Source organism: Salipaludibacillus sp. CF4.18, assembly GCF_051262595.1.
Classification (GTDB): Bacteria; Bacillota; Bacilli; order Bacillales; family Salisediminibacteriaceae; genus Salipaludibacillus; species Salipaludibacillus neizhouensis.
On the sequence record NZ_JBIMEV010000021.1, the window covers coordinates 1 to 57,671 of the forward strand.

At 35.0% G+C, this 57,671-nt stretch carries 38 protein-coding genes (1 of these 38 running past the window's edge); 5 read left to right on the forward strand and 33 right to left on the reverse strand.

The window, feature by feature from the left end; genetic code table 11:
• Window positions 1-275: 275 nt before the first annotated feature.
• Window positions 276-845 (forward strand): competence protein ComK, encoded by a 570-nt coding sequence (locus ACHABW_RS13660; RefSeq protein ID WP_435755810.1) that lies wholly within the window; start codon window positions 276-278, stop codon window positions 843-845.
• A gap of 57 nt (window positions 846-902) precedes the next feature.
• Here the strand turns inward: ACHABW_RS13660 and ACHABW_RS13665 are convergent, their stop codons facing one another.
• From ACHABW_RS13665 to ACHABW_RS13755, 19 genes are all read right to left on the reverse strand, one after another.
• Complete coding sequence (locus tag ACHABW_RS13665) at window positions 903-2,228, reverse strand: UDP-glucose dehydrogenase family protein (RefSeq protein WP_435755811.1); 1,326 nt, start codon at window positions 2,226-2,228, stop codon at window positions 903-905.
• A 16-nt stretch (window positions 2,229-2,244) separates the two neighbouring features.
• The gene (galU, locus tag ACHABW_RS13670) at window positions 2,245-3,120 is read right to left on the reverse strand and encodes a UTP--glucose-1-phosphate uridylyltransferase GalU (protein WP_435755812.1); all 876 of its coding nucleotides are present in this window, start codon (window positions 3,118-3,120) and stop codon (window positions 2,245-2,247) included.
• Between the two features lie 37 nt (window positions 3,121-3,157).
• The gene (locus ACHABW_RS13675) at window positions 3,158-4,195 is read right to left on the reverse strand and encodes an NAD-dependent epimerase (protein ID WP_435755813.1); all 1,038 of its coding nucleotides are present in this window, start codon (window positions 4,193-4,195) and stop codon (window positions 3,158-3,160) included.
• Window positions 4,196-4,931: 736 nt separating this feature from the next.
• Window positions 4,932-5,402 carry a serine O-acetyltransferase gene (locus ACHABW_RS13680; RefSeq protein ID WP_435755814.1) on the reverse strand — a complete coding sequence of 157 codons (471 nt, stop codon included), beginning with the start codon at window positions 5,400-5,402 and terminating at the stop codon, window positions 4,932-4,934.
• A complete protein-coding gene (locus ACHABW_RS13685) occupies window positions 5,399-6,499 on the reverse strand; it encodes a CgeB family protein (protein ID WP_435755815.1) in 1,101 nt (366 codons plus the stop codon). Before ACHABW_RS13685 ends, ACHABW_RS13680 begins: the two co-directional genes overlap by 4 nt.
• A gap of 584 nt (window positions 6,500-7,083) precedes the next feature.
• Complete coding sequence (locus tag ACHABW_RS13690) at window positions 7,084-8,379, reverse strand: hypothetical protein (RefSeq protein ID WP_435755816.1); 1,296 nt, start codon at window positions 8,377-8,379, stop codon at window positions 7,084-7,086.
• A 323-nt stretch (window positions 8,380-8,702) separates the two neighbouring features.
• Entirely contained in the window at window positions 8,703-9,848 is a 1,146-nt protein-coding gene (locus ACHABW_RS13695; RefSeq protein WP_435755817.1) for a CgeB family protein, read from the reverse strand.
• Window positions 9,841-11,127 carry a lipopolysaccharide biosynthesis protein gene (locus ACHABW_RS13700; protein WP_435755818.1) on the reverse strand — a complete coding sequence of 429 codons (1,287 nt, stop codon included), beginning with the start codon at window positions 11,125-11,127 and terminating at the stop codon, window positions 9,841-9,843. Before ACHABW_RS13700 ends, ACHABW_RS13695 begins: the two co-directional genes overlap by 8 nt.
• Window positions 11,114-12,211: a glycosyltransferase family 4 protein gene (locus ACHABW_RS13705; RefSeq protein ID WP_435755819.1), complete on the reverse strand. Its 1,098-nt coding sequence runs from the start codon at window positions 12,209-12,211 to the stop codon at window positions 11,114-11,116. Before ACHABW_RS13705 ends, ACHABW_RS13700 begins: the two co-directional genes overlap by 14 nt.
• Window positions 12,212-12,364: 153 nt before the next feature.
• Entirely contained in the window at window positions 12,365-13,489 is a 1,125-nt protein-coding gene (gene wecB / locus ACHABW_RS13710; protein WP_435755820.1) for a non-hydrolyzing UDP-N-acetylglucosamine 2-epimerase, read from the reverse strand.
• A gap of 3 nt (window positions 13,490-13,492) precedes the next feature.
• The gene (locus tag ACHABW_RS13715) at window positions 13,493-14,602 is read right to left on the reverse strand and encodes a capsular polysaccharide biosynthesis protein CapF (RefSeq protein ID WP_435755821.1); all 1,110 of its coding nucleotides are present in this window, start codon (window positions 14,600-14,602) and stop codon (window positions 13,493-13,495) included.
• A complete protein-coding gene (locus ACHABW_RS13720; protein WP_435755822.1) occupies window positions 14,602-15,621 on the reverse strand; it encodes a polysaccharide biosynthesis protein in 1,020 nt (339 codons plus the stop codon). The genes ACHABW_RS13715 and ACHABW_RS13720 overlap by 1 nt, the downstream gene beginning before the upstream one ends.
• Window positions 15,622-15,641: 20 nt before the next feature.
• Window positions 15,642-16,853: a glycosyltransferase family 4 protein gene (locus ACHABW_RS13725; RefSeq protein WP_435755823.1), complete on the reverse strand. Its 1,212-nt coding sequence runs from the start codon at window positions 16,851-16,853 to the stop codon at window positions 15,642-15,644.
• A gap of 22 nt (window positions 16,854-16,875) precedes the next feature.
• Window positions 16,876-17,733 carry an NAD-dependent epimerase/dehydratase family protein gene (locus ACHABW_RS13730; RefSeq protein WP_435755824.1) on the reverse strand — a complete coding sequence of 286 codons (858 nt, stop codon included), beginning with the start codon at window positions 17,731-17,733 and terminating at the stop codon, window positions 16,876-16,878.
• 2 nt (window positions 17,734-17,735) lie between these two features.
• Entirely contained in the window at window positions 17,736-18,356 is a 621-nt protein-coding gene (locus ACHABW_RS13735; protein WP_435755825.1) for a sugar transferase, read from the reverse strand.
• A gap of 816 nt (window positions 18,357-19,172) precedes the next feature.
• Window positions 19,173-20,990, reverse strand: a complete 1,818-nt coding sequence (locus ACHABW_RS13740; RefSeq protein ID WP_435755826.1) for a polysaccharide biosynthesis protein — start codon at window positions 20,988-20,990, stop codon at window positions 19,173-19,175.
• Window positions 20,991-21,856: 866 nt separating this feature from the next.
• On the reverse strand, window positions 21,857-22,621 hold the full coding sequence (locus ACHABW_RS13745; RefSeq protein WP_435755827.1) for a tyrosine-protein phosphatase: 765 nt from the start codon (window positions 22,619-22,621) through the stop codon (window positions 21,857-21,859).
• Window positions 22,622-22,876: 255 nt separating this feature from the next.
• Window positions 22,877-23,581, reverse strand: a complete 705-nt coding sequence (locus tag ACHABW_RS13750) for a CpsD/CapB family tyrosine-protein kinase (RefSeq protein ID WP_435755828.1) — start codon at window positions 23,579-23,581, stop codon at window positions 22,877-22,879.
• Window positions 23,571-24,320, reverse strand: a complete 750-nt coding sequence (locus tag ACHABW_RS13755; protein WP_435755829.1) for a YveK family protein — start codon at window positions 24,318-24,320, stop codon at window positions 23,571-23,573. The genes ACHABW_RS13750 and ACHABW_RS13755 overlap by 11 nt, the downstream gene beginning before the upstream one ends.
• A gap of 237 nt (window positions 24,321-24,557) precedes the next feature.
• On the opposite strand from ACHABW_RS13755, the gene ACHABW_RS13760 reads away from it, so the two are divergent.
• The 3 genes from ACHABW_RS13760 to ACHABW_RS13770 all read left to right on the forward strand — a co-directional run bounded on the left by ACHABW_RS13760 (window position 24,558) and on the right by ACHABW_RS13770 (window position 28,295).
• On the forward strand, window positions 24,558-25,502 hold the full coding sequence (locus tag ACHABW_RS13760) for an LCP family glycopolymer transferase (protein WP_435755830.1): 945 nt from the start codon (window positions 24,558-24,560) through the stop codon (window positions 25,500-25,502).
• 308 nt (window positions 25,503-25,810) lie between these two features.
• Entirely contained in the window at window positions 25,811-26,812 is a 1,002-nt protein-coding gene (locus tag ACHABW_RS13765) for a peptidoglycan-binding protein (protein WP_435755831.1), read from the forward strand.
• Window positions 26,813-27,314: 502 nt separating this feature from the next.
• Window positions 27,315-28,295, forward strand: coding sequence for a peptidoglycan-binding protein (locus tag ACHABW_RS13770; RefSeq protein ID WP_435755832.1), 981 nt, complete (start codon window positions 27,315-27,317; stop codon window positions 28,293-28,295).
• Between the two features lie 184 nt (window positions 28,296-28,479).
• On the opposite strand, the gene ACHABW_RS13775 is transcribed toward ACHABW_RS13770, so the two are convergent.
• Both ACHABW_RS13775 and wecB (ACHABW_RS13780) read right to left on the reverse strand, forming a co-directional pair.
• Window positions 28,480-30,204 (reverse strand): SulP family inorganic anion transporter, encoded by a 1,725-nt coding sequence (locus ACHABW_RS13775; RefSeq protein ID WP_435755833.1) that lies wholly within the window; start codon window positions 30,202-30,204, stop codon window positions 28,480-28,482.
• Window positions 30,205-30,750: 546 nt separating this feature from the next.
• Window positions 30,751-31,890, reverse strand: coding sequence for a non-hydrolyzing UDP-N-acetylglucosamine 2-epimerase (gene wecB / locus ACHABW_RS13780; RefSeq protein WP_435755834.1), 1,140 nt, complete (start codon window positions 31,888-31,890; stop codon window positions 30,751-30,753).
• A gap of 179 nt (window positions 31,891-32,069) precedes the next feature.
• Here wecB (ACHABW_RS13780) and ACHABW_RS13785 point away from each other — a divergent pair, with 179 nt between their 5' ends.
• Window positions 32,070-33,065, forward strand: a complete 996-nt coding sequence (locus tag ACHABW_RS13785) for an LCP family protein (protein WP_435755835.1) — start codon at window positions 32,070-32,072, stop codon at window positions 33,063-33,065.
• A gap of 178 nt (window positions 33,066-33,243) precedes the next feature.
• Here ACHABW_RS13785 and ACHABW_RS13790 read toward each other — a convergent pair whose 3' ends face one another.
• From ACHABW_RS13790 to ACHABW_RS13845, 12 genes are all read right to left on the reverse strand, one after another.
• Window positions 33,244-34,320: a glycosyltransferase family 4 protein gene (locus ACHABW_RS13790; protein WP_435755836.1), complete on the reverse strand. Its 1,077-nt coding sequence runs from the start codon at window positions 34,318-34,320 to the stop codon at window positions 33,244-33,246.
• Window positions 34,321-34,475: 155 nt separating this feature from the next.
• Entirely contained in the window at window positions 34,476-35,756 is a 1,281-nt protein-coding gene (locus ACHABW_RS13795) for a nucleotide sugar dehydrogenase (protein ID WP_435755837.1), read from the reverse strand.
• Between the two features lie 23 nt (window positions 35,757-35,779).
• Window positions 35,780-37,060, reverse strand: coding sequence for a glycosyltransferase (locus ACHABW_RS13800; RefSeq protein WP_435755838.1), 1,281 nt, complete (start codon window positions 37,058-37,060; stop codon window positions 35,780-35,782).
• A 15-nt stretch (window positions 37,061-37,075) separates the two neighbouring features.
• Entirely contained in the window at window positions 37,076-38,290 is a 1,215-nt protein-coding gene (locus tag ACHABW_RS13805; RefSeq protein ID WP_435755839.1) for a glycosyltransferase family 4 protein, read from the reverse strand.
• A 242-nt stretch (window positions 38,291-38,532) separates the two neighbouring features.
• On the reverse strand, window positions 38,533-41,682 hold the full coding sequence (locus ACHABW_RS13810) for an SH3 domain-containing protein (RefSeq protein WP_435755840.1): 3,150 nt from the start codon (window positions 41,680-41,682) through the stop codon (window positions 38,533-38,535).
• A gap of 117 nt (window positions 41,683-41,799) precedes the next feature.
• Window positions 41,800-46,614 (reverse strand): heparinase II/III family protein, encoded by a 4,815-nt coding sequence (locus ACHABW_RS13815; protein ID WP_435755857.1) that lies wholly within the window; start codon window positions 46,612-46,614, stop codon window positions 41,800-41,802.
• A 152-nt stretch (window positions 46,615-46,766) separates the two neighbouring features.
• Window positions 46,767-48,947 carry a glycosyltransferase gene (locus tag ACHABW_RS13820; RefSeq protein ID WP_435755841.1) on the reverse strand — a complete coding sequence of 727 codons (2,181 nt, stop codon included), beginning with the start codon at window positions 48,945-48,947 and terminating at the stop codon, window positions 46,767-46,769.
• A gap of 15 nt (window positions 48,948-48,962) precedes the next feature.
• Window positions 48,963-51,923 (reverse strand): methyltransferase domain-containing protein, encoded by a 2,961-nt coding sequence (locus ACHABW_RS13825; RefSeq protein WP_435755842.1) that lies wholly within the window; start codon window positions 51,921-51,923, stop codon window positions 48,963-48,965.
• Window positions 51,924-51,926: 3 nt separating this feature from the next.
• Window positions 51,927-52,661, reverse strand: a complete 735-nt coding sequence (locus ACHABW_RS13830; protein ID WP_435755843.1) for an ABC transporter ATP-binding protein — start codon at window positions 52,659-52,661, stop codon at window positions 51,927-51,929.
• A 4-nt stretch (window positions 52,662-52,665) separates the two neighbouring features.
• Window positions 52,666-53,454, reverse strand: coding sequence for an ABC transporter permease (locus ACHABW_RS13835; RefSeq protein ID WP_435755844.1), 789 nt, complete (start codon window positions 53,452-53,454; stop codon window positions 52,666-52,668).
• 197 nt (window positions 53,455-53,651) lie between these two features.
• Window positions 53,652-55,334 carry an N-acetylmuramoyl-L-alanine amidase gene (locus ACHABW_RS13840; RefSeq protein WP_435755845.1) on the reverse strand — a complete coding sequence of 561 codons (1,683 nt, stop codon included), beginning with the start codon at window positions 55,332-55,334 and terminating at the stop codon, window positions 53,652-53,654.
• Between the two features lie 134 nt (window positions 55,335-55,468).
• On the reverse strand, window positions 55,469-57,671 hold the 3' portion of the coding sequence (locus ACHABW_RS13845) for a M14 family zinc carboxypeptidase (RefSeq protein WP_435755846.1). Its footprint extends 1,238 nt past the window's final position; the window shows 2,203 of its 3,441 coding nt (coding positions 1,239-3,441); the start codon falls outside the window, past its right edge; its stop codon occupies window positions 55,469-55,471.

A 57,671-nucleotide genomic window follows, 5' to 3' on the forward strand; every position in this document is an offset into this window, starting at 1 on the left:
CTCCACTTCCGTACTAGAAAAACAAATGTACCGTACCTCCCTCTGTATCCTGCGATGCAACCAATATTGGGAGCAGTCCAGAAGAATACAATAAATGAACAAAGGATTCGGACTTTTGTTGTCGAAAGAATACACTTTTGTCACAATCTAGCAAGTCGCATGAGATGACAATCACGAGAAATGAATGGTTCAATATAGTGAATTTTATACTTTTAATCCAATCCCATATCGATAGCTTTCTATCCCCCACTACATCATAACGGAGGTCATTTAACATGATTGATAACGTTTACAAGGACTACAAGATTACAAAAAATACACAAGCCTTGCTTCCATCCTATCGCTCGGACTCCTCTACATTAGTTTTTGAAACCGGGCTAAAAATCTATGTTAAACAAAATCCACTGGAAATTATCAAAGCTGCGTGTTTAGATGGATTCTCCACCTATGAAGGTCGAAGAGAAGCTGCCATCTATCGAATGGGTGCCAAACGAAAAGTTCCAATTGCCATTTGTCCAACGCAGGATATTTACGCATTTCCGAGTCTTTCCCCAACGAACTTTCATTGCCACTGGCTTTTCTTCGATCACATCCAAGACTTCACCTCACCTAAGAACGAATCTCGTCAAACCATCGTCACCTTCAAGAATAACAGGAAACTTCTCTTATCAGTATCACCATCGGTCTTAGAAAAACAAATGTACCGCACTTCCCTATGCATCTTGCGATGCAGTCAGCATGGGCAGCAGTCAAGGGGAGTTCAGTATAATCTTTTAACAGAGTACTCCGTTAATTCCGACTACTCACCCACCATTGCATTCAATAGTTTATCTAACCCCGAATAAAATACCCGGGGTTAAATAAGATAGGCAAATGAAGCAGAGAACCGTCCCTTCGCTTCCTTATACTAGTATTTCTACTCTCTCAACACTTACTCTACCCATAGAGTGATACTCTATGTTTGCTTCTTTGACTGTATCTAAGTCAAAGCAGTTACGTCCGTCGAATAGTGTCTTTGAAGTGGTGTGATCCTTAATTAACGAAAGATCTAGTGCTTTTACTTCGTCCCATTCTGTCAGAATGAAAACTATGTCTGAACCCTTTACTGCTTCTTCTACAGAAGATGCGTATTCGACTGCTCCTGGTAGGATACGTCTGGCATTATCTATTGCAATTGGATCGTATCCGACAACGGAAGCGCCTGATTCTATTAATCTTTGGCTTACAGCAATTGAAGGTGCTTCTCGCATGTCATCTGTATTTGGTTTGAAAGCAAGGCCTAATAATGCTACGCGCTTACCTTCGAGAGAACCAAACCTTTTTTCGGCTTTATCAACTAAAGATGTCTGTTGTTTTTCATTAGTATGAATTACAGCTTGTAAAAGGTTAAAGTCATAATCTACAGCCTTGGCAATCTTGACAAGTGCGCTTGTGTCTTTAGGGAAACAAGAACCGCCATAACCAATACCAGGTCTCAAGAAATGCTTCCCGATTCTATCATCTAGACCAATGCCTTTTGCAACGTCTACGATATTCGCACCTAGTCGTTCACAAAGGTTTGAGATTTCATTAATGTACGTAATTTTAGTTGCTAGAAAAGCATTTGCTGCATACTTAATCATTTCCGCACTTCGTACATCGGTTTTATAAATATGAATACCAAAAGGTTTATTAATTTCCTCTAGGAGAGTTGCTGCCTTTTCAGAATCAGACCCTATAACGATACGATCGCCATTAAATGCATCATATATAGCGGAACCCTCACGTAAAAATTCTGGATTTGAAACGATCTCTACCTTTACATCATTGACTAATTGATCGTTAACCAAGCCTAAGATGTAATCATTTGTGCCGACGGGAACCGTACTCTTTGTTACTACTGTAATACCAGAGGTGATATTCTTTGCAATGTCTTTCGCTACTGATTCTATGAAGCGAAGATCCGCAGTTCCATCCTCTAGTTCTGGTGTTCCTACTGCGATATAGGCAACGTCCTTCCCAACAAAACCTTCTTGATGAATTGTCGTAAAATGAAGGCGTCCTGCTTCAATATTTCGAGTCATCATCTCATCTAGACCTGGCTCGTAAATCGGTGATTCTCCTTTTTGCATCCGAGCCACTTTTGCTTCATCTATATCTATACAAGTAACATGATGACCTATCTCAGATAAAGCAACACCAGTGACTAATCCTACATACCCTGTGCCTACTACTGCAATTTTTTTCATGATTGACCTTCCCTTTCTAAATGTTTTCCGTAATTGACTCCAGATAATCCAACACATCTTTTTTCAAGTCATCTCTTTGCAAAGCAAAGTCTACCGTTGCTTTAACAAATCCAAGCTTATCGCCTACATCGTAACGGTCTCCGGTAAATTCATATGCTAGGACAACTTGTTCTTCGTTCAACTTCGTAATTGCATCTGTTAATTGAATTTCATTTCCTGATCCTGGAGCTAATTCATCTAGAATCTGAAAGATCTCCGGACGTAACACATAACGACCCACGACCGCATAGTTAGAAGGAGAGTCTTCCTGTTTTGGTTTTTCAACTAAACCATTAATCTGAATAACTCCATTATCAATATCAGTAGATTTTGGTGAGACAATACCATACTTAGAAACATCCTCATCAGGAACGGGCTGCACCCCAACAACGGATGAATTATAGCGTTCAAACACATCAATTAGCTGCTTTAAGCAAGGCGTTTCTGATTGAACAATATCATCACCCAGTAATACAGCAAACGGTTCATCACCAATGAAATGTTTCGCGCAGCCAATGGCATGTCCAAGTCCACGAGGCTCTTTTTGGCGGATATAATGAATGTTCGCCATGCTGGAAATCCCTTTAATCTCTTCTAAGATAGCAAACTTCTCTTTCTTTAATAACGTTTCTTCTAACTCATATGACTTATCAAAGTGATCCTCAATCGCACGCTTTCCTCGTCCACTTATGATAATGATATCTTCGATTCCAGAAGCAATCGCTTCTTCGACGATGTACTGAATCGTTGGTTTATCTACAATTGGGAGCATTTCTTTCGGCTGTGCTTTCGTCGCCGGCAAGAATCTAGTCCCAAGCCCAGCCGCAGGAATAATCGCTTTTCTTACTTTCATTTCCTTTCACTCCTTAACATGTTAAATAACCCTCTCATTAGCGAGAGGGTTTTGTCGCTGCTAATTCGTTCACCTTGTAATATTCTTTGTACCAGTCTACAAACTTCTTTAGACCTTCATCTATCGAAGTAGTAGGTTTAAATCCTGTGTCTCGTTGTAAATCATCGATATCCGCAAAAGTAGCTTTTACATCGCCTGCTTGCATCGGTAAAAACTCCTTCTTTGCTTCGATACCAAGATGCTTTTCTAATGTTTGAATAAAATCCATCAGTTTCACTGGTTGGTTGTTCCCAATGTTATAGAGTTTATATGGTGCATAGCTAGAACTTGGATTCGGATACTCCCGATCCCAAGAATCATTAGGTTCTGGAGGCTTGTCCAATAAACGAGTAATACCATCGACAATATCATCAATATACGTGAAGTCTCGCATCATTTCACCATTATTAAATATCTTAATCGTTTTACCTTCTACTATATTCTTTGTAAAAGAGTAATACGCCATATCCGGACGACCATGAGTTCCATATACAGTAAAAAAGCGCAACCCTGTCGTTGGAATGTTATATAAATGACTATAAGAGTGTGCTAGTAATTCGTTAGATTTCTTCGTTGCTGCATATAAACTAACAGGATGATTAACCTCATCCGAAGTAGAAAATGGCATCTTCACATTTGCCCCATAGACTGAACTTGATGAAGCATATATCAAATGTTTTATTTTATTATGGCGACAAGCTTCTAATAGGTTTGTAAAACCAAGTATATTTGAATTAATATACGCTAGAGGATTATCTAAGCTGTAACGAACACCAGCTTGAGCTGCAAGATTAATAACAACCTCTATATCTTCCAGATCAAAACAACGATTCAAAGCTTCTTGATCAGCTAGATCTTCTTCATAAAAATTAAAAGAACCGAAGGGACGAAGAACCTCTAATCGATCCCGTTTTAACTGCACATCATAATAATCATTGACACAGTCATAGCCAATCACAATATGACCTTCTTCTAACAATCTCTTTGATAAGTGCATGCCGACAAAACCAGCCGCACCAGTGACTAATATATTCATACATTTGCTCCTTTACTTTTATAATCTTGTAAAAAAGAGCCTACCACTTACCCAAACACAGCTATTCGACATATTTCGGGAAGTGACAGGCCCCAGGTCTATACACCTGCTACTAACCCGACATAGCCTGTTCCTGCTATTGCTATTTTGTACATAGTACACTTCCTTTACTTATTGAATTCGTAATATGTTTACTTTGTTATTTATTTTTCAAAGGTTTAAAGATCATATTGATTGCTTATTCCTCTTAAAACCAAACATGCTATTATATACTCTAAATAGAATAAAAACTATCGTATTGGAAATAATGGGGATTGCAACTTTACTATCATTTAGTTTGTCGAACAAAAATGGAAATTTTATATTGGTGGATGTGCATGTGCCTCATAGACAAAATGTTTTTTTATCATTCGGCTTTGGATTTGCTTCCTACTTTTCGGGTTTAACCTAACCGCTGGTTTATCCTCTCTTGGAGGAGCTTGGTACCTATCTTGAAGTAAGTACCATAAATACTACTGTATCATAAGTACTGAATCCTTCTGTTTTGCTTATAATAAAGCGGTTTCTCGCACTTTTCTATAAGGTTAAAATTCACTAATTATTATTTTGCTTCGAAAAAATGCATCCAGAATATCTATTCAGCAATTTTGAATCCTCTTTAATCATAAAATAATTTGCTAGTCGTAACCTATGAGTCAAAAAACAAAGTTTATGAATATTCTAGTTAAAATTTTCTTTATTCACAGTTTATTCTTTTTATCATCTTTGATGGTATACCTGCATATACGCTGTTTTCTTCAACACTTTCTAAAACAACACTATTTGCACCAATTATAGAACCATTCCCAATTAACACACTCCCGATAATTTGTGCACCAGCAAAAATGGTTACGTTATTTCCTATTACCGGATAATCATGAGAAGAATTAATATTCCCCATCTTTTTCCCTAATGTAACATTTTGATAAAGTGTTACATTATCTCCTATTACTACACCGTCTCCTATGACAATACTAGTAGGATGAGGCATTTTTAATCTTTTTCCTATTTTACTATTGTGTCCAACAGAAATTCCATATTTTCTAATTAAATTATTTTCTAGAATTAAAGAAATCAGCTTATACTTTTTTAATTTTATTCGTAAATAACACAATGCAACTGAATTTTCTGTTGGTAATATTATTTTATAAAGTAGCTTTTTTATCATCTATTTTCTTCATCCTTTCCCTTTGAATGGATTAACTCTCTATGAACTCTGATTACTTCATCTACCCTGTCCCTAACTTCATGTCCATCAGAAATCAATCTCCTATAACCTTTTCTGCCTATTTTTTTTCTCTCTTTGTCATGTTTTAAATAATATTCTATCTTTTGCATAAATTCATGTATATCCCTGAAATACTCAGCTTCTTCGCCTTCTTTAAACATTTTACTCAAGTCTTCTGTGAATTCTGCTAGCATAAAGGTTTTAGTTGCAGGGATTTCAAAACATCGCCTAGTGTAAGTATCCTTATTTAACTTAGATAAGAATACTAAAGCGATTTTCGCACTATTAATTGCTAAATTATAATCTTCTTGAAGGTGTTTAATTTCCCCAAGATTTTGTATAAGAAAATCATAGTATTTTGAATTTTCCCAACCACTTCCATATAGTTTGACATTGTAGCCTTTTATAAGTAATTCTTTTAGGTATCCATCCCGACCATCTTTTTCAAAGTGACCTATAAAAGATATATCACACTGATATTGACTATCTAGGATTGATTCATCTATAAAATAGTTTTTTTCTCTTAAATAATAAGACCTAAGAATACCTAAATTATCAACACCAATTCTCTTATATTCCTCTATATTCGAATGTCTGTATGCAAAAACGTAATCACAATAAGATACCCCCCCGAAGTAGTTCTCCCAAAAGTAATTCTTATATTCAGATGAAAACGGATTATCGTTATTATATGCAAAGATTTTAATATTCTTGGATTTTATATATTTAAGTACTGAAGGTCTTATAAATCTATCTCTATATAAGAAAACTAAATCAGGCATTTCACTTTTTATTAAGCTTTTCAAATCATAATTCATTTGATAAATTATTGGCCCCTTATTATATTTGCACTGAAACAAATACCATAAATCTTGAATTTCTCTTTTCTTCTTTCCAGTACCTACGAGGTTGGGTTTACTTTTAAAGTAACAATCCGTATCAAACTTTATTACATCAGTTGTTTTATCCTGGAAAGCTTTATAAAATGATTTAGCATATATTTCCCAATAAAAATCTCCAACTATTAAAATTTTCATGGATATTCCTCACTTCAACTTGACTATATTTTCATTCTTAAATGATAATTTACCTAATCCGATATAATGTTGAGGTATCATTTGAATGATAACCTTGAATGTTACTAAGGATTACTGTAAAGCTGGTTATTGAGGTTGCGTACACACCATTTTTGATACTGCCTTTACAAAAGTTCCGAATAAATACTCATAGGCTGTGGCACGTTACTTAATCACCTTTAACATTCTTCCTTCCTTTTCTCAATTTTGATCTTTGGTTCCGGACAGGAATCTACAGGACGATGCGCTATTACATGAAACCTAGCATTAATTAACACATAGTTCTTTGGTGCAAGAGATAGTCACCACAATGTTGATTGGCTTATTGAATAAGTTCTACTGCTTAGCACTATCTGATATATGATTTATTTATCCTGTTTGTTCCCTAAGCTCTCTTGGGCATTTTCCTTATAAGCAGCAATGTGGATCACCTATCAACATTTCTCTTTCTTACGAACAGATGATCAAAAGTTAAAAGAGAATATTAGTCAAAAACTACAGAAAAGAAGTTGCAAAGTTAAATAGATGCTCCCAGATTTATCCTACTAAGTTTTATACTTATAATTATGAATTAAGATAAATAAAAATAGCACTGGTATAATGTAAAAGGTACTTTTAAATAATGTTATTGGACTATATGAATACCATCTAGATACTGTAACGATTACCATAATAATATAGAATTTAACATATATATTCTTAGTCCGATATGCATTATTTAGAAGAAGAGAAACATAAGCTCCAATAGCAATTACTGCAATAGCCCCTCCCCAGAAATAAAAATATGAACTTATCATGCCTCCACCGCCCATACCACCTAAGTTTCTACTGGCGATCCAAGGAACTTGTGCCTCTTCAAAAGTAAACTTTGAAGGGAAAAAAATTGAGATAACATTCCCAATAAACGATTTAATCCTAAAGGACAAATCAACAAATTCTACTCTCGTCAACTCAACAATTAATGTACCGCTATAGAAAACCTCTCCTTGATTTGACAAGAATCTGTAAGGATCGCCAAATTTGGATAGAATATCACCAATTGTTAGGTGTAAATTACCCCTTAATTCTCCGAAAAGTACCATAGCAAAAAAACCAATGGTTACATAGCCTATTAATTTAGCGGTTCTATTTGAATTCTCATAATATAGGATAAATATTAAGATTATTAATTGTAAGGTTGCTACTCTCCCCCCCAAAGCTAAATCTTTAAACATGAAACTTATAGCTGTAAAGAAAACCACCTTGGTCCGAATAGATTTTAACCCTGAAAAATAGAAAGCTACAATAAAAAATAAAAAACTATATTCCCAAATGGCCGTTCCCCCGAGACCAGAAGCACTAGTCTGTCCATATCCTCCTGCTGAAAAGATGTTTGTTCCTGTTTTACCCCATAATATAATAAACCAAATCAATAGTATAGAAATGATGAACAAAAATAAGTTATCCCTAATTTTAAAATCTATCAGTTTTTTAAAGTCAGGATTATAATTGTTTTTCGAAAAAAAATATATAGTTAATATAAATAAAAACTGATAATTTAATGTTCTACTAAAATGATGGTAAGTTTGGAACGATGGATATGCAGATATTGTATTTTCAAACAAGAAGAAAAAGACAGGAAGTATTGAATAAGACAGTAAAAAGAAATAAAACAATAATAATGGTTGAGAGTTTCTACTCTTAATAATAAGCAATATAATTATTAACACTGCATAAACCGATACAAAACTACTTACATTTTCATACGCAAGATTAATCAATAACAAAGTTAGGCCAATAAAAGCAATAAAGATTTTTATTATTATATAGCCTTCTATAGACTTTTTATTTTGGGAAATCATTATTTAAAACCCTTTCTAGTATCAATAAGCTTTATTAATTGTTCAATGCTATTCATTGAATAGGATTTATAAATAACACTTAATAGTTCAATATATGAACAAATAAAAAATTTCTGTAAGTACTTGCTCTGATAAACTTCTTTATAAATCCTTTAAATGAACAGATTCAGCACCAATTAAGCTAATTTTATGCGCATTTTCCTCCTTAAATATACAAATCTAATCCAGTTGAGTATGATGATTAAATGAATTATACATTACTAACATATCACATAAAAAAATGAATCCCACTAGACTTTAATTAGACCTTTAAATAACGACTTTTAGATAATCTGCTCAAAAGTCTTTCTAAGTCTTATTTTATACCGATGTTCTTTGACTGCTTTGTCATAGCCTTTAGCTGCAATTTCTTCTCTTATCATGTCGTTTTGTAGGTAATATCTTAATTTTCTTATCAACTCTTCTTTGTTATTATAAAAGACTATTTCTTTATCTTCTTCAAAAAGATTATTAAGCTCTTTTGTATAATTTGTAATATAAAAGGTTCCAGATAGCGGCACCTCAAAGTCCCTAAGTTTTGGGTTCATGAGTTTACTACTATAACCAATATTCGCTGTTCCTAAAACAATTTTACATGAGTTATAGAATTCATTGTTCTTAGAGACATCTAGTACTCCATTCTCCCACCCGGGGCCATAAGCTTTGATATTTAAACCATTTTCTTCCAAAAAACTAACTAACTCTTTCCTAACCCCGTAATTTCTTCCAATAAAACCAACATCATATTTCTTTTTAATGTTTTTAGCAGGAAAATATACTTCTTCATCACTCGCTAATGGAAAATATATAGCTGGAATATTTTCTTTTAAATACCATTCAACACACTCCGGAGTAGTAACAAGTACTAAATCAACAATTTCATTTAATCCTGCTATACCCCTTTCAAAGCCATTTTCCATGCCCAACTTATAAGATAATCTCTCATCCATACCAATATTTATTATCTTAAAGCCATAAATTTCTTTCAACTTTTTCATTTTCGCCGTATTAATGTTAAATCCAAATGATTGCATCATTAAAATATCAGGAATCCAATTCTCCTCTCTTTTATATTTACTAAATAGTTCACACATCAAATCAAGATTTTGGTCTCTCGCTCTCCCCCGTGAATATTGACCGTAACTACCATCTCGTTTGTAAAATAATTTCAAATTGCACATACTTGTTAGAGCTTGAATGAAGCCCCCAAAATCCTGAAGAGGATCTCCTCCTAAATAAAATATTTTTAAATCCTTTTTATTAATATCAGTCCAACCTCTACTTTTTAATAAATCATCGTTGTCATTATCCAAATCCTTTTTCTTATAATAATTAAAAGTTTTTTCGTATTCTTTTTCTACTTGATTTGCTTTTATATGTTTGTTAATATTCCAAATTAACTTGTTTTTTAATAGTAAGTCTTTAAGCACTTTTATCTTCTCCTCTAATATGCCTGTATGAAATATACAATACAATAATTGCATAAACCACCTGACCTAATATGTGATTATATATTGCACCTATAAAACCATAATAATTTATTATAAAAAAGCCGACAATTGCGGGAAGCAATCCAGATATTATTGAAGGTAATAACAATAGCTTTGTGTTTCCACTCCTATATATCTCAAATGTAGAAAGCATTGCAACAATATAAATTGATGAGGAAAGAGTTACAAATGGTATATATGAAGAAATATCTAAATATTTATTATCAGCTAAGATTACGACTAAATAATCACTAGTAAAGGCTACGATAACGGTATATAATAATAAAAAAAATCCTACTATCATTAAATACCTTTTATAAAACGAATAGCTTGTTTTAGTATTTTTAGAAAATATATATGGCATAAAAAAGTTGTTTACAATTCCATACAATGCGCTAGGTAAAAAGTAAGATAATGATATTAAAATTGTAAATTTTGCAACCGTTTCTGGATTAAGGTAATAATCCAAATACCATCTATTAATCATATTATGAAGCCATCCAAAAACAGCCCATATAACTAATGGATATGAAAAAAGAAAAATCTCTTTATACAAATGCTTGATTTTATTTAATTTCAGATAACCAAAAATTGTATCAAACTTTTTATAAGAAGTTAAAATTAAAATAGTATTCCCTAGCGTAAAAATTATTAATACATTATTTATAGTAAAGTAATCTAAATATCCTAAATATAATAACAATAACGCTCTAAATATTAAATCAAATAATCTTAAAAGCAAGACCCTAAATCGATTTCTAGATGCATTATCCATCACCACAAGGCTATTCTTTAATATTTCGGTAAATGTAAATAATATAAAATAAACAAAAAATGTCCATAGAATTGTATTAGTAAAAACAGTACTAGTCGCGATTCCCAAAATAATAAAGTAAACAAAAAATAGAATTAAATAAACTATATAGATATTATTAGTAAAATAATATCTTTCATGTGAATTGATTTTATTGTATGTTAACTTCGCTATACCTTGATCGAATGCGGTAAAAGGGAACATCGATATAAAGACATAAATGGATAATAATAATGCCCAATTTCCATATTCTAATTTACTAAAGTTAACTGCCAGAAGTTTATTTTGAATAACTAACTGCGAGATTAATACGATCTGTGAAGATGCACTTAACACTATTTCTTTTTTATTCTTAATTAAGAATATTCCTTTGATTATGTTTTTCATTGAGTTAATTACCTTCAAGGATGTTAAATACCCTCCTAACAAACTCATCTTCAGTGAAACTTTGGTTAAAGTAATTATAGTTTTTCATCATAGCTTCTTTGTTTAAGGTCTGGTTTTTTATCCCATCAATTATTGAAAAGTAATCTTTATGATCACAGCTATAGCCATTTATACCATCTGAAAAGATATCCCTTATCCCTCCGACACTTTTATCCGTGATAACGGAACAAGCGTTAGCGTATGCTTCTAAAATTGAGATAGGTTGCCCTTCGTCTTTTGAAGGTAAAATAAATATATCACTTTTTAAAAGTAACTCCTTCTTTGTAATACCATCCACAACCCCGTTATAAATTATTTTCCCTGGGTATTTATTTAAATATTCCATTATTTCAACCTCTATTTTAGGTTCTATTTTCCCCGCTAAATTAATAACAATTTCCTTTTCACTAAAAGATTCTGAGGCTTTTAATAAAGTTAACACACCTTTATCTTGCATTAAGTTACTGAGAAACAAAACATTTTGTTTTTTCTTGTTAGTCGCACCTTTTATCTTTGCCTCTATGTCTTTTAAACTAGCAACAAATCTATCTTCAACACCATTCTCACATATAAATATTTTATCTTTTGGAACCAATTCATCAACCATAAATCTTAATGAATCTCCTAACACAATAATACCTTTAGCCCTTTTAAGGAAAAATTTAATAAGAAATTGTTTTAATTTGGACTGTATATCATACATTTCTCTAAATTTACTTCCATGTATATGCAGATAAACGAAACTTTTTTTGAATATTGCAACTAGCATATATGGAATGAATCTTGCAAAACCATAAAAGCTTTGTCCAGGTGTTATATATATATAATTATATTGATTTGTTGATAGAGTATATATTTCTTTAAACATATACTTAAGTATTTTTATAAGTTTCAGCAACCTAAATTTCCCTTGATTCTCTTTATTGTCGAATTCTACATCTTTTAATGTATCAATAAATTCCACATGATATATAGAATTCAAGCCATCTAACAGCATCTTATTAGCAACAGTCATTCCGTTTATTTGTTTTGTAAATGGACCTATTATTAATATTTTTTTCATTGATAAATCCCCGCAATATAGTAAGTAATTGTCAAAATTTCTAGATTGAAATAAGTAAATAATTCTTTTTACTTAGAGCGTTATTAAAAGGAATACCAGCCCTTTTGATAAATAGTAAACTTCCATGTAATCTAACCATTACGTTTGAGGATATTACTTCCTCCAAACAATCCTATTCACATAATCCGTATAAGAAAGTATTATTCTTAATACTTTATCCGATACGTTCGGCATACTATAATCTCTAACAAGTCTTAATATATCTCCATCTTGTGTTTCTAATATCTCTAATCCTTGCAATATTCTTTCGTTTTCTAATCCCACCATCATCACCGATGCCTCTTCCATTGCCTCTGGTCTTTCATGAGCTTGTCTAATATTTAGTGCTCTAAAACCAAGAATCGAAGATTCTTCACTAATCGTTCCGCTGTCACTTAGGACTGCTTTAGCTCCCATCTGAAGTTTTACGTAATCATTAAAACCTAAAGGTTTCATTGTTTTTACTAATGAATTAAATTCTATACCTTTAGCATTTATCATATTTTTAGTTCTAGGATGTGTACTTATAATTACAGGGAAATTATACTTTTCAGCAATCGCATTTAAACTATCGACCAAATCTAAAAAATTTGTTTCTGAACTAATATTTTCTTCTCTGTGAGCCGATACAATAAAGTATTTACCTTCTTCAAGTTCTAATCTGTCCAAAACATCTGATTTTTCAATATCTTTTTTTCTTGATTCGAGAACTTCAAACATTGGGCTTCCAGTCTTAATAATTCTATCTGCACGCAGTCCTTCTCGTAACAAATATTCTCTTGCAATATCGCTATAAGTTAAGTTGATATCTGCAGTATGATCAACAATTTTCCGGTTGGTTTCTTCTGGAACTCTTTGGTCAAAGCATCTATTTCCGGCTTCCATGTGGAATATAGGAATCTGCCTTCTTTTTGCTGCGATCGCACATAAACAACTATTTGTATCACCTAGTACTAAGAAAGCATCTGGTTTAACTTCTTCCATAACAGGATCAATTTTTACTAGGATATTTCCTATCGTTTCTACCGCTGTTCCAGTAGCTGAATTAAGAAAATAATCTGGCTTTCTTAAATGAAAGTCATTAAAAAACACTTCATTTAATTCATAATCATAATTTTGTCCCGTATGAACAAGCGTATGTTCTATTGCACTTGATTCTTCTAATTTATTAATAACAGCTGACAATCTGATAATCTCTGGTCTTGTACCAACGACTGTCATGACTTTTAATTTCTTCATTCATTATACCTCCAAGTAGTATGTATCGGGCTTCTCAGGATCAAAATGCTCATTCGCCCACATAACCGTGACCATATCCATATCTCCAATATTTTCAATATTGTGTGTGTAGCCAGTTGGTATATCTACTACTTCCATCTTGTCTCCACTTACAAAATATTCAATAGTGTCATCAGTGCCAATCTTTCTAAAACGAATAACTCCTTTTCCACTTACGACAAGGAATTTCTCGTTTTTTGTGTGATGCCAGTGGTTCCCTTTTGTTATTCCGGGTTTAGATACATTAACAGAAACTTGCCCTCTTTCCGGAGTCTTAATAAACTCTGTGAAAGAGCCTCTTTGATCTACATTCATTTTTAGATCATAACTGAATTGATCTTCAGGTAAATAGCTTAAATAAGTACTATATAAGTTTTTTGTTAATGGATCAGACATATTAGGAATAGATCGTTCTTCTCGGCTTTTTTTGAATGTATAAATCAAATCAACGACTTCTCCAAGTGTAATCGTGTGATCTACTGGAACTTCACAAAACTCTCCAACAATGTTTTCAATACCGTTCACAGCATTCATCAATTCCTCCACTACATCATCTATATAAACTAAGTTCATTACAACACTAGGATCATTCACTTTGATTGGTAAATCATGAGATATGTTATGACAGAAAGTCGCTACTGCACTGTTATAATTCGGTTTACACCATTTCCCAAATACATTAGGAATACGGTAAACGAGTACCTTGCTACCTGTTTCTTTACTGTATTGGAAAAGTAATTCTTCCCCCGCTTTTTTACTGATTCCATATGGATTATCTAATTCAGCTTGGGTAGAAGATGAGATCATTACTGGACATGTCTTTTGATGTTTTTTCAACGTTCCTAGTAGCGTTGAAGTAAAACCGTAGTTACCATCCATAAATTCAGATTGATCCTTTGGACGATTTATTCCAGCAAGATGAAACACAAAATCCGCTTCTTTACAATAATCTTCAAGTAAAGAAAAATTCGTTTCTTTACCATATTCAAAGATCTCAGTATAATCTCGGTTTCTTAATTCAGCTATCAAATTCTTGCCGATAAATCCGTTTGCACCAGTTACTAAGATCTTCATTATTGATTCCAACCTTTCAGTTCTTCTCGCACAAGGTCTAGCATTAATAATCTATCTTTCACCTGTTCAATATTTAATCTCTCCGTGTTATGAGAATTATACTCTTCTTCCGTCGATAATTGCTGATCACCCTCTACGAAATATTTATCATAGTTTAGATCTCTCTTATCTGCAGGTACTCGATAAAAACCACCTAAATCATTTGCCACTACATGTTCTTCCCTAGTGAGCAACGTTTCATATATCTTCTCCCCGTGTCGAGTGCCAATAACTTTTATTTCATTTTCTGCATTGAACAGTTCCTTGATTGCTTGTGCCAAATCACCAATAGTTGATGCAGGGGATTTTTGTACCATAATATCTCCAGCTTCGGCGTTTTCAAATGCAAATACTACAAGTTCCACTGCTTCTTCAAGACTCATCAAGAATCTTGTCATATTAGGATCCGTCACTGTAAGAGGTCGGCCATTTTTTATCTGTTCAATAAACAGTGGAATAACAGAACCTCTAGAGGCCATCACATTACCGTATCGTGTTCCACAAATTAGCGTTCTCTCCGGATCTACTGTCTGTGCTTTCGCTACAAATACTTTTTCCATCATCGCTTTGGAGATTCCCATTGCATTAATAGGATAAGCTGCTTTATCAGTAGATAAACAAATGACTTTCTTCACACCACTTTCAATAGCTCCCGTTAGAACATTATCAGTTCCTTTAACATTCGTATTTACTGCTTCCATTGGAAAGAACTCACAAGAGGGGACTTGCTTCAACGCAGCTGCATGAAAGATATAATCCACTCCATACATGGCGTTTTTCACACTAGCTAAATCTCGGACATCTCCTATATGAAACTTAAGTTTTTCACTTTTATAAATTTTACGCATATCATCTTGCTTCTTCTCATCGCGTGAAAAGATACGAATCTCTTTTATATCAGTTTCTAAAAATCGCTTCATTACAGCATTACCGAATGAACCCGTACCGCCCGTAATGAGTAGTGTTTTATTTTTAAACATTATATATCCTCCGACTTTTTTTATTGAAAGTTCTGATCCATTTTGTCCAATAGATATTTTTTATCAAAATTTCTTTCATAAAATGAACGAGCATTCTTCCCCATTGTTTTTCTATCTTCATCTTTTAAGCTCATTAAATTAATAATTGAGGTTGCTAATTCTTCTTCATCTCCAGTTTGAGTACAAAATCCTGATTTTGATGTAGCTATTATTTTTTCTGTTTCGCCACTTGCAGACGCTAAGATAGGTTTACCACAAGCTAAATATGACTGGAGTTTAGCTGGGATAGTCATATTAAATAATTCATTGTTTGCAAAACTCAAGAACGCTGCATCACTATGACTCATAAAAATAGGGATTTCCTCTGCAGGCTGTCGTTCAATAAAATTAAACATATCTATTAATTTCATTTGTTTAATATGTTCAACAAAGGTGTCTTTATATCGACCATCTCCAACAATATTGAAACGAACTTGATTTTCAAATCCTTTACTTTTTAATATCTCCGCAGCTCTAGGTAATACATCTAATCCTTGAGCAATCCCAATGTTACCAGTAAATGTAATGTTAAATCGATCGTCATTTGGTATTTCTGAACAATCTAAACCTTCAACTGGTTGATAAAAACTTTCCGCATATTGCGGCCAATACTCAACCTTTGATTTTTCTACATTCCGGTTAACAATAGCTTTAACAAAACTTTCGGAGGTTGTGAATATTTTGTCGCAATGTTTATATATATAATCAACCATTTTACCAATTAAACCAATCACCAATTTATTTTTAATTCCTGTTACTATTTCTACATTTTCCGGCCATAAATCTTGAACATATAAATAACAGGGTATCTTTCTCTTCTTCGCAAACCATACACCTGGTAATGCTTGAGTCATCGGCGAAACTTCAAAAATATATACATAGTCAGCTTTTAAACTAGTAAAAACCTTCCAAAAGAAACCTGAAACGACAAATGATAAATAATTTAAAGCTAACATAATAGCATTGTTTCCTCTTGGTATAAGAGGTAATCTAATAACTTCAACGCCATTGTATGTTTCTTTTCTTTTCTTAAAAAGCCCGTATCCTTCAAAAAATTTACCGTGTGGATAATTAGGTATACCGGTTATTACCGTAACTTTGTACCCTCTTTTTACCCACTCACTACAAATATCATTTATCCTAAATTCTTCAGGGTAGAAGTACTGTGCAATAACTAAAATATGTTTTTTCAATCCCATGTCCACCCCTTCAACTTCACTCTTCTGTGGCTATTATCGTCTCTTTCATATCTTTAACACGATAATTTTCTTTATAGTCACTAACACCTTTATCATAAACAAAATTACCAAAAACCTTATTTATAAATCCTATCTTCCCAATCATAGGTTTTAAGATTGGATTAAACACTCTTGTTAATTTAATCTTTTTCCCATGTGCTTCGGCGATCATCTTTACCATTTCACTCGTCTTCACGTATTCGCTGTTCTGCGGTAAGAAAAGCCCACTTTCTTCATTCTCAATCATCAATCGAATGAACTCGCAAAGATTATCTATATGAAGCATGCTACGTTCGTTATTAATGTTAGGAAACACAGGGAGTTTCTGAGCCGCTTTAGCAAGTTTAGGATAGTTTCCTTTTGAATCCTTTCCATATATCATCGGAGGCCTCATTATAACTACATTGAAGTTATCACTTTCTAGAGGCCTGATTCCTTCTTCTGCCTGCAGTTTACTATTACCATAAAAGTTGCTTGGCTTTGGCTCTGTATTTCTATCTATCACTCTCTTGTCGCTACTACTTTCTCCATAGACTATAATACTACTCATGAAGATGAACTGTTTAACACCTTCACTTTTTGCTTTCTCTGCTGTTTCAATTGTAAGGTCACGATTTACTTTGTAATATTGTTCTTCCATATTTGGGTCTGAAGAAACATGCGCTATCCCTGCCACATGAAACACAACATCATACTTCGAGAAGTCTTTGTTCTTCCATGAGTCTTCTCTCACACTAATAGCATCAATAGAATATTCATTAGGGTATTTTACTAACCAACCTTCTAGGCTATTTCCAATATAGCTGTTAGATCCAGTTATTAATATTTTTATCATTACTAATGATTCTCCTTACTACTAGCGACTTCTGAACCTCTCGTTCCACCTTCAACAACACCGTCATTCTTCAAAACACTTTTTATTGTACCAAAAAAGCATTTCGCATCCATTTTAAGTCCGATATTTTCTACATAATCTCCGTCTAACTTGGACTTCAATTTAATAGGAAGTTCATCTCTCCCATTAATCTGAGCCCATCCCGTTAAACCGGTTGGAACATCATTTGCCCCATATTTATCTCGTTCTTCGATAAGGTCATATTGGTTCCAAAGTGCTGGCCTAGGACCTATAATACTCATTTCACCTTTAATAATATTTATAATTTGTGGAAGTTCGTCTAAGCTCGTTTTTCTAAGAAACTTACCACTCTTCGTAATAAAAGCTTCTGGATCTTGTAATAGATGTGTTGGCATATCTTTTGGTGTATCGGATCTCATCGTTCTAAACTTCAATATATAAAAGTGTTGTTTATTGATACCTACTCGTTTTTGTTTAAAGAAAACCGGTCCTTTTGAGTCAGTTTTTATAATAATCGCAAGCAATAGAAAAAACGGCCACAATACAACCATAGCTAAAAAGGAAAGACTAAAATCTATTATTCTTTTTATTTTTAAATACATCTCTGTAACACTCCTTTTAGAAGTTGATTAGTCGCTTAATGCTTAATTGGAACCTAAACTCCACCCAACCACTAACCCACTAACTACTTATTCCATCTACTATGCATACGCACCTCGCATTTTATTTCATTATGCGTAATAGATGAAAAAATCAATATATTGTATCATTTATCATTTTCAATTATAATCCAACACTATATATTGTGGTTGTTATCCGTTTCATATAGTCACCTCGTAATATCTATTCAATCTATCAAGCAAATATAAAATAGATATTCAATACTCTATCAACTATAACCGAGTTTCTTCCTATTATATATACCATTCAATCAATCTATAATTATCAATAAAAACGTCCCAAACCCTTATCCTGCAAGGTTTCTAGCGTTATATCTAACTACGATAGTCAGTTCCGTTTATCTGTTCAATCTTTTTTTCATTTTTTGGAATCTAAAAAGCCCGGTAAATCAACGTTTTGAAAATTACAACTTCCATAATTTAGGTGAAAATAGCCCTTTTTATCTTTTTTGATTGATCAAAAAAGAGTATGAACAATAGATGAAACCCATATATTGTATATTTTATTAATTTTTTACTGAAATTGACACAATATGTTGTGGTTATCTATAAAGCATTGTGACTTCCCATCCCATATTCAATATAATGGGTATTTAACTATAATATAAGTGCAAATGTTCCGTTCCATACTCATTTCTAACCTATAAACGGAACATTTCTCTCTCTTTGACAAAGCAATGATCTTATAATCAGTCTCAATTCATTAAGTACATTTCACACTTTTATGAAGTGTTTTTGTTATTTCACCACACTCAAATGTCTCAATCGCTCCACCCTAAAATGCGCAATATCCAATACTCTTTTTCTTAGTTCATCCGCTGTCATAGAATCAAACTCTCCTACCAATTCAAACACGACCTGTATATTAACTGGCGGCGTCTTTCCTCTATATATCTGCGGATAAATCTGTTCTTCATGAACTTCATTCTTCCCTAGCAACTCTTCAAACAACTTTTCCCCAGGTCTCATGCCAGAATACTCAATCGTTATTTCTTCTTCCGAAAAACCAGAAAGACGAATCAGGTTTTTCGCTAGGTCAACAATCTTAACTGATTGTCCCATATCAAGCACAAACGTTTCTCCACCTTCAGCAATCGCACCCGCTTGAAGTACAAGCCTAGATGCTTCCGGAATGGTCATGAAATAACGTTCCATTTCAGGGTGTGTCACAGTTACCGGTCCACCATATTCAATCTGTTTCTTAAACAGTGGAATAACGCTACCCCGACTACCGAGTACATTCCCAAACCGAACGGCTACAAATTTTGTTTCACTTATTGTATCCATATATTGCACGATCATTTCCGTAATTCTTTTCGAAGCACCCATTACACTAGTAGGATTAACCGCTTTGTCTGTCGAAACCATCACGAACGAACCAACACCTGAAAAATCTGCAGCTTCAGCAACATTTTTCGTGCCAATCACATTGTTTTTGATTGCTTCATGTGGATTTCGTTCCATCAAAGGTACATGTTTATGCGCTGCTGCATGATAGATAACATGTGGCTCATGTTTCTTCATAACATTAATCATGCGTTCTTTATCCTGTACATCGGCAATTTCCGTAATTACTTCTAATTCAGGAAATGACTTTCTCAGTTCCAATTCAATACTATAAATACTATTTTCGCCATGTCCTAATAAGATCATTTTCCCAGGTTGGAAAGCACAGACTTGTCGACAAACTTCAGATCCGATCGACCCGCCTGCCCCTGTTACGAGAATGGTCTTATCCGTTAATTTCCCTGCAATTTTAACTGTATCTAACTCTACCGGCTCACGACCAAGTAAATCTTCAACTTGCACATCTCGAATCTGACTAACTTCTACTCTACCAGACATGATATCTTCTACCGATGGCATAATTTGTGTTCGCGCCTCTGTTTTAGAACATTCTTTAAAGATTCGGTTCATCGCATCTTTTGAAAGTGAAGGAATCGCAATTACAATATGCTCCACTCCTGCTTCTTCGACGATTCTATGAATATCTTTCGTTGTTCCCTGCACCGGTATCCCCATAATTTCGAGATGCTGTTTTGTCTGTGAATCATCCACAAACGCAACAGGATACAACTCCGACGTTTCACTATTGACTAATTGCCGCGCAACAAGCATCCCGCCATTGCCTGCACCAATAATTAGTGTACGTTTCTGTTTGTTTCTATCAATCATCTTTGTATCACGATAAATTCGCCATGAAAATCGTGATGCACCTATGAGTAAAATATGGAGCATCCAAGTTATGGCTAACGTTCTCACGAAAAAACCTTGAAAAGAGACCATTAATATTAACCCAACTATGATGATCGTTAATGTTACTGCTTTAAAAATTGCTGATAATTCCTGAATACTTGCATATGACCAAACGCGTTGATAAAGCTTGAAATAATATGCAAAAAGATGGTGAAACACAAATAATGCAACAGAACTTACAATAATCGCCATCGGAATCATTGGCGAAGCACTTAATAGAAAATAACTCATATAAATCGAGAAAAACACAATTAACGAATCAATAGACATCAAAGTCATTAATCTCGTTCGAAACTCCATTCCAGTTCCTCCTTGTAAAGACCACCTAGTAGTCTTTTTAAAATTCAGCGTAGACTTTCGCCGCTATCTAATTAACTTCAGAAATACTAAGAAATCCTCCGGTACTTACCGATAGATTTCTTAGTATTCCTCTTGAAACTACCACTACCATATAAATAAACTTCATATGTAAAAAGGCATCTAACCTAACCTCACTCTTCACCAATGGCAACAAAATTGCGCCTAAGGTGTTCTCAATAGAGAATGATCACCCACAGCAAAGCCGAGTTCCTTCATTGATAAGGGTATTGAAGAAATGACCCATAAGAAAACGCATGCGTCTTTTGTTAAATACATCGTAATCTTTCGCCACAATCATTTAAGTGTCAAGGGTGGGTTTTCCTTGATACGTGTGGCGTAAAGATAGCTGACAACTTATATATTCTATCTTTTTAAAAACGTTAATTATAAAAGTTTTTATACAATATTCGACACAGTTCGACCAATCCCGATCTGAATACTCGGAATATTTATCCGAACAAAAAATACTTTTCTCCAAAAACAGAGTATAAGTATTTCATCTCTTTCTTGCTATGGTTACTCTCGTTTTAAAGTAGTCACGCAAGATGTATGTATACATTGTCGCAGCGAGTGCTAGGTCTATTGGCTTCTTTAATTTCTTACTTGCTCTGCATCGATATTAAATTATTTCAAGTAACTTACTTCATTTTTAATAATTACCATAATTAAGTACAAGAATCCATCTAATTTTACCATATCCCACGAACAAAATGTGAGTATATATTGCATTGTTTATGGTAACTTTATACTTATTTACATTGGAATAGGGTTTTTAAAGAATGAACATCTCCAAAGAATACCCTTACTCAAAATAAACCCAGTATTTTCTTCTTTTTAATGTGTTTAGGCTGCTCTACCATCACATGGTCACCATCTATTAAATAGGCTGCATTTTCCTGAAAGAAATACACTCTATCTTCTCCGAGTTCTTCCCTTACTTTATTATAAGCATCCGTCAGATGAAAACTGCGATTCGTAATATTGTGTGCATCCGTAGCTAGAAAATGAGTTAAATTAGCTTCGATAAGATCCAATGAGAAACTAGCAATCTTCTTCCCAAACTTACCTGCAACACTTGCTGCCGTTACTTGTGTCAGGGCTCCATTTTTCACAAATTCATAGAGCATCTCTGGTTTCTTCATAAATACTTGGTTTCTTTCAGGATGGACAATTACCGGAATCTTCCCCGCCATTTGTATATCGTAAAAAAGCTTTTTACTAAACCTTGGAACTTCTGATGAAGGAAATTCAACAAAAAGGTACTTTGAATCATTCATGCTCAGTACCTCGCCATTCTCAAGATCTTCAATCAATTCCCCATACACTCGGCACTCCTGACCAGGACGTATCTCAAGGTTAAGCCCGTGAGTCTTTAGAACTTGATTCGCACTCTCAACAGCCGCTAGAACTGTTTGTTTCTTGTTTTCATAAGTTCCGTTCTTGTGATGAGGCGTAGCCACAATCGTCGTGATCCCATCACTCATAGCAGCCTTCGCCATGTCAAGAAGGTCACTCTCCGTTTGTGCCCCATCATCTAAGCCAGGTAAGATATGACAGTGTAAGTCGATCATATAATAAAAATTCCCTTCAGTTTTTATTAACTACAGCGTCAGCTTCCGCCGCCATGTTTTAAGTATCAAGGTGCTCTTCCTTGATACGCGTGGCCGGAAGGTAGCTGTCTTATTCACTCATTAAGTAAGTAGCACTTCACTAGTAGCAATTTTTTTTGCAACGAGTAACCGCAGTAGGACCAACGACGTGCGTGTTGGTCCTACTACTAAGGAGATAGAAAAGGATTTATTTTCTAACAAAAGTTAGACAAATCCCTACCCTTTCTCTCCATAATAATAATAATACTGAGCATTTTCCATTTCTCTATCATTTAATACAACACCAAGAATATTGGCATCCACTTTCTTAAGTGATTCTACAGCTCTTTTAGCCATCTCTTCTTCCGTTTGTCCACTACGAATGACTAATATAGCTCCATCTACTAATCTTGATAGAACCTGTGGATCTGTGACAGCATTAACAGGCGGTGCATCGAATAAAATATAGTCATAGTTTTTAGCTACTTGATTAACAAATTCTTTCATCGCTCTCGAACCTAGTAGTTCACTAGGATTCGGCGGAACGGGTCCAGAAGGTAACACATCAAGTCTTGGAATCGATGTATTCACGACAACATCATCGAATGCCGCTTGCTGAGTAACGACGTTTGTTAGTCCTACTTGGTTTGGCAGGGCAAACGTAAAGTGTACGGTTGGCTTTCGTAAGTCGCTGTCGACAAGCAATACTTTATTATGTTGTTGGGCTAAAACAACCCCTAAATTGGCAATGACAGTTGATTTCCCTTCGCCTGGTGAGGATGAAGTTATCATCATCGTTTTCAGCTGACGGTCAACCGATGCAAACTGAATGTTCGTTCGTAATGTCCGGAATTGCTCGGCAATCGGAGACTTCTTATCAAATTCTGTGACAAGACTCCGCTGTTTATCTGATAACTCTTTGTTTTGTTTTTTACGCGCCATGCTGTTCACTTCCTGTTCTCGCTCGTCGTGAGTGCGTCATTTCCTTCAGTTCCACTTTGGATGCATCAATCGTTGAAATAGAAGCTAACACGGGTACACCTAACACTTGTGCTACATCATCTTCTGTTCGGATCGTGTTATCCAAGAATTCAAGTAAAAAAGCTAATCCAACAGCTGCCATTAAACCAACAACAAAAGCAATTGCCATATTTAATGTAGGATTTGGATTTACAGGGGACGGATTCTCACCAAGTTCAGCTGGTGATAAAATCGACACATTGTCTACCGCCATAATCTCCACAATATCGCGTTGGAAAATGAGTGCAATCGTATTGGCAATGTCTACTGCCAGTGCTGGACTTTCATCGGTGACAGTAATATTCACAACCTGTGATTCTCCCTGACTGCCAACAGTGATTTGGTTATTAAGTGCTTCCACTGATTTATCTATTCCTAGTTCTTCTAGTGTAGGTTCTAGTATTCTAGGCGATTTAATGATCACATTATACGTGTTTATCAAATCTAAGTTTGTTCTCAGTTCACCTGTAGAATAATAGCTTTGTCCTTCTTCTTGAGACTGGTTTACAAGTATTTGCGTTGACGATTGATACGTTGGTGTTAAGAGAAAATAGGAAACAATGGCGCTCAAAGCAACTGCACTAACAGTGATAATTGCAATAAGTTTCAAATGCTTCTTTAACGTACCCATAATTTCTTTCAAACTAATTGTTTCTTCCATGGTGTCCTCCTGAAAAGTATGATGAGTAAAAGTTATTTTCATAAGTTAATTATGTTTATTATTTCAATTTCTTATGTTTTTCGAGCATTTTTTTAACACTCTATCATGCTATCTGATAATAGGTTTAAAGTAAATAGTTTTCGGGAAATATATCAGAATTTGGTAAGTTTATATTGCGTTGTATCCAGTTTAAAACTATACTATATTTTAGAAGAAATCAGTGAAGGAGATAATTACATGAAAAAAGCTCTTATTATTATTGGATCGGTGATGTTGGTCTTTGTTTTAGCTGTTGGTGGTTACGGCTTTTATTTATATAAATCGGTACAAAGTACAATAAATTCGGATATGCATTCTCCGATCGAACGAGACAAATCTGCTAAACGAGAGGTAGAAGTTGATGTAGATGAGGGGCGGCAGCCACTTTCTTTCCTATTAATGGGGGTTGATGCGGAAGAATCTACGCAAGGTCGAACCGATACGATGATGGTCCTTACCGTAAACCCAAATGATGAATCCATGCGTATGGTAAGTATCCCTCGTGACACACGTACCGAAATTATCGGACGTGGAGTACAGGACAAGATCAATCATGCTTTTGCATTCGGTGGCGAAGAAATGGCGATTAATACCGTAGAGAATTATCTTGATATTCCAATTGATTATTTCTTAACCGTAAACATGACCGGATTTAAAGATATTGTCGATTCACTAGGTAATGTGACGGTTTATAACGACTTTTCCTTTGATCAAAGCGGATATACATTTGAGGAAGGCGAGTTATATTTAAATGGTGACGAGGCACTTGCTTTTTCACGAATGCGTAAACAAGACTCACGAGGTGATTTAGGCCGAAATGATAGACAACGACAAGTCATTGAAGGAATTATCAAAGAAGGTGCTTCTTTTAGTTCCGTGACAAAAGCCGAATCAATTTTAACTGCAATCGGAACGAACATGAAAACTAACCTGACTTTCGATGAAATGGTCGATCTTCAAAGCAACTACAAGGACGCTCGTCATCAATCAGAAACATTAGAAATATCCGGTACTGGAGAAACAATTGATAGCATCTGGTATTTAATGGTCCCTGAAGAAGAACGCCAACGCATTTCCAGTGAACTTCGTGCTCATTTAGAGTTAGATGACTCCAGTGTTGCTTCTAATGAAGAAACAAACTGACGACTAAGATACTGAATAACGAGTAACAAAAAAGTGAGTCCAACCAAATTGGCTGGACTCACTTTTTTATTGTTTATTTTGAATATGGTTTGCTATTACAAAAAATATCTATCATAGATTCAACGTCAACAATATAGGCCTTTCAGACAATTTTATATTACTTTTGTGTTACAACTGTTACAAATTGATTATGAATCGTTACAATGTGTGAAAATCTATTGTTTCCCTCTAAAATCTATTATATTCTGAGTCTTGTAAACAACAAACGACAATTAATTAATGAATACATAAAGGGGAGAGTAATTAAAATGAAAAAAGTGGTAATGAGTGTTATATTGGCAGGTTCATTGTTGGTTTTACCAACAGTTTCAGGTGCAGCATTAGGAGATCAAACATTACGTGAGGGAATTCGACACGGAGACGTAGAAGAGTTACAAGATGCACTGCGGGACACAGGGCATTTTAACTCTAGTAATTCCACAGGTTATTTCGGTCCTGTAACAAACAAATCTGTTCGTGATTTCCAAAAGAGCAAAGGACTTAGCGTTGATGGAATCGCTGGACCAAATACATTTAGTGCGTTAGGTGTTTCTGGCGGAAACAGTTCTACTTCTAGTAACGTTTCAGCAAGTTCATCTTCATCATCTACAATTAACTTTTCACAAACGCTTCGTCAAGGAAGCCGTGGATCTGCTGTTCGTACGTTACAAAATGCTTTAAACAACAATGGTGCTAATGCAGGAACGGCAGATGGCGTATTTGGACCTAACACAGCAAGTGCTGTTCGCAGCTTCCAGAGTAGTGCAGGAATTGGCGTAGATGGTATTGCCGGACCACAAACATATAAAGCATTAAATGGCGGATCTGGAAGTTCAGCTTCTAGCTCATCAGGCGGATCAACGGTTAGTGCAGGGTCTACTGGATCAGTTAGTAACAGCGTGTCTTCTGCAAGTTCTTCAACAGTAGAATCTATTATCTCTACAGCTCGTGGTCAAATTGGTGCTTCCTATGTATGGGGCGGAACAACTCCATCTGGATTTGATTGCAGTGGCTTCATGAATTATGCTTTCCACCAAAATGGTCAAAGTATGCCTAGAACAGTAGCTTCTATCTACAGTGCAGCTACAAAAGTTTCTAGCCCGCAACGTGGAGATATCGTATTTTTTGAAACAAGAACTGGCCCATCTCACGCTGGTATCTACTTAGGTAATAATGAGTTCATTCATTCAGGTTCTTCTACTGGAGTAACTATTTCTAACTTAAGCAACCCTTACTGGAGCAAGGCTTACATGGGTGCAGGTCGTCTATAATATCTAATTTAACTACTACTAAATCAACTTTAATCATTACACTACTATCCCCCCTAATATATGAAGTTAAACATCTTTTTTTAAAGGAACCTGCCATCGTCCAAATGGCAGGTTCTTTTTATATGTTTTGAGAGAAGAGTTACTCTCTTGCATTCACTTCAAGGAAGTCCCCGCTTTTCCGGTCTCGCTTCTGCTTCATAGAGATAAAACTCTGAGTGGTCTACAGCTATTGATTTTTCGGCTACCGACTCCGTATTTCACTTCTTTCATTTTCATCTAAAAACAACATACTAGGTACATTAGATTTTTGCTGTATAGGACTTTGAGCTTGGATTAAATTACTTCTATGTTACAAGTTTTACAAGGAGGTTAGATATCATTACAGTTCGGAAAAATCTATTGTCCCTTCCATATTTTCCATATAAACTAAGCCTTGTATTGAAAAGAACTATTCTTCTAGGAGGTTTTTTACAAATTGGTAATAAGGGGAGAGTTTAATTTTATGAAAAAAGGGCTTATGAGTGTTGTTTTGGCTAGTTCGTTATTTATTTTTCCAGCGGTGTCAGGTGCGGCTCTTGGCGATCAGACGTTGCGTACAGGTTCGAATCATGCCGATGTGGAGGAGTTACAGGATGTGCTGCGGGACACAGGGCATTACGCTTCTTCTTCCACTGGTAACTTTGATTCAGCTACAAAGCAGGCAGTTAGAAGTTTTCAGAGCAGTAAGGGAATTTTAGTAGATGGTATTGTTGGCCCGCAAACGTTTCGTTCTTTAGGTGTTTCTGATAGTGGCGGTTCTTCAGCTAGTGCGAGTTCTTCTACGGTAAACTTTTCGGGAACTCTTCGTTATGGCAGTCGAGGTTCTGGTGTTCGATCTTTACAGTCAGCATTGAATAGCAATGGTGCAAATGCTGGTTCGGTTGATGGTGTTTTCGGAAGTCAAACACGCAGTGCTGTTCAGTCTTTTCAACGTAGTGCCGGGATTTCAGTCGATGGCGTTGCTGGTCCTCAAACGTTTGGTGCATTAGGCGGTTCTGTCAGTTCTTCTGGATCTAGTAGCGCTAGTAAAAGTAGTTCAAAATCTGGTTCTACCGGATCTGTTAGAAGTAATTCTTCTGGCAGTTCTTCTAGTGCGAGTGGAGTTATTTCTACTGCTAAAGGGCAGATTGGTTCTCCATACAGCTGGGGCGGAACTTCACCCTCCGGATTTGATTGCAGCGGATTTTTAAATTATGCATTCAGTAAAAATGGGCAGAGCATTCCTCGAACGGTATCAGCGATTCATGGTGCGGCTACGAGTGTTTCTAATCCGCAAGTTGGCGATATTGTTTTCTTTGCCACCACTCATTCCGGACCATCCCACGCTGGTATTTACTTAGGTAATAATGAGTTCATCCATGCCGGTTCTTCTACTGGCGTTACGGTGTCTAATTTGAACACTTCTTATTGGAGCAATTCTTACCTTGGCGCAGGTCGTTTTTAATCCTTTTTCAATCTACTACTATCCCCTCTCCTATATATCGTTAATCGTCTTACATGTAAAAGCTCCGCCAATGATGGCGGAGCTTTTTGTGTAGGATAAATGATGTTGTTTGGTTGGTGAGTGCGCTTAAAACAAATTTATGTTTCATTTACTTTCTCCATTACGCCCCCCCCAGAAGCAACCCTTAAATCATGTAATCATCGTTGTCTTGGGTGATATCCGTTTGGGACGTATTGCGTTTGCCGCCTATGTCGTTGTCCTCCAGTAAATGGTCCATCGTGATGTAGGAGGTTTTTTCTTTGTATTTTCTGTCCCAGTCAGCGTTGGTTAAAGAGTCTCTCACTTGGCCTTTTAAGTTTGCATAGAGAAACGAGACACCTTTTTCCTGGTATTCTTCCATGATTTCCTCCAGAACTTTGATGGAAATGGTATCAATGTCGTTAACCCCCGACATGTCGATGACCATCCATTTCGTATCCGACGTATTCTGAAGTAGGTCTCTGATTATTTTTTCGCAATGGGCGATGTTTGCAAAATAAAGGCTCGAATCGATTCGTACCATTAACGTGTCTTTGAGTCGTTTCGCTTCCGTGATTCTGTTAAGATTGCGGAATTCGTGGTCTTTTTCAACGTAGCCTAATTCCACTACTTTTGGTGCGGAGCTTCGTTTTAACAAGAGAAATAATGAGAAAGCCACTCCAACAAGAATCCCCCATTTTATCCCGATCAGTAAGGTGATTGAAAATGTGACGACCCACACCCATCCGTCCAAAGGTTTCACTTTAAATAAGTACTTTGCTGTCTTTATATCAACTAGTCCTACAATTGCTACAAAAATAATTGCTGCTAAAGCTGCGGTCGGTAAATAGTAAAAATAAGAGGTGAATAATAGCAACGTCAGTAACACCGATACCGCGGTAATAATTGATGATAGTTGTGATACCGCACCTGATTGGTGATTAACGGCACTTCTAGAGAAGCTTCCTGTCACAGGATAGGCCGAGAAAAAAGAACCTGCTATGTTTGACAATCCTAATGCTCTTAATTCTTTATTCGGATCGACTTTATATTTTTCCTTGTCCGCAATCGCTTGTGAGATGGCGAGTGATTCCATGAATCCAATGAGCGCAATCGTTATGACCATCAAAAATAACGTAAACATGTTTTCGGGTGTCAAATTCGGAATCGTCAGAGCTGGAAACCCGCTTGGAACGCTACCAACGATAGTCACGCCACGTTGATCTAATTGAAAGGTGTTTACTGTGATGATCGATAAGACGAGAACGATAAGTGCCGCTGGAATTTTCGGATTGATTTTTTTCAAAACGACGAGAGTGATAACACTGCCAAGTCCAATTGCTACCGTGATTAGATGCGTGTGGCTGATGTTCTCGATGAGTTCGATAATGAGAAATTGAATTTGCATAAAATTTTTCGTTTCAACACCAAGTAAATGGTTCAGCTGACTCACACCGATGACAATCGCAGCTGCGGATGTGTACCCGTTCATGACGGGATGCGAGATAAATTTAACGAGAAACCCTGCTTTTAACAGTCCTAGCAAGAGTTCAATCGCACCGACCATAAATGTCAGGATCAACACGAGTGAAATGTATTCAGATGAGCCAGGCTCCGCATACGCGGATACACTGGAGAGAACTAATAATGATGCAATCGCCGCGGGGCCTACTGCTAGATGCCTCGACGAAGCAAAAAGGGCATAAATAAATAATGGTATTGTCGATGCATACAGACCCATTACTGGCGGTAAGCCTGCTAACATAGCATACGCCATTCCTTGAGGTACTAGCATGACAAATATTGTTAGCCCTGCAACGAGGTCTCTCATAAATGCCTGCCGGTCGTAGTTTTCTTGGAGATTAAGCGGTCTTCGTTTTTGTGAGCTCATAGAGGCACTCCTTTCACTCTAACATCTGTTTGATTATGTATGTACTTTTTGTTTATCCATGAATAATTCACTATGTGTCTTATACTAAACAATTGCTGCGGAAATGTATAGCAAGGTTTAATAATAAACGCAAAGCATCTTTTATTAAATACTCTGTGAGCTTTCACCACCGCCTAATTATCAAGGGGGCTGTAAAACAATCTCTAAAAGGACTGTCTCAATTGTAAAACAGACAGTCCTCAGAATTATGGAATTAAAAATACTAACATTCATTTTAAAGTGCCTCCACTATCTGGAAACACTTACTATCCCATTACCCGAACCGGGTTCCTATGAATCAAAAGTAAAATTGGATAGCGCTTCTTCCCTCGTAGGTTTTTCCACTTAATCACCCACGTGAATAAGACCAGGTTCAATCTCACCGGATTTAGGCCCAACAATCCCATATTTCGAAACATCTTCATACGGCACTGGTTGTCCCCCAACAGCAGAGGAGTTATGTAGAAAAACCAACCTGCTTCGATTGGTTTTCCGTTTGCTGTTATGTTATATTTTATAATCTTCTGGACGTTTGTCCAATTTCTTAAAATGGTAAAGGATTGCATTTGCAATTCGTTCCGAAGCTTCTCCATCACCGTATGGATTAGACGCGTTTGACATCGAGGCATAAGTCTCTTTGTTTTCCAGCAATTCCTTCGTCAATTGATAAATATTTTCCTCTTCCATTCCCGCAAGCTTTAAAGATCCAGCTTCGACACCTTCAGGGCGCTCGGTTGTATCTCTGAGAACTAGAACTGGTTTACCTAATGAAGGAGCCTCTTCTTGGATGCCTCCTGAATCTGTTAAAATTAAGTAAGATTTAGCAGCGATATTGTGAAAGTCCCTCACACCAAGCGGACTAATGAGATGAATACGCGGATCATTTCCAAGAACCTCATCTGCCAATTCTTTAATGACTGGGTTTAAATGTACTGGATACACTACTTGAATATTAGGGTATTCATCGACAATTCTTTTAACTGCTTTGAAAATATTCCTCATCGGTTGTCCTAAATTTTCACGACGGTGGGAAGTAAGCAAAATCATATCATCATCACCAAGCTCATCTAAAACGGGGTGCGTGTATTCATCTACCACTGTGAATTTCAATGCATCAATCGCTGTGTTTCCAGTAATAAAGATATGATCTGCTGATTTATTTTCTCGGAGTAAGTTTTCTTTTGCTTGTCTAGTAGGAGAAAAGTGTAAATCAGCGATAACACCTGTTATTTGGCGGTTCACTTCTTCCGGATATGGAGACATTTTATTCCACGTGCGTAAACCTGCCTCCACATGGCCAACTTCGATTTGATTATAAAATGCAGCCAGACTTGCCACAAATGTTGTTGTAGTATCACCATGAACTAAAACAATATCAGGCTTAGCTTCCTTTAAAATTTTATCGAGGCCGTCTAGAGCTCTCATTGTAACATCTGCCAGTGTTTGTCTGTCCTTCATAATATTTAAGTCATAATCCGGTTTGATATCGAATATGGATAATACCTGATCCAGCATTTCTCTATGTTGAGCCGTAACAGTAACGATAGAAGAAATTGAGTCATTTTTCTCCAAAGCTTGCACTAAAGGAGCCATCTTAATAGCTTCTGGGCGCGTTCCAAATATTGTCATCACTTTGATCTTTTCCATTGTCATACCGCCTTTCATCGCGATTCATGATAATATCCTTTTTTAATTTAAAAGCATACCAATACTATTATACTAAAGTTCGACAATATTTTAAATATCTTGTTTACTAAAAAGCTTCTATAAGGTAAAATTGTATCGATATGGATATACTAATTACCTAAATTTAAAGGGGAATGTTAATGGGATACTCACGAATAAATAAAAAAAAGAAGGGTAGTAATTGGCGCAGACTCGCAAAAGTGCTAGCACTCTTTTCTCTAATTATAGTAGCAGTTGCATCATATATTTTTTATCAAACGTATCAAGCAGCGAGTGAATCTTATGTAGAAATTGAAAAGTCCGATAAACGGTACGAGGCAGTTTCGATCAGTAAAGACCCTGTTTCGGTATTACTGCTCGGCATTGAGGATTACTCTTCAGAATCCGAAGCAAACGGAAGAGCCGATACCATCATGGTAGCAACGTTTAACCCAACGGAAGAAACATTGAACATCGTTACAATACCGAGAGATACACGGGTTTCTATCCCTGGTCGGGAAAACAAAGACAAAATCAATCATACGTATGCATTTGGCGGGGAACAATTAACGATAAAAACAGTAGAAGAATTCTTGGACATTCCAATTGATTATTTTTCTACCGTAAATTTTGATGGTTTTAAAAATATTGTTGATTTAGCCGGCGGAATTGAAGTAGATGTCCCATTTGATTTTGAACAAAATAGTGATGATCCAAAGGCTGAGAAATTGCAGTTTACTGAAGGTACAATGGAACTAGATGGCCGTTATGCCCTTGCCTACGCTAGAATGAGGATGTCTGACCCTAGAGGTGACATTGGTCGGAACGAACGTCAGCAAGAGGTCATAAAGGCTCTTATCAAAGAGTTAACTTCGAGTTCAAGTTTATTGAAAGTGGACGATATATTTCAAGAAGTAAGCAGAAATGTACAAACTAATCTACGTTTAAGAGACGGATTACCGCTCTTCAAAAATTACTCTGATTTTAATACCAATAATATCGAACATTTACCACTTAAAACAACTTCAGAGAGTATCAATAGTGTCTACTACGAAATCCCAGATGAAGAAGAACTTACTCAATTACAAAGACAGTTACGAGAACACCTTGAACTAAACAGAACAACAGTACAATCATCATCATCCGATATCCAGTAATGGCTTTATGCCATTACTGGTTTTTTGTCCTCTTTTTAGCAACTCTCCTCTGATAGTTTGTCTCACAACAAAAAAAACATACATCACAACTCCTTTCAGGGAATCGATGTATGTTTTTATTTAGGGACTGCGGAAAGCGTCCGCCTAGAGAAAATTCGAGAGGTATTTTATTTATTATTTAACTTCTCCTTGACTTGAAGAATTTTTTTTTACAATAATGCAAAAACGGATTTCGTTTCTTTCCCGGTAATTCCGTTACTTCCGCAATGATTTCCACACCAATTAAGACAAGTATCCCAAGCAATAGGGATAACCATAGTACGTTAGACGAAAATACAATTGCCGTTAAACCAAACACAATGTTTATCCCGTAAATAACTAACACGGTATTTCGATGAGATAACCCTAATTCCAACAGTTTATAATGAAAATGTAATTTGTCCGCTGTCATAACTCCTTGTTTATTCACAAACCTTCTGATCATTGCAAAAAGCGTATCCAAAATTGGAATTCCTAAAATAACAAAAGGAACAATGACAGTAAACATCGTCAAGTTTTTTAATAAGCCGAATATAGATATAACAGCAATGGAATACCCGAGAAAAAGAGAACCCGTGTCACCCATAAATATTTTGGCTGGGTAAAAATTATAGTATAAGAAGCCCAGTGTACTTCCAATAAAAATGATTGCTAAGGCAACAGCGAGTGCCTGTCCATCCATCACGGCCACTATAAGTAACGCTGCCAGAGATATTGCCGAAGTTCCCGCTGCCAAACCATCTAAACCATCTATAATATTAATTGCATTTGTTATAGCCAATATCCAAATTATTGTAACAGGAATACTCCATAAACCAAACTCAATGAAACCGACGAAAGGTAGGGAGATGGAGTCAATTAAAATCCCATTCGACACCACAACAATACTTGCGACAATCTGTCCTGCCAATTTATACAACGGTTTAATGTTAAACCGGTCATCTAATAATCCCACAATGATTATAATGCCGGCCCCTATCAAAAACGGCATCATATACTGACTTGTTGGTTGTAAGTAAACAAGTCCAGCTGCTACACCTGCAATTATCGACACGCCACCTATTCTAGGCATCGCCTGCATGTGAACTTTTCTGTAACTAGGTAAATCCACAAAACCAGTTTTTTTAGAAATTTTTATAACATAAGGTGTGATAAGCAAAGCCACTCCCATTGAGATAATAAAAGCAATAACATATTCATGAATAGGGTAGTTCAAATCCGATCACCTACAATTCCTTTATCGACTTCTTTCTTATATAGAGTGCAGTAAAGCGAGTAATATGACTCTTAAAATAAGAAAAAATTTAGATTGATGTTTAACAAACATGTTAAAAAGAGACACTAAAACATATTAATGCCTCTTTCTAATTTTTAATTAACAGGTAACGCTTCTTTGTTTGTTCGAGTAAATAAGTTTCCAAAGTGTAAATACTCTAACTCATCTGTATAATTTACAACAACATTTTTCGTGTCAAAAACAAGCGGTGTTTTCATCTTTTTATATGCCTCAGAAGTCAGTTCTTTAAACTCGTTGTGATCCGTTAATATAAGAACCATATCTGAACCATCTACAGCCTTATGAATGTCTTTCTCGACAAACGCTTCTTTGACATGTGGATCGTATGCAACTACCTCAATGTCCTTATTCATAACTAATTTATTATAAATTTCTAATGCAGGACTTTCACGAATGTCATCGACGTTTCCTTTATAAGTTAGACCGAAAACAGTCACCTTTTTACCGGCATTAACTTCCAATAACTTATAAACAGAATCCACAACATAATCCGGCATAGAGTTATTAATTGCGCGGGATTGCGTAATCAATTTTGCTGTATCCGGTGCTTTAGCAATAATAAAGTAAGGGTCAACCGCTAAGCAGTGTCCTCCAACTCCAGGCCCTGGTGTATGAAGATTAACACGCGGGTGTTTATTCGCTAATTTAATCACATCTAACGCATTGATGTTGAGTTCATTACAAATTTTAGCTAATTCATTTGCAAGTGCAATATTTACATCTCTATAAGTATTTTCCATCAATTTAGACATTTCTGCTGTTCTGGCATCTGTCTCAATAATTTCGCCTTTCACAAATGTTTCGTATACTTCAATCCCTTTTTTAGTACACGCAGGTGTCACTCCACCAACAATCCGATTGTTATAAATTAGTTCATGCATAATTTGTCCGGGAAGTACTCTTTCTGGACAATGAACAAGATAGATGTCTTTGCCAATTTCAAAACCAGCTTCTTCAAGCTTCGGTTTGACAAAGTCGTCCATCGTTCTTGGACCTATCGTAGATTCAATAATCACGACATTCCCTTTTTCTAAATAAGGAATTGTGTTTTCCAGTGCCGTCATGACATATGTTAAGTCACATGACTTATGCTCATCATCATTATTCGGCGTTGGCACAGCAATAATAAAAGTATCTGCTTTTTCAGGTTTCAACGCTGCTTTAAACGTTCCTGCTTCAATCACTTCTTCTAACGCTTCTTGTAATCCAGGTTCTTCAATATGAATTTTCCCGCTGTTTAATAACTCAACAGCTTCTTTTTTCACGTCAACTCCAATTACATTTACTCCATATTTCGCAAACATAATTGATGTAGGTAACCCTATATATCCTAATCCTATTGTACAAATGTTCATTGAAACGACACACTCCCCAAATTTTAAAGTTTATTATATACTGCTAATAAGTGTTTTTGTTCACTTTCCCAGTTGTATTGTTCACGAGCTGCAATACAATTTTCACTTAATTTATTTCTTAATGCTTCATCTTTTAAAAGTTTGTTCACCGCTTCTGCTATTTCCTTTGGGTTATGAGAATCAACCGTTAATCCGACTTCATTGTCGATTACAACATTTTTAATTTCCGGGAAATCACATGCTACGACTGGTACTTCGCTCATCATATATTCAAATAACTTGTTAGAAGAAGCTGAATAGTGATTAAAACAAACGTTATTCAGAACTTGAAATCCCAAATAGGCATTTCGAGTGTATTTCGGCAGTTCCTTCAACGGCACTTTAGGTAAGAAACGAATTTTATTCGACAGCCCTAAATCCTCGACTTTTTGAATAAGGTCTTCTTTTATTCTACCCTCACCGATGAAAACCAAAACACCGTCGTCAAACATAGGAAACGCTTCTACCAACTTGTCTAAACCTCTTCCCGTTTGCACGCCACCTTGATATAGAAGGATTTTTTCTTCCTTATCTATCCCTAACATGGCATGTAGATCGACTTTCTCTTTATCTTCCACTTTTTGCTTAAAAGGATAATTGTGGAGGACATTTGGATAGAAACCATATAAATCCTCATTATATTTAGCACGCGTATGATTTTCAACATACATTTCGTCCATACGGTTAATAAAAAAACCTTCAAACTTTTTGTACATCGGATGTTCATAGCCGGTTCTGCTCGTTTGAACCTCATGCGAGTCATAAATTAACTTCTTCTTCTTCATGCGCCATTTAGCGGCAACATATCCTTGAGGTAATGTATTCAAATCGTTTGAGTGATAAATATCATAATTTCCCCTGTGTGCTTTGATGATCATTCTTACAATCATCGATCCCCTTATCCATACAACCCTTACTTTTGTTTTTAACAGCAAGGCTGAAAGAACCGTAATAGGTATCGTTATTAGAGGGATTAAATAAACGAATAACAGCCATATTAAACCTGCCACAACTAATAATAACTTATTTCTCCTCAATGTTTTATAAACCTTTTGCATGCCAGTTAGTAACTTGGGATATCTTTCTAACCGGTGCACCCTGAAGTTCTCATTTACTTCTTCATATTGTTCAATGCTATTATCTTCGGGGTCATCAATACAAAATAAATCAACATCATATCCATTTTTTGATAACGTTGTACACTCTCTTAATACTCGAGCATCATTCGTAAAATGATTCCAAACAAACATTCCTACCCTTTTCATGCTGCACTCCTTAGTTTAAGCCCTGATCTTATTTAAAATTCTGTTTATATTGTTTTCCCATAGAAAGTTTTCGTTGATAACTTTTCGACAATTTTTTTGCATCGTGCATAGCTCTTCTCGATTTTCTTGCAATTCCAGGATCTTGTCAACCATTTTATTGATTTCTACATGATTATAAACAATTCCTACATGATTTTTTGTGATCATTTCTGCTGAAACGCCTGCTACACCAGCTATTATCGGGGTAGACACAGTCATGTAATCGATAATTTTTCCAGGAAGAACCGTTGAAAACACTTCTTCATCATTTAAGAAGGCTACCGCGATATCACAGCGGCGAATCATCGCCAAACTCTCTTTACGGGTTGTTGCATTCCTTAACTTAACATGTTTTAAGCTGTGGTCGTCAATGTATTGCCGAAAGTCTTTCTCATGAACACCATAGCCTACCACTTCAAAGTCAATCTGGTGGGCATCTAACTCCAAGGCGAGCAGCTTTAACCGGTCGATGTCTTGAGCTAAACCAAGATTGCCGGTATACACTACATTAAACCGGTCGGTGGAAGCACTTTTATCAATTAGTTCATCTTCACGTGGCCCATTTGGGATATAGATAATTTCTTTATCTTTTCTATTTAATTTTTCGGTTATGTGTCCGATGAATCCGGGACTATTGACAATAATAATATCCGCTTTATTATACATCTTTTTTTCAAAGTATCTAAAGAAAGTTAAAATGATTGGATGGTCAAATTTCTTCACGCCCACTAAACTATCCGGCCATAAATCTCTAACTTCTAAAATGATTTTTGACTTCGAAAATGCATGTGTCATCAATACTGAAAATACAATAAAAATCGGTGGTGTACTCACATAAATATAGTCGTGTTGCTTCTTTCTAAGCGTCACTAATTTAAATGAATACTTGATCATCATTTCCACATAAAAAAAGAGTCTACTTAAGAACCTGCTTGTAAACCTACGATTCTTTATAGATACCCTCTTGATTTTCGACGTTTCTTTTTCCTCTTCGGCATTTATCTCCTCATCATCCCAAAACTTTTCATCATGATAAAGATTTTTATTTGGATAAGAAGGTTCTATCGTGAGTACTTCTGTTTCCACTTCCTTGGTGTTTAATAGTTTGTATAAATTCTTCATTCTATTACCAGCACTACCGATGACCGGATAAAAGTTCTGAGTAACCATTAATATCTTTTTCTTCCTCATTTTCATATCACCTATTTATACAATATACACTTATATTATCATAATTTCATCATAATATATATCACCATTATCATCTGATTTTCCAATATTAGATAGAATATGACATGTTAACATTATTTTAATTCTATCTTCAACAGAAAAATGACGGAAACTTCTCTCTTTTATGCACAACACACAACAAAAGGAAAGAGAGTGACTCAAAAGGTTTAAAACCTTTCAAGAGACTCTCTTCCTCGAAACTCTTATTTATATTTCACTATATCGAACTCTAGTGTGTAATTATAGAGTTGACTGTAAAATGATTTCATTCTAGGCACCTGCTTTGCCGCCCATCCAATATCCGTTGCATACTGGTGATAGCCAGGACTAGCTGGGTTCCATCTCATTTTATAAAGTGTATTTTGTTTGTAAGTTTCGTGATGGATATAACTTTTTCCAATCCATTCCGCGCCGCCAATAATTGCTTCATCGTGACTAAACCATCCTAATTCATAGGCTCTGATAGCTCCACAAGTATTCGCACAGGAATCGAATGCACCAATACCATACATATTGTAAACTTTTTTAATCGCCGTTAAATCGCTGCGATTTTTTTCAGTTACTGCCGTTGGAGTTCCTTTGCTATTCAATCCAACTTCCATGCCACCTGTAGCTAATGTAGAGGTCCCATTACTAGTTTCTAATAACGAATGTGAAATTAAATATATTTCATTTACTTTATTTTGTCTTCCAGCTTCAATGAATTTATCTCCTTTATTATTCAGTACCCCTTTGCCATCCAATACTTTATTAAGAGATAACGCAGATACATTAGCACTCCGAGATAAATCTAAATGCTGAAACTCATCATTCTTTGAAGGATCCAAATAGTTTTTGAGTGCATCCTCTTTTGGATATCTCCACTGATGGTTAGTGTAAGTCACTTCATACCAATTTGTGTCTGAGTTTTTGATGGTTAACGTTGTCCCAAGGCTTAGAATTGCGTACTTGTGAGATGACGTATCCTTGTCTGAGTATACCTTTGTCAGATGTGAATTGATAACACCCTTTGTTGCTAGTGAATTTGTTAGGTCAACATACTTTTTTTCTATATACGCCGGCAAGTATCGGTATGCGTCTGTTTGTGGCGCACGATTCATTTGCCGTGTAAATGCTTCGTCAAACGTTAAAGGTGAGGTTAAACTACTGTTTCTAACTATAATAGGTTCGCTTTGCACTTTATTTGAAGAAACATAACCAATTCTCTCTCCCACTATCACTCTGTACCAACTCGAGCCATAATTTCCAACTACAGGAAAATTAAAACCCTCTGGCAAAGTCGCAAATTGCACTAGCTTACCGCTTGAATTATCATAGACTGCTGTATTCTCAAGAGGTGTTAAATAACTACCACTGTTCTCATATGAATTATTAAGATTCTTCATTTTATTGGCACTACTTAACCTTGTTTGGTTAATATTAACGTAAGCTAATCCATCACCATACTTTATTTCATGCCAATCACCTTCAAAAGTACGTGTTCGCGGGAAAGTTTGGCCGGCATTTAATTCTCCTACCTTCACTAACGCCCCTGTACTTTTATCGTAAACTGGAGTACTATTCCTGATAACCTCGAAATATTGATCAGATGATTTAAAGTTCTCCTGAGCATCTCCTGTACTCACAAAGCCTATACGTCCCCCAAAATCAACTTTATACCAATTTTGGCCATAGTCTGAAATAATAGGATATGTTTGTCCCTTTAAAATCTCTCCATACTTTACTAGAGAGCCGCTTGAATTATCATAGACTGACAAAGAACGATTTGCTGTAAGTTCTCTGCTAGTGTTTGTGGAGCTTTTATTTTCATTTTTTATATATGATCCGGTTGAAGGAACCGTTCCATCGGTATAGATAAACGCTGTATAACTTCCGTATTGAACCCGATGCCAGTTTTGCCCATATGAACCAAGACGTTTATATTCTTGGCCGTTAGATAACTCGCCAACCTTTATTAAACTTCCTGAACGATTATCATATATTGCTAAATTGTCTGCTGTCGCGCGAAAGTACGAATCATTGTTTGTAAAAGGTGCTGTTATATTATTTTTATTTACATAAGCAATACGTCCACTTATTTCTACTTCATACCAATTTCCGTAATCACGTCGTATCGAGTAGGAGGTACCTGCATCAATCATCCCGATTCTATCAAGGGATCCAGATGAGTTATCATAGACAGGAGCTTGCCTTACAGCCCTCAATGATCTACCATAATCGATATTATTAGAAACTTCATTTGATAACTGCTTACCATCTGAAGGAGTTGTTGAATCGCTCCAAACAAACCCTATTGACTCCGCAAATGTTATTTGATGCCAGTTCCCATAATCTTTTATGCGTTTATATTCTTTCCCTTTAAGCAGTTCCCCGACTTTCACCAGTTGTCCAGAAGAATTATCATAGACTGGTAATCTATCTTCCTTAACAGTAAAATACTTATCGCCAGGTAGAAATTCTATATTTTCATCTGCAGCTAATTTTTTCATTTCCGTTTCGGGTTCATTATTTTCATTAGTAGATTGCAAGGACATGGTTGAGGATTGCTCATTATTTGCTTCCACATCTGAATCTACTGTACTATTTTCCTCTTTTGGCAGTTCTTCTTCCTGTTCTTCTTCCTGTTCTTCTTCCTGTACTTCATCGCTATTTTCTTCTTCTACTTCTTGTTCCGTTTCTTCTTCTATAACACTATTTTCTTCTGAAACTTTTTGCTCATTTTCATCCGTAACTGGTTCTGGATTTAACTCATCATTACTTTCCTCTACTACTTCGCTGTTATTCTCTTGCTCAGAGACAGCATTACTTTCATTTCCAGCTTCCGTTTCCTCACTTTTAATCGTGATATCAGCTAGTTTTAAATAGAAATGTTGTACTTGGTTATCCTCAGCCAATAAAAATACTTTATCGTCAACAATAACACCTCGAAATGAAACATTACCGATCAAATTTCCTATGTTCTCTTCTTCGAGTGCAGAAAAAAGTTCGGTTTCCTTACTTGTATTAAATTCCACCAACTCATTACTATCAAATGTTTCTCCCTTAAAACTCGTTATTTTCTCTGAGATATCTTCATCATTCTCTATTTCAGATAAAAATTCTTCCCCAATTTCTATCTTATGATCCCCAAGTTGATAAATAAAAGCAGCCTCGTCTTCAAACCCTACAATACTGCCTTCGCTTAAAGTCCCTATCTTTTCTTCCTCTGAAATCAATTCAATATCTTCCGTTATGTAATAATACATAAGTTCCTCTGAAGCACTAAGACTATCTTCTTCACTATTAGCTGATGCATAATGTTCTAGCGGTGAAAAAACTAGCATTATTAACATAATTATGACAAATTTTTTCATATTCTCATTCCTCCCCCTTAGTCATTTTATCAAATTTTGTAAAAAAATATATAGGTATTTACTATTTATAAATAGAAAATGCACCGATTCTTTTACTAGAATCGGTGCACTAGACAATTAGTTTAACGCCATTGAAAACTCTTTTCCTTCCATTTCATAGATAACTTCTAGTTTATTATCTTTGCGTACGATCTCTAGGTTCTCTACTTTCTGTTCAAAACTATCGCTTTCCATTTCAATCACTGTTATAAATTCTTCATTTTTACCTTCTTTTATAAATTCCAATTGATTTACTTTGGTTAGTTCATTTGTTTTATAAGATACCAATCCTCTAATTGGATCTTTACTACCATAATAGTGGTTAAGTGAATCGATTTGGTTAAATTGCCTCATTGTCACTTCTAAATCACCACCTACCTGAAACTTAACTTTGTCCTTATCTATTTCAATAAGTTCAGAGTTCGGATTCAAGTTAAATCTTTGTTCATATTGATTCACGCTATTTGATGCTAAAGAATCTCGTAAAATGATAACATTCGGTTTTAAGAAAGTGATTTCTCTGTTGAATGTTACACCATCATACAAATTATGCACGGCCTTAATTCTATCATAGGAATCAGTAAACTCGTAATCTTTAATAAATGTACCAGTATTCTTCATATCCAAATTATAACTTTTTTGATTCACCGTTACCGTATTATGACTTAATGCAGACATAAGATGCTTTCTCATATCACTGTTATTGTACGTGTATTTTCCTGGTCCGACAAATATATCATGACCTCCACCAAAAAGAACAAATGCTAAATCATCAGCATGTTTATGTGTATTTGAGTGATATCCAGCTTGGAGAAACAGATACGTAGATTTATCAAAATTACTACCATATCCCCATTTGTCTCTCAGTATTCCCACTCCGGCTTCTTCAAAAACGACACTACTCTTTCCAGGTGGGGTACCTTCTAATCCTTTTGACTCAATGAAATCAATATATTCACCATTAAAGCTACTTATGCTATCTACAGTGGTTAGAACCGTGTCTCCTACTAGAGGTAACGTCCCATCTGGTTTATATACATATGCGAGATATTGCTTCATTTTTGTCAATTTTTCTTCTAACTCGCCTCCCAATGTTCCACCTCGTTCATTTAACAATTCTTCAATCTCACTAAAGAGCTTAAAAGTGTGTATATGATAATAAGGTGAATGTTCTAAATGAACTCCTTCTGAACTTATTGAGCTTTCAAGTTGTTTTCCCAGTCTTGAAATACTTAAGTCATACCATTCATCCGATTCAGTGAATCCTTTAAACATCCATGAGGCTTGTATTAAAGACCTGTCCTGCATAATGCCATGATTATGAGGATACCTGTAATTTTCATTATTAAATTGCCAAACAGCATGTTCATGTAAAGATTGATAGATTTTACTCACCTTATCATAATCGTCATAATTACTTTTTTGGATGACATCTAATAGATAAGAAATGGTTAGAATTCTGCTACTTACTGCATGATCTGCCCATGCCCAGCGAGTACTTGGATCGTCCTGCGTATTGTTATCTATCCAGTCTATTGCCAATTCGATTGCTTTATCTAAATACTTCGTCTCTCCATTTACTTCATATGCATTTAATAAGTAGTCTAACATCCTTAAACTATGAAAGTACAATTGCCATGAATTATCTTGATACGGGTTCATATTCCAGTCTAATGTTTTATATTTATAAGGCTCCCATATACTCAAAACATAAATTTGGTTATCAAGAATTAGGTCTCCGTAGTAAAGAGCTAGATCTCCCTTTAAGTTAGTTAATCTAAAGCTAGAAGTTATATCTGTTTCACTCATATAATTTTTTAAAAATGTTTTGTCTTTTATGTGTTCTTCTTCAAATACTAGTTGGGTCGAATCGCTATATATGTAACCAATCCTGCCTCCAACATTCACTTCATACCAATTATTCCCGTATGATCTATTAATTCTGATCTCACTACCCTTTTTCAGAATTCCAAAAGATTTCAAAGCCCCCCCGGAGTTATCATAAATATCAAGGTCAATATTTGTTTTCATTAATTTCTTGAAAGATTTACTTTCTTTATACTCAGTATTAGAGCATGACTGACAGACATCAGTAGCTTCCTTCAATATATATCCTTTTTTATCTCCAAATTGAATTTCGTGCCATTTTCCATAATTTCTTACACGCTTAAACGTTTCTCCTTGGTTTAAATAACCTACTTCGATTAAGTTATCATTGCTATTAATGTAAATAGGAGTTCGATTGGATGAGATCTTGAAATTATTATCATTTGCTTCAAAATCAAAACTTACACTATTTTGATGAATGTAGCCTACTCTTCCTCCAAAATCGATGCGATACCAACTGCTGCCATAGGTGCCGATTGCCTTAATAGCCTGCCCCTTATTAATTTCAGCGAATTTCTCCAGTGTATTCCCTGTATTATCATAAACAGCTGAGCGAGTAGTTATCCGTAATGCACTTCCGTTTGATTCATAACGTTGATTCTCATTTTGAATCTTGTTTGCCTGTGATGGTTTTGTACTTGCTTGCCATACATACGCCGTTCGTTGTCCATATGAAATTTCGTGCCATTTACCATATGATCTAATCCTAGGAAATGTTTCTCCTTGTTCTACTTGACCGATGGTTTTTAAACTTCCGTTTTCATTTATATAAACCGGTACATTTGAGCTTGTCACTTCGAAGTATTTATCTTCCTGTTTAAAATTTTCAGTTATTCCACTTTGGTGGATAAATCCGACTCTTCCTCCAAAATCAATCCGATACCAGTTCCCATAACTTCCTATTGAGCGAATTGATTGATTCGGTATTATAAGACCAATCTCTTTAAGTTTTCCGCCTGAGTTATCGTAAACACTTGTTGGATTATTCACCCTCAAGGTAATTCCTGTTGATTGAAATTGTGTATTCTCATTTTTAATTTGCATATTTGATGACGGTTTCGTACTTTCTTTCCACACATACGCTTTTTGATCACCGTATTGGATCTCATGCCAATTGCCGTAATCTCTAATTCTAACGAATGACTCTCCTAATCTCATAGTGCCAATTTCTTTTAACTGCCCGTTTTGATTGTTATAAACAGGTGCATTTTCTTTCGTTACCTGAAAATACTTATCACTAGAGTTAAAGCTCACCTGAACCCCATTTTGATGAATAAATCCAATTCTGCCACCGAAATCGATCCGATACCAATTGCCGTAGCTTCCGATTGATCGAATCGTTTGGCCTTCTTTTATACGTCCAATCTCTTTAAGTTCTCGCCTTGAATTATCGTAGACAATGGAAGAGTTAATCACTCTTAAAACGTTACCTTCTGAGTTGAATTTGGTGTTAACACTTTGCACTTGATTCACCGAAGACGGTTTCGTACTTTTTTTCCACACGTAAGCACGTTGATCACCGTATTGAATCTCGTGCCAATTCCCGTAATCTCTTATTCTAACAAATGATTCTTTTTGCCTCATGCTACCGATCTCTTTTAACTGACCGCTTTGATTTACATAAACAGGAACATTATCTAGTGTCGTCTCAAAATATTTATCATTCGAGCTAAAACTTGCCTGAACCCCTGTTTGGTGAATAAAACCTATTCTCCCCCCAAAGTCGATCCGATACCAGTTACCATAGCTTCCTATTGATTGTATTGATTGGTCTTCTTTTACACGTCCAATTTCTTTGAGATCTCCACTTGAGTTATCATAGACTATCGTAGGTTGTATCACTCCAAGCCTTATACCGTCCGAAGTAAAAAGGGTATTTTCATTTTTTATTTGCTTACCTGAAGACAAAGTAGTACTTTCTTTCCATACATAGGCCCTCTTATCCCCATATTGAATTTCATGCCAATTCCCATAATCTCTTATTCTAGGAAAAGATTCTCCTATGCCCATACTACCGACTTCAATTAAGCTGCCATTTGAGTTTATATAGACTGGCACATTCTCTCTAACAACTTCAAAATACTTATCTGTTGCATTAAACCCTGTTGAATCTTTTTGAAGATAATCACCAGTATGGTCACTATCAGAATTAGTCTCCCTGTCAATTTCGTTATTCATTTCTGTATTTTCATTATCAATTTGTTCTTCTAGTTCATCTTTCTTATCTAGTACTTGTTCTTCCAATTCCCCTTCATTAATCTTTTCTTCTGGAGAATTATTGTCTCCAGTGTCTCCGGATACCACATTATTTTCCGTATCTATTTCTGTTTCGTTATCCTGAGATTCTTCATCATTGATAGGTTCTTCTAGGTTCTGTTCCTGTTGTTCAGGATCTTGTATCTCTTCGTTGTTATCTAGTTCCTTATCTGACGAATCATTCTCTTGTAGATTTATTGAATCTGTCATTAAATTAAATTCTTGCTTACCCACGTAATAAATAGAATTATAACCAAAGCCAATTTTAAAACTATTTTCCAACTCTTCAATCAGATTAAATTCTAGTAGTTGAATATTATTGATATGAATACTGTTCTCTACTTTTTCCATATCCGAGTATAAAATTAATTCTTTTTCAGCAGGAATAGTAATATGTAACGTTTCATACTCACTTTCTTCATCTAACTCTCTGATATCTCCCGTTTCTAGGACTGCATCTGTATGTATTATCAGAGATTGATCATCTTGTGAGAGGATTTCCACCCATTCTTCATTTAACTTATCTCCACTAATTAATATATCCTTTTTGACTGTACCAACTTCTTTTATTTCTGAAAAATCCGTGGATGTTTTACTATACAATTTTGATTCTTCCAAAACCTGATATTCTACTATATCCTGATTATCTATGCTGGTACTTATCGTACTTTCTGAAAACGCGTCTAAAGGAAAAAGGTATGGAAATATAATTAACATAATTAATCCTATTATTATTGATTTATTTAACATTTTCACCAGACCATCACCTTAGTTTTTTAAATTTTTCAGATCTTTTTCGTTTTTCAATCACATTAAAGAATCGTGAAAATAACTCATAACAAAGCGAATTACTTCTAAATAATTTTAGACAGTAATTCGCAACTATTAACATTCTCCAGCTATTACAATTCTCCGAGTAACTTTTCCCATTTGTTACATATTTTAGTTTTCTCGAAGTTCTCATCAATATATTCCTTCAACGTTTCCCTATAACTATCTTGTGATATTTTATCAATATTCGTTTTGATAATGTCTGCACCTTTATCAACAGAGTCTATTATAAACTCGTTAGGGTAAAGTAATGAAGCCCCGAACCAGTCTCTTATGATCGGCATTGAACCAGAAGCCATTCCTTCTGCAATAGAAAGATGGAAACTTTCAAAATCACTTGTCGACATAATAAATCCAATTTTTCTAAACCATTCCGAAATATCTTTTCCAAAACCATCAAATACAACTGAGTTTCTCCATTTAGAAGAATTAATTCTTCGGAATATCTTAAGATAGTATTCTTTTTCTTCTTCTCGTTTCCAGAGCCAAGGGTATTCATTAGGGAATTTCCCTTTTACAAATAAAGTAAATCGATTATCTTCTTTCCACAACTTTTCAAATATATCCAGAGTCATGTCAAAACGTTTACTTCTTGGACTTATTCCCATAAATCCGATATTAAATTCAGATCCAGGAAGCTTAGGTCTATCCAAAGAATAAGAATCAACAAGATTATAAATTATTTCTGATTTTTTTTCAGGGAAATAAAAATGATCTGCCATATCCTGCTTGAGACCTGGTGCAATGAAAACAATTCTATCAATATTTTCCCAGTTAATCTGTTTTGGATAATCGGTATTTTTTTCTTGCGCGTGCATTCTAATTAGCATTTTTTGATGTTTTTTTATATTTTGTGAATACCACACTGCATTACCCAATCCCCATTCTGCAAATACAATATCAGTTTGACTAAGTAATTCTTTGCTTTGCTGTTCATCATGAGAATTGTGACCCTTCCATTGATCAATAAGGACATTATATTCTGGGTGAGCTTTAAAATAATTAATAATCATAGCCGCGAATTTGAGGTCATGTCCTGCAAATAATATGTTTGTTTTTTGTATAAGTCTTCTATATTCTTTGCTCTTATCATCTTCATCAATAAATTCACTTAAATATTTCCCTACTTTTTCAAAGGAATAATTTTTACTAAGTTCATATATTCTTTCCGCTGCATTTTTATAAATGTTGTTATCTGAGAGAGCTAATTGTACTTTTGAAATAAACTCTTTTTCATTATTCGCAAATAGAGGATAATCCTCTCCCAAAACCTTTTCGTGTAGTTCGTTTCGGTTTACGATTACCGGTTTCCCATTAGCCCCGTACTCAAGAACCTTTGTGGAAAGTTCCATACTGTCATTTAATATTTCATCTCTCCAGGATATACCTAAATCACTCTCATATATTAATTCCTGAACTTCATTTCTTGTAAGAGCTTTATACCAATTAATCCTTGAGTCTTCATTAAAGTGGCGAATAACATACTCATCATATTTAGCTGTGTAAGGAAAATTAAGAAACTTATCCCCAGCGATATTGAAAATGATATTTTCATCGTCTATTTTTTTGAATGCCTTAAACATATTAGGAATCATCCAATGTGGTGCAAACTTTCCGGCATATACTATAGCATTATTGTTGTTTTTGAATTCCTTGATGTCTTCCCTTACTGAAGAAACCATAGGTGGAAGATAAATAAACTTATTATCTTTCGATACAGCCAGTAAATTTTTAAAGTATTTAATAAGCTCAGGGGTTTGACATGCTAATCTACTACCATTTTTATATATTTTAATTAAATGGCCCAAGTCGTCATCCGAAACTTCATCTATCCTTTGTGGGAAATCAGTTAAATAAAACCACGTCTTGTAAGCTATGTTGTTATTATGTGCCACTAGTTTTGAAAGATTAAAACCTCTTACCAAAGACAAAGAAAATCCATGTATCTCGTCTAAATGAAGCATCATTTCGTGTGCCTCTTCAGGTAGAAGTCTCTTTCTTTGGATCCAATCATTTTTCATTTCTAGTTTGGAGAAATCTTTTTTATAAGCTTCCCACGGATTAATAATTGTTATATTTTCATTATTAATTAGTGGCTGTACTAGTTTGTCGATCAATATAGGCCTTTTCAACAAAAGGAATACTTCATTCTCTTTTGTACTAGCAAAGGTTTGGGCTATCGAAGAAATCCAAATAGCCGATCCGTCAATTTTATTTAAATCAATATCTGCATAGATTAAAATTCTCTTCATTTCTATACAACACCTTTAAATATAAATTTGTGTTGAAATATCATCTATTTGTTCACCGTTCGGATTGTAAATGAAATTAAAACGATCACTTGTATAAACTCTTAGTCCGCTTTGGATTATCATTTCAAAGTCCGTATTTTCAAGCTTCATCCACTGTTTCTCATCAACATGAGAATTTAGGATCGTATTCCCACGAATTAATACAGTATCTGTATTTAAATCAGTCGTATAAGAGTACTCATTATTATCCGTTATTTTAATTGTATCTCCATCCATCCAGAAATAATTGGCTTTCCCAACAATATCAGCGTCTGAATAGATGAAAGCATTCTTCATATCTAATAAATAGTTTTCTCCGTACTTGTGTACTACATTAAGTTTCCCAAACAAGTCATTTTCGCTTAAATCTAATAAAGTAGTAATTTCAATTTCATTTATGTTTTGATAAACCTGAACAGTAATCATATCGTGATTACTTTCATCTACTAGTGAACTATTATCAGTCACAACCCATATATGGATGTTTTTGTAGCTTTGTGAATCCATGAATGACTTCACTTTTTCAAATTCTTCCCCACTATTTACGAACGCAATCATTTTAATATTATAGTTATATGGTTTTTCTAAATTCTCGAATCCTGCTTCAATGGCTATTTGATAAAGTTTATGACGATATGTGTGTTTAGTATAAACCGCTCTTATACCTTTTACTTTATTTATATCTCTTAAGTCCGTATTATTCATAATATCATCAATAACTGGCTTACTTGCCTCGCCTTTAGATACCATTGGAACTAATTCACCAAAGATTTCGCTAATACCTTCTGAATATGTAGAAACAACAGATGTACCACAAGCCAGTAATTCAAACACTCTCCTTGAAAACATCGTTGGGGAATTCTGAACTGAATTTACATTCAGAAAAACCTTATATCGTTTGTAATCATGAACTAATTTATTATAAGGTCTTGATCCTTTTATATTCGTTTCAAATCTCTCTGGGAAATCAAAATCAGTGTTCAAAGTTTTTCCTTCAACATAGTTACGATCGAATATTTCTAGATCATAATTTTTTGCAGCATCTAATAATTCTAATTGATCCAGTCTTCTTTCTTCATGTCTATTTCCATAATATGAGCCTGCAAAACAAATATCCTTTTCTTGATAACCACTAATAATAGTGGGGTTATGAAGAACAGGTGAAGCTGCAAAAGTTAATGCCCCAACTCTATTATGTCCAGCTTCCTCTTTATATCTTTCCACACAATTTAAATCAGTAGTGTAGATATGATCGAATTTAATGGCTGTATCGATAAATTTCTCCGTATGAATTGGATCTTCCTTGTTCCAGAAAACTGTTGGTATTTTATTTGTTTTACACCATGCTAACAACTCATCCAATTCAGGTCCAACTTTAATGTTATATTTTCCGATTCTGTACTGCCATGAACCCCCATTACCTTTCCATGCAGATTCGACTAGTAATATGTGCGGTTGTTTAATTGATAATACTTCTCTCCAATTGTCTGGTCCAAACGTAATTAATTCACAATCATGTTTAAATGTCTCCTTAGAAAAATCATCTAATATAGCGGCTACCCTTAAAGTTTCAATAGATTCTGGAGTATCAAATAGCCCAGTCATCAGGAGTTCGTTTAATTCTACCTTCATACCCACCAATGTGCTTGAAAAATCCTTCTGCATATTGTCATCGATGTTTAAATCAATTGTATCAAAAGGCAGTTTAACTAATTTATATTTTTTCTTTTGTCTCTTTAATTTTCTTTTAATACCACCTAGAATAGTTCGAGTGGACATATATACAGATTTCGGGAGTTTTAATGGATTTTTTAAACCTTGAGTCATTAAGTTTGTTACTTTATACGATGTTGACTGTTCAAGCACAGTGACCTTTTTTCTTAAATAATTTACATTTTTATCTCTATTGCTTATTTGTTTATCTACTTTAGCCTTTATATCAGACATTACTTTGAAGGCATGCTCTGTTTCTCTTTTTAACTTCTCAATTTCTTTATTTAATTCTTTTTCAATTTGAATTTTTTCAGCTGATTCTTGAGTTAACTTATTTTTGACTTTTTCTTTTTCAATTTGAACTTGAGTTAATTTATTTAGATCTACTTTATTTTGATCTACTTCTTTATTTAGCGTAGCTACTTTGTATTCTTCTAATTTTTTTGCATATTCAAGCTTCTGTTTAATTTCAATTAACTGATTGTTTAGAAGATCTTTTTGTTCTTGAATAGACTCTTTTTTTGCTTTCAAGTCTTTATTTTTAACTTCTAGTTGATTTTTCTGAGCTATATATTCCCTTTCTAGATCATGAAATGCTTTGTCGGAAATAACCACATTTTCTAATGGAATATTTTCAAGATAAGAATTGTCGATAGAACTTTTCTTTGTCCCCGAAACACACAGCCACTTTCCTATGATAACAATATTTGAAATCGTTATATATTTATTGATTTCCCGGTATAAATTAGAAATATAGTAAGTAGTCTTATGATCAAAATGGTTATTTACCCCGAATGGAGTCGAAATAATTACTTGTCCATTTTCATTTAGTATATTCCAAACGTCTTTATATAGCTTATCTGGATGGTGTAAGTGTTCTATTATTTCACCTAAAATAATTGAATCAAATTTTTCTCCATTTAAATCTAAATCGGAAAAGTTCCCATGCTTAAAGGATATATTTTGTTGTACTTCAGTATTTTCTTTTTCTAGCTCTTTTTCAGCATACTCAATTTGATGTTTTTCAATATCTATTCCAGTAACTTTAAAGTTTTCTCTTCCTAATAGAATAGATGTAATTCCCTGGCTGCATCCAATATCTAATACTTTCTTTCCGTTAACCTGCTTACATGTCCAGTGAATACGCTCTCTAGCAAGTCTTTGTAATTCTTCAGTGTAAATTTCCCCATAATAGAGTTCACTAATCCGATCACGATTTCCCAATCCTTACACCTTCTTTATACTTTTTTTCATGAAACTTTCATACTCATCTACAATTTCTGCCGTATTCCCAACTGCTTGTTGTTCACCAAGATGAATCCAAACAACCCTATCGCACATCTTTTTAACTAATGATGCTGAGTGCGTAACTAGTATTACCGTTCTATTTTGCTTAATCTTTTCATTAATTACTTCCTTACATTTCGCTTGAAATGCTGAGTCTCCAACACCTAACACTTCATCAATCAATAAAATTTCGGGATCTATTGTAATCGCTGTTGCGAATGCAAGTCTGGACTTCATTCCTGAAGAATACGTCCTTACGGGTTTATAAATAAATTCCTCAAGCTCTGAGAATTCAATTATCTCATCTACCATCTTATCGATTTCTTTCTTCTTTTTACCTAAAAACATCCCGTTCAAATAAATGTTATCAATACCCGATAATTCACCTTGAAAGCCTGCACCTAATGATAGTAACACTGGTCTATCTCCACTTAATGTGAATTTCCCTTTGTCCGCTGTAATTATTCCACTTAACAATTTCAAAAGTGTACTTTTACCAGAACCATTTCTTCCGATGATTCCCATTACTTCACCTTTTTTAATCTCGAAATTCAATCCTTTTACAGCCCAAAAATCTTTACTAGAGTTCTTTTTTAATAATCGCTTTATTGGCTTTTCTTGGTTATCAGGATAGGATATCCATAGGTCTTCTAATTTAATAACTGCATCACTCATAAATTTACATCACCTTAGCATATTTATTGTCAAACTTCGAAATAATATTTGCACCTATAAAGAGTACAATAATTGATATTACCAGTAATACTGTAATCGTTGACCAATCGGGCAGCTTTGCATACAAAAAAGTATTTCTGTATGCAGTAATTAGCGGAACCAATGGATTAATGTACAAATATCTAGCTAAATTTTCCGGAACATCTGATATGGAGTACATCACTGGAGATAGATAAAAAAGCATCCTTGCAATATACTGCATCATATTTCTAATATCCCTAAGATAAACTCCAACGTGAGCAAGAATTACCATACAAGCAAGAATAAATATTCCATGTACGATTAGTACAGGTATAGCATAAAATACTTGATAGGTTAGATCTACACCATAAATCCACAAATAAGCTGTCATTAATACCATACTGATACCAAACTTTATTGTATTAACTATAAATTTCGACATTACAAAAATAATCTTAGGCACATAAACTTGCTGAATGATGCCATTCTTTGAAAAAATGGCGTTTGCCCCATCAACCAAGCACGACGTTGTCCATTTCAATGGAATTAATGCCACAAAAAGAAAGACAGAATAATCTGGTCCACCACGCCCTAAAATAACTTCAACTAATAAATAAAAGACTAACATATAAAGAATAGGATCAATTATCCACCACAGAATTCCAAAATAGGTTCTAGCAGTATTTGATCTTAAATCTGAAAGCGAAAGATGCCATATTAAATCTCTTTTATCTAAAATATCAAATAAAAACTTTGTCATATTGTGTATCATTATCACTTACCTCTAATTCTATAAATTCTTTGAAACGTATAACTATCTCACCATATTAGATGTAATTATACCAGCAACTATCTAATGAGACCATATAGTGAGAATTTTATTAGGCTCAATTAACAATTTTACTATTAAATCACAAAAAAAAGAAGCCTTAATAAAAATATCTTTATTAAGTCTTCCCATCTCCCTACTTAATTAGTCGAAAAATATAGGTCTATAGATTCTTTAATCGCTTCTGCTGAATCTTCCTGAAATTCCTTTGTCAACATCTTCTGTAATTCTCCATAGTTAGTCATGAAACCCAGTTCTAATAACACACTCGGCATTTTACTATTACGAATTACGTTGAATCCGGATTGTTTTACCCCTCTGTTTCTTAAACCTAACTTTTTTAACAACTGGGCTTGTGTAATACTTGCCAATTCTTTACTCTTCGCAGCGCTATATGAATCATCCCAAAATGTTTCTATTCCTACTGCTGCAGTTGAACCGGCAGCATTCGCATGAATACTAATAAATAAATCTGCATTTATGCCGTTAGCGATATTAGCTCTATCACTTAGCGGTATGAAGTAGTCCCCATCTCTAGTTAAAACAATTTCAATATTTGTATCTCTCATCTGTTCAGCTACTAACAGTGCCACTTTAAAAACAAGATCTTTTTCCTTTGCATTGAAAGCAACAGCACCTGGATCTGATCCACCATGACCGGCATCAATCACAACGACTTTTCTCTCGTTATTGTACAAATTGACATACGCACTGTGTATATAACCTATACCATTTTGGTAATCAATAATATACCAGTCTCCTGATTCCCCTGCTATTTGAACATTTTCTCCATTGGATAAGGAGCCAATGATTCCATTCTCAGAGCCAGGACCATTTCTAACATTTAAATTGTTAGTAACATTAACTATACCTTGTTTCTTTTCATCGCCATACAATACTTCAACATTAAGTTTACTAACATAACCAATTCTGTCAGCTAATAAAATTCGATACCAGTTTCCATAATCACTTACGATAGAATACTCGTTCGCTTTCTCGATTTCAGCAAATTTCACTAAAGAACCAGATGTATTGTCATATATCGATGTATCTCTTGTTGTGACAAGTGAGTTCTTTGATTCACTATATTGACTTTTACTCTCGCTAGGTAACACCGGATTATGTACAGGAGTTGTTGCCTCTTTCCAAACATAGCCGTACCCTGAATTATATTGAATCCTATGCCAATTTCCATAATCGCTTACTCTCGGGTATACTTGACCTCGTTCTAATGTTCCAACCTTAACCAACTTGCCACTACTATTATCATAAATAGGTGCCTTATCTACATTCATCCTTAAATATTTATCAGCTGTTGTAAATGGTATTTCAACCCCGCTTTTATTCACATAACCTATCCTGTCAGCAAATAATATTCGATACCAGTTTCCGTAATCACTCACGATAGGGTATTTGATATCCTTGCTAAGCGCCCCCATTTTTTCTAACGATCCAGAGGAATTGTCGTACACTTCTAACTCTTTAGTTGCCTTAAAATAATCTTGTGAATCTGAATATTTACCATTGTTTAGATTCTTTACTGAAGTTTTAGACAACTCAGAAGTTCCAGAGGCCCAAATAAATCCATCTTTGCCTCCAAAACTAATTTTATGCCAATTCCCATACTTACTTTTCAACGGGAAAACTTGGCCTTTCGTTAAAGATCCCACCTCAACTAATTTTCCGGATGAGTTGTCGTAAACTGTAAGTTCTCCTTGGTGAACTTCGATATATGAACTACTTGCCTCTACTGACATCTGCACCGTAAATAACGTTAAAAATAAAGTAAAAACAAATAAATATAAATAATTTCTGTAAATCATAATCCCTCCTTATTCGACACCTTATTTATACTATACTACTATTTATTATTTGAAACACTAGGGAATAACAAATAAATTATTATTTCCTCTTTTTTTGAAAATTAAACTATTTTTTTGTAATTTATTGTATTTTTTTATCTATTTACTGCTTCCTTTGCTAATGCTATGCCGACAGAATAATTCTGGCTCCATATTTTGTTCCAATTTGATAGTGGAACTGGAGCCCCCACAACATACGGCGAAATTTCCGGCGTTATACCTGCCTGGCCTTTTTCTAAAGCAAACCAATCAGAAAAACCACCGCCACTTGAACTATTTGATAGATCTATTACTCTATAGCCCGTTTTATCTGAAACGATATTAGTTACTGATCTAGTTTGCGGATTTGCTCGCAATCGGGAGTAAATTACTTCCCCTGATGAGTGATAAGCAACAGCAGTAGCAAAGTTGTGCTGATTTGTAAAATTGTACACGGCTCTAGCTTCTGGTTCAGATAAAGGAAAATAACCTTTAAACCCTTCAGATCTAGGACCTCCCGAATTAAGTGCACTAATATTGTCCCACAATGCTGGATATTGCCTGTTTAAATCGACACCATTAATATTAGCTTTCCATGAATCGAAGTTTCTTGAATTATTATTTAATCCAATCATTTTAATAGGGTTTTTTGTACTAGATAACCCTTCTTGAACGAGCATGACACCATCTGGATTTACCATTGGAACAAACCAAATGGAGACATCATTTAAAAGTGCTCTTACATCATATCCATCTATTTTTTGATCTCTATCATAAGCATAAGCATATGAATCTAGCATTTTCATTACAACGTTCGTAGTCATATGTTCACGAGCATGATGCGATCCATTTATCATGATTTCTTTGCTTCCATTACCTAACTTTACAGCCACAATGTTTCTGCCTTCTACTGATTCCCCAATGACTTTCTCTTCAATAAGACTCGGGTACATAGTCTTTAATGCTTTTATATCTAACAACATTTGGTTGTAGGAGTATATCTGTTTACCCTGAACTATTTCTTGAGAGTTCACAGATATTGCATCACTACTTAGAAAACCAAGTCTGCCTGAATAGCTAACTTTGTACCAATTAGATCCGTATGCACCCATAAGTTGTAATTCAGTGCCTTCTTTTATTTCACCCATCTTTACTAATTTACCAGATGAATTATCGTAAATAGTTGCAGTGCTTGTAACATCAGCTGATATATTGTAGTTCTTCTCATTACCTAGTAAATTGTTTAATTCGTTTCGATTAGAAGGCGAAGTTCCAACTGCCCATACATAACCTTTTTTATCACCGATTTTTACTTCATGCCAATTTCCATAGGCTCGTTCTCTTTTGAATGTTTGACCTTGTTCAAGTGAACCTATATCAACTAGAGAGCCATTTCTATTTTCATATAATGGGAGATTCTCCATATCCACACGGAAGTAGCGATCTGATGCGCTAAAACTAACCGTTACATTTTCTTTATTCATATAACCGACACGATCGGACAGTAAGACACGGTACCAGTTTCCGTAATCACTAACAATTGGGTAGCTTTTCCCTGCTTTAACCTCGCCGAATTCCACTAATTTCCCCGTCGAATTATCATAAATTTTTGCATCACTCTTGACCGTCAAGTTTTGGGAAGAGTGTGACATCCCCTGGTTTTCGTTCTTAACAGCACTCGCACTTGCAGGACTCGTGCCGTCTACGTAAACATACCCGTAACTTCTGCCAAACTGAATCCGATGCCAGTTTGATCCATAGGCACTTATTCTTGGATACACTTGACCTTTCGTTAATTCTCCCACTTGTTTCAACGACCCACCTGAATTATCATAAACAGGCATATTGTTTGATACCACTTCAAAATGGGTATTTTCCTTACTAAAGCTCACCGTGACATGGTCTTTACTGATGTACCCAATTCGATCGGAGAATAAAATGCGATACCAATTCCCATAATTCCCGACAATGGCGTATTCTTGCCCCTCGGCTATTTTTCCGAATGAGACGAGACTTCCAGAGCTATTATCGTAAACATGCACCTCGCGGTCTACTTTTAATACCCGGTCACTCATTTGGTAGTTTACGTTCTTATTTTTTAAACTGTTTCCACTTACCGGAACCGTTCCCTGCGAATACACATATCCCTGTTCTTTTCCGAATTGAATTTTATGCCAACTCGGTCCATAGGAACTAATTCTCGGGTAGACTTGTCCTTTCGTTACATTTCCTACTTTCTTCAAATCTCCATTTTGATTCTTGTACACTGGTAATTCGCTTTCTGTAACTTGAAAATATGTATCCGCTGATGTGAAGGAG

What these genes read in the sequence shown, in the direction of transcription:
- ACHABW_RS13660 (WP_435755810.1), top strand. Translation starts at nt 276, where the DNA reads ATGATTGATAACGTTTACAAGGACTACAAGATTACAAAAAATACACAA.
- ACHABW_RS13665 (WP_435755811.1), bottom strand. Translation starts at nt 2,228, where the DNA reads ATGAAAAAAATTGCAGTAGTAGGCACAGGGTATGTAGGATTAGTCACT.
- galU (WP_435755812.1), bottom strand. Translation starts at nt 3,120, where the DNA reads ATGAAAGTAAGAAAAGCGATTATTCCTGCGGCTGGGCTTGGGACTAGA.
- ACHABW_RS13675 (WP_435755813.1), bottom strand. Translation starts at nt 4,195, where the DNA reads ATGAATATATTAGTCACTGGTGCGGCTGGTTTTGTCGGCATGCACTTA.
- ACHABW_RS13680 (WP_435755814.1), bottom strand. Translation starts at nt 5,402, where the DNA reads ATGATAAAAAAGCTACTTTATAAAATAATATTACCAACAGAAAATTCA.
- ACHABW_RS13685 (WP_435755815.1), bottom strand. Translation starts at nt 6,499, where the DNA reads ATGAAAATTTTAATAGTTGGAGATTTTTATTGGGAAATATATGCTAAA.
- ACHABW_RS13690 (WP_435755816.1), bottom strand. Translation starts at nt 8,379, where the DNA reads ATGATTTCCCAAAATAAAAAGTCTATAGAAGGCTATATAATAATAAAA.
- ACHABW_RS13705 (WP_435755819.1), bottom strand. Translation starts at nt 12,211, where the DNA reads ATGAAAAAAATATTAATAATAGGTCCATTTACAAAACAAATAAACGGA.
- wecB (WP_435755820.1), bottom strand. Translation starts at nt 13,489, where the DNA reads ATGAAGAAATTAAAAGTCATGACAGTCGTTGGTACAAGACCAGAGATT.
- ACHABW_RS13715 (WP_435755821.1), bottom strand. Translation starts at nt 14,602, where the DNA reads ATGAAGATCTTAGTAACTGGTGCAAACGGATTTATCGGCAAGAATTTG.
- ACHABW_RS13720 (WP_435755822.1), bottom strand. Translation starts at nt 15,621, where the DNA reads ATGTTTAAAAATAAAACACTACTCATTACGGGCGGTACGGGTTCATTC.
- ACHABW_RS13730 (WP_435755824.1), bottom strand. Translation starts at nt 17,733, where the DNA reads ATGATAAAAATATTAATAACTGGATCTAACAGCTATATTGGAAATAGC.
- ACHABW_RS13735 (WP_435755825.1), bottom strand. Translation starts at nt 18,356, where the DNA reads ATGTATTTAAAAATAAAAAGAATAATAGATTTTAGTCTTTCCTTTTTA.
- ACHABW_RS13740 (WP_435755826.1), bottom strand. Translation starts at nt 20,990, where the DNA reads ATGGAGTTTCGAACGAGATTAATGACTTTGATGTCTATTGATTCGTTA.
- ACHABW_RS13745 (WP_435755827.1), bottom strand. Translation starts at nt 22,621, where the DNA reads ATGATCGACTTACACTGTCATATCTTACCTGGCTTAGATGATGGGGCA.
- ACHABW_RS13750 (WP_435755828.1), bottom strand. Translation starts at nt 23,581, where the DNA reads ATGGCGCGTAAAAAACAAAACAAAGAGTTATCAGATAAACAGCGGAGT.
- ACHABW_RS13755 (WP_435755829.1), bottom strand. Translation starts at nt 24,320, where the DNA reads ATGGAAGAAACAATTAGTTTGAAAGAAATTATGGGTACGTTAAAGAAG.
- ACHABW_RS13760 (WP_435755830.1), top strand. Translation starts at nt 24,558, where the DNA reads ATGAAAAAAGCTCTTATTATTATTGGATCGGTGATGTTGGTCTTTGTT.
- ACHABW_RS13765 (WP_435755831.1), top strand. Translation starts at nt 25,811, where the DNA reads ATGAAAAAAGTGGTAATGAGTGTTATATTGGCAGGTTCATTGTTGGTT.
- ACHABW_RS13770 (WP_435755832.1), top strand. Translation starts at nt 27,315, where the DNA reads ATGAAAAAAGGGCTTATGAGTGTTGTTTTGGCTAGTTCGTTATTTATT.
- ACHABW_RS13775 (WP_435755833.1), bottom strand. Translation starts at nt 30,204, where the DNA reads ATGAGCTCACAAAAACGAAGACCGCTTAATCTCCAAGAAAACTACGAC.
- wecB (WP_435755834.1), bottom strand. Translation starts at nt 31,890, where the DNA reads ATGGAAAAGATCAAAGTGATGACAATATTTGGAACGCGCCCAGAAGCT.
- ACHABW_RS13785 (WP_435755835.1), top strand. Translation starts at nt 32,070, where the DNA reads ATGGGATACTCACGAATAAATAAAAAAAAGAAGGGTAGTAATTGGCGC.
- ACHABW_RS13795 (WP_435755837.1), bottom strand. Translation starts at nt 35,756, where the DNA reads ATGAACATTTGTACAATAGGATTAGGATATATAGGGTTACCTACATCA.
- ACHABW_RS13800 (WP_435755838.1), bottom strand. Translation starts at nt 37,060, where the DNA reads ATGAAAAGGGTAGGAATGTTTGTTTGGAATCATTTTACGAATGATGCT.
- ACHABW_RS13805 (WP_435755839.1), bottom strand. Translation starts at nt 38,290, where the DNA reads ATGAGGAAGAAAAAGATATTAATGGTTACTCAGAACTTTTATCCGGTC.
- ACHABW_RS13810 (WP_435755840.1), bottom strand. Translation starts at nt 41,682, where the DNA reads ATGAAAAAATTTGTCATAATTATGTTAATAATGCTAGTTTTTTCACCG.
- ACHABW_RS13815 (WP_435755857.1), bottom strand. Translation starts at nt 46,614, where the DNA reads ATGTTAAATAAATCAATAATAATAGGATTAATTATGTTAATTATATTT.
- ACHABW_RS13820 (WP_435755841.1), bottom strand. Translation starts at nt 48,947, where the DNA reads ATGAAGAGAATTTTAATCTATGCAGATATTGATTTAAATAAAATTGAC.
- ACHABW_RS13830 (WP_435755843.1), bottom strand. Translation starts at nt 52,661, where the DNA reads ATGAGTGATGCAGTTATTAAATTAGAAGACCTATGGATATCCTATCCT.
- ACHABW_RS13835 (WP_435755844.1), bottom strand. Translation starts at nt 53,454, where the DNA reads ATGATACACAATATGACAAAGTTTTTATTTGATATTTTAGATAAAAGA.
- ACHABW_RS13840 (WP_435755845.1), bottom strand. Translation starts at nt 55,334, where the DNA reads ATGATTTACAGAAATTATTTATATTTATTTGTTTTTACTTTATTTTTA.